The sequence below is a fragment of the Neisseria shayeganii 871 genome (genome assembly GCF_000226875.1).
In the GTDB taxonomy this organism is placed as follows: Bacteria; Pseudomonadota; Gammaproteobacteria; order Burkholderiales; family Neisseriaceae; genus Eikenella; species Eikenella shayeganii.
On the sequence record NZ_JH164926.1, the window covers coordinates 1,542,171 to 1,591,404 of the forward strand.

The following is a 49,234-nucleotide window of genomic DNA, read 5'->3' on the forward strand; positions in this document are numbered from 1 at the left end:
TCGCCCCCGCCGTGCGCGAGCGCAAAGGCGAGTTTGTCGATTTCTTTGCCGACTTGCAGGCGCAAGGCTTTGCCCGCGTGCGCGTGGACGGCGAAGTCTATCAGCTCGACGAAGTGCCCAAGCTCGAAAAAAACATCAAGCACAATATCGACGTAGTCATCGACCGCGTGAAAGTAAAAGCCGACATCAAACAGCGGCTGGCCGAAAGTTTTGAAACCGCCCTGCGCCACGGTGGCGAACGTGCGCTGGCGCTGGAAATGGACAGTGGCGAAGAACATTGGTTTTCCGCCCAATTCGCCTGCCCCGTGTGCTCATACAGCCTGCCCGAGCTGGAACCGCGCCTGTTTTCCTTCAATAATCCGGTGGGCGCCTGCCCCACTTGCGACGGCTTGGGCAGCATGAATTTCTTCGACCCCGAACGCGTGGTCGCCCACCCCGAGCTTTCCCTAGCCGCCGGTGCGATTAAAGGCTGGGACAAACGCAACCAGTTCTATTTCCAAATGATTCAATCGCTGGCACGGCATTATCAATTCGATGTCGATACCCCGTTTGAAGGGCTACCTGAAAACATCCGCAAAATCGTGCTGCACGGCTCCGGCAAAGAAGTGATTGATTTCACCTACCTTTCCGAACGCGGCACCACCTTCAACCGCAGCCACGCCTTTGAAGGCATCATCCCCAACCTCGAACGCCGCTACCGCGAAACCGATTCGCCCACCGTGCGCGAACAGCTTGCCGAATACCAAAGCCATCGTGCCTGCCCGAGCTGCGGCGGCGCACGTTTGCGCAAAGAAGCGCGTTATGTTTATGTGGGCAAACAGCCGCTGCACGAAATCTCCGCATGGCCGCTCACCCAAACGCACCAATTCTTTGAAACCCTCAATTTGGAAGGCAACAAAAAACACATCGCCGAAAAAATCCTCAAAGAAATCACCGAGCGTTTGGGCTTTCTGATAAACGTCGGCCTCGATTATCTGAACCTCAGCCGCAGCGCCGAAACCCTTTCCGGCGGCGAAGCCCAGCGCATCCGCCTCGCCAGCCAAATCGGCAGCGGCCTCACCGGCGTGATGTACGTTTTGGACGAACCCTCCATCGGCCTGCACCAGCGCGACAACGACCGCCTGCTCGCCACCCTCAAACGCCTGCGCGACCTCGGCAACAGCGTGATTGTGGTCGAACACGACGAAGATGCTATCCGTGAGGCCGATTTCGTTATCGACATGGGCCCCGGCGCAGGCGAACACGGCGGCAACGTTATCATTGCCGACACCCCCGACAAAGTCGCCTCTTGCAAAGAATCCGTGACCGGCCAATACCTCAGCGGCAAAAAAGCCATCTCCGTGCCGTCTGAAAGAACGCCCGTCAACCCCGAAAAAATGCTCGTCCTCAAAGGCGCACGCGGCAACAACCTCAAAAACGTGACCCTCGAACTGCCTTTGGGTTTGATTACCTGCATCACCGGCGTATCCGGCAGCGGCAAATCCACCCTGATTAACGACACCCTCGCCAAAATCACCGCCCGCGAGCTCAACCGCGCCCACGAAGAACCCGCGCCCTACGACGACATCACCGGCCTCGAACACCTCGACAAAGTGATCAACGTCGACCAATCCCCCATCGGCCGCACGCCCCGCTCCAACCCCGCCACCTACACCGGCCTCTTCACCCCCATCCGCGAACTCTTCGCCGGCGTACCCCTCGCCCGCGAACGCGGCTACAACGTCGGCCGCTTCTCGTTCAACGTCAAAGGCGGCCGCTGCGAAGCCTGCCAAGGCGACGGCGTAATCAAAGTAGAAATGCACTTCCTGCCCGACGTTTACGTACCCTGCGAAGTATGCCACGGCAAACGCTACAACCGCGAAACCCTCGAAGTACAATACAAAGGCAAAAACATCAGCCAAGTGCTCGACATGACCGTAGAAGAAGCCCGCGAATTCTTCGACGCCGTGCCCACCGTATCCCGCAAACTGCAAACCCTGATGGATGTCGGCCTAGGCTACATCCGCCTCGGCCAATCCGCCACCACCCTCTCCGGCGGCGAAGCCCAACGCGTCAAACTCGCTCTCGAACTCTCCAAACGCGACACCGGCCGCACCCTCTACATCCTAGACGAACCCACCACCGGCCTGCACTTCGCCGACATCGCCCTGCTGCTGGAAGTCATAGGCCGTCTGAAAGGCAAAGGCAACTCGATAGTGATTATTGAGCATAATCTTGACGTGATTAAAACGGCGGATTGGATTGTGGATTTAGGGCCCGAGGGGGGCGATGGGGGAGGGAGGATTATTGCGGAGGGGACGCCGGAGGGGGTTGTGAATGCAGAGGGGAGTTATACAGGCAAGTATCTAAAATTACTAAGTATTTAATAAAAAGAAATATTTAGCAATCAGTTTATAAGAAAATTATTTTTAATTAACTATTAATGAGGCAATGCAAGATGTCAAACAGCCGAGATGATTTTACGCAAGCAACTATTCAAAAGTTAAGCACAAATGTTAACAATATTTGCTCAAACCCAGAATGCAGAATAATAACAAAATCTGCTAAAACAGATGCTTTTGATAAAACCACTATTATTGGTGTTGCTGCACATATTCATGCCGCAGCAAAAGGAGGACCACGTTATAAAGGGGAAATGTCTTCCGAAGAAAGAAAAGCAGAAGGTAATGGTATTTGGTTGTGTCAAAATTGTGCGAGATTAATAGATGTAGAACCAGAAAAATATACTGCTGAATTATTATATGAATGGAAAAAACAGGCTTGTGAATTTGCTAGAAACAGTTTAGGTAAAAAATTACCCAAATTGAGTGATAATTATTCAAATCAAGAGCCATCTATTTCTATTGAGTTAGATTATATAGATTTAACAAATGGGTATGTTGTATATAATAAAATTGACAGAGCGGTAGTTCATTCTTTTTTGCATGAGTATTACGAAACCAAGTCAAATAAAATTAATTGCGTTGTTCCTCTGTTTGAAAAACAACTAAAAGAATTTAAAGAAAATAATAATTTAGATATTATTCAAAGAAATTATGCAATTAATTGGTATGAAGATGCAATCGATAAAACTCAAAATAAAGTTTCATTTATTTTAAATATGATTTTATCAAAAGAATTTATAAATTTTTTTGAAATATTCATAAATAAAATTCCTAGTTTGAAAAATATCATAGATATAACCACGGAGACACTTAATTATAGTCTTATTCCTGAGTACAGAGGTTTTCCAGCTTTAGGAAAGAAATTCGATATATGGAGAACCATTAAACCCAAATTATCTACAGCTATATATCTAGATAAATGCGATATTGAAGTGTTGCTAAAAAATGTAGATTTAAATAACGTAAAAGATTTAGCATTTGGCGCAGGATGGAGAAATTTGGGCGATATAAATGATTACAATATTAAACTTAAAGCATTATCTTCGATTCTTTTTTCAGTTTATTTTGATAGTGTTAATAAAGAGAACTATAAGTCGATCCAATTAATGGATTTATTACCAATTCATGACTGGCATATTGGATTAGGATAAATTCCAAGATTACAAATGTAGCAAGCAATCGTAGCAAGCGTAGGTTGGGTTGCAAACCCAACACATTCTTTACCAACTCTGAAATGTTGGGTCTCCGACCCAACCTACAGAATTCTTGGTCTGAAACTTCTCTTTTAGACGGCTTTGTTTTGATCCGTAGGTCGGATTCTCGAATCCGACTTATCTCCCCCCTGATATATCTCGGCATCACGGCATACCCCTATTTTGTCGGATACAAGTATCCGACCCGCCAAGCATCTGCCCACCACCCCGCAAATCCCCTACAATACCGCCCTTTCCCCTCTTTTCAGGTAGCCTCTGATGACTGCTCCGATGAACTGGGCGCAACTGCTCAGCACCAAACGTTTCAAAGCCCACAACGGCGAATGGGTGGCCACGGTCACTCCGTCGAGCCAGGAAGGCGCGGATGCGCTGCGCACGGATTTCCATATCGATTACGACCGCGTGGTGTTTTCCGGCGCCTTCCGCCGTTTGGGGCGCAAAACGCAGGTGCACCCCTTTGCCGAGCACGACCATACCCACAACCGCCTCACCCACAGCGTGGAGGTGGCCAGCGTGGGGCGCAGCCTGGGCAACCGGGTGGGCGTGATGATGGCGAAAGGCGGTTTTCTGCCGCCGGGCAACACGCCTTCCGACATCGGCGCGGTGGTTCAGGTAGCCTGTTTGGCGCACGATATGGGCAATCCGCCTTTCGGCCACACCGGCGAAGACGCTTTGCGCGAGTGGTTCCGCGATCCCGCCCATGCAGGCTACCTGAAAGGCCTGAGCGAGGCCGAGCGGCGCGATGTGCAAACCTATGAAGGCAACGCGCACAGCCTGCGTCTGCTGGCAAGTTTGGAAATGTACCGCAACCGCGGCGGCATGCGGCTCACCGCCGCTTCCATCGGCGCGCTGATGAAATACCCGTGGACCACCTCCGACCCCAAAGGTTTGAAAAAATTCAATATCTACCAAACCGAGCTGCCCTTTATTGAGCAGGTGGCGCAGGAATTGGGGCTACCTGAAACCGCGCCGCATCATTGGCTGCGCCACCCGCTCTCTTATCTGATGGAGGCCGCCGACGACATCTGCTACGCCCTATTGGATTTAGAAGACGCGGTGGAACTGGAACTGCTGCACGAATTGGAAGTGGAAAACATTCTGCAGGGCATCGCCCATGTGGACACCGTGTGGCAGGAACAATCCCCGCGCCAGCGCTGTGCCATGCTGCGCGGCATCGCCATCGGCCGCGCCATCGACGACATGGCGCAAACCTTTATCATGCACCAGTCTGATCTGCTCAACGGCCAGTTCCGCGGCAAAGACCTGTTGGCGCTCTGCAGCCCCGAGGTGCAGGACACTTTGGAAAAAGCCAAAGAGCTGGCGCGCACCCGCGTGTTCCGCCACCAAAGCAAGCTGATGACCGAAATTGCCGCCTTCCCCTGCATCGGCTCGATTCTCAACCTCTTGGTGCCGGCCACCTTCGCCTACGTCACCGAAAAACGCGTCAGCCCGCGCCAGTCGCTGGCTTTGGAGCTGCTGCGCGACGAGCCGATCAGCGAACACGATTCGCTGTATCTTGCCTATATGAAGATTCTCGATTTTGTCGGCGGCATGACCGACAACGCCGCCGCCCGCCTGGCCCGCGAAGTCTCCGGCATCGGCATGCTGTAAGGCTTACTCCGTAAAACTTCACAAATCTTCCGTTTAATCGGGAAATTTGTGAAGTTTTTTCTTTTTCAAAACATCATCTTCAAAAAACACCGCCAAGCACCTCTTGCCCAAACCCGCAAACCTCACTATTATTCGCGCTTCTTGATTTTCAGCACTCAGAGCAGCGCTGATTCAACACAGCGCACCCGTAGCTCAGTTGGATAGAGTATCTGGCTACGAACCAGAGGGTCGGGCGTTCGAATCGCTCCGGGTGCGCCATCAAGATTACGCGCCTATCGTCTAGCGGTTAGGACATCGCCCTTTCACGGCGGTAACCGGGGTTCGATTCCCCGTAGGCGTGCCAATTCAGAAAATCCCCTGCAAACTTTTGCAGGGGATTTTTGCTGCGTTGTTTTCTACGCATTTCATCACCACAATTAAGCAATAGAAAATTAGGCTGAGACCTTCGCAGAACCCCACAAAGATAGATAGACAAGCGAGCAGGCGCACAACATAGAAATGCGCCGCAGATGGGGGTTTTGCAAAGGTCTCAGCCTGTGCCATTGGCCAAGCAAGATGGCTTTGAACATGGAGAGCAAAGGATAGGCGGGACGGCCGCCGTTGTCGCACCAGTAGCGAGGCGGCGGGCGAGGTATGGTTCGATGGGTGCCCAATCGAGCATATGGTCGGGATTGATGGTTGGGGAAGGGCAAGATGTTTTTCGATGTGCTTGAGGACATCGGTGTGCAAAAGCTGCTTATGAACAAAACTCTCTAAATTACCCGGAGTTGGATGCGAGTGGGAGTTTAGAGAGTTTTTTTGGGGGTTTGGCAAAGGTCTCGGTTTGGCAAAACTCCTAATTTCCTACCCACATAAAGGGCTTCCTTATAGGATTCTCTGTTTCTTATGTTCGCCTTGCCATTTCCTTTTAAACAACCGCAATTTTAACAAAATTGCCAGACCTTCAGCGCTTACCTTACTTCTCCCCCAACTTCTTCAAAACCGCTTTCACCGTCTGAATCCGTGTTTCCACATCTTCCATCACCGCGCTTACGCGCAATTTGTCCGCGCCGGCCATGCGGTAGTTTTTGTTGCTTTGCATCAGTAGGATAATCTGCGCGGGGTCGATGTTGTGGTGTTTGCCGAAGGTGAGGGTAACGGCTTCAGCGGTGGCATCGAGCGCGTCTATGCCCATTTCTTTGGCGATGAGGCGGATGCGGTGGCTTTCAATTAGGGTTTTGACGGGTTGTTCGGGCAGGCCGAAGCGGTCGACGAGTTCTTCGTGCACGCTGTTGATTTGGCCTTCGGTTTCGCAGGTGGCGAGGCGTTTATAGAGCACTAGCCGCTCGTGGATGTCGGGGCAGTAGCTTTCGGGCAAGAGCGCGGGGCTGTGCAGTTTGATTTCGGTGGTTACACCCAGCGGTGCGTCGAGGTCGGGCTGGCGGCCTTTTTTGAGGTCGCGCACGGCTTGTTTGAGCATTTCGGTGTAGAGGGTGAAGCCGACCTGCATCATTTCGCCGCTTTGCCCTTCGCCGAGGATTTCGCCAGCACCGCGGATTTCCAAATCCTGCATGGCCAGCGTGAAGCCTGCGCCGAGTTCGTCGGCGGCGGAAATGGCATCGAGGCGTTTTTCGGCATCTTTGGTGATGTATTCGGGTGTGAGCAGGTAGGCGTAGGCTTGGTGGTGGCTGCGGCCGACGCGCCCGCGCAGTTGGTGCAGTTGGGCAAGGCCGAATTTGTCGGCGCGGTTGATGATGATGGTGTTGGCGTTGGGGATGTCGATGCCGGTTTCGATGATGGTGGAACACAGCAGCAGGTTGAACCGCTGTTGCAGAAAGTCGCGCATCACTTGTTCGAGTTCGCGTTCGCGCAATTGGCCGTGGGCAACGCCGATGCGGGCTTCGGGCAGCAGCTCTTGCAGGCGTTCGCGCATGTTTTCGATGGTTTCGACTTCGTTGTGTAAAAAGAATACTTGTCCGCCGCGTTTGAGTTCGCGTAGCACGGCTTCGCGCACGCTGGCTTCGCTGAAGGGTTTGACGAAGGTTTTAACAGCGAGGCGGCGGCTGGGCGCGGTGGTGATGAGCGAGAAATCGCGCAATCCTTCGAGCGCCATGCTGAGGGTACGCGGAATGGGGGTGGCGGTGAGGGTGAGGATGTCGACGTTGGCGCGCAGGCGTTTGAGCTGCTCTTTTTGGCGCACGCCGAAGCGGTGTTCTTCGTCGATAATCACCAAGCCTAAGTTTTTGAATTGGATATCGTCTTGCACGAGTTTGTGTGTGCCGATCACGATATCGACCGTGCCGTCGGCCATGCCGGCGAGCGTGGCTTTGGTTTCTTTGCTGCTGTTGAAGCGGGAAAGTTGGGCGACTTTAACGGGAAAATCGGCGAAGCGGTCGCTGAAATTTTGTGCGTGTTGTTCCACCAGCAGCGTGGTGGGGGCGAGCACGGCCACTTGTTTGCCGCCCATCACGGCCACGAAGGCGGCGCGCAAGGCGACTTCGGTTTTGCCGAAACCGACATCGCCGCACACGAGCCTGTCCATCGACTTGCCTTGGGTAAGGTCTTTGAGTACGGCGGCGATGGCGGCGGCTTGGTCTTCGGTTTCTTCGTAGCCGAAGCCGTCTGAAAAGGCTTGGTAGTCCAACTCGTTAAACTGGAATTTAAAGCCTTCTTGCGCGGCGCGTTGGGCGTAGAGATTGAGCAGTTCGGCGGCGGTGTCGCGTGCTTTTTCGGCGGCTTTGCGCTTGGCTTTGCTCCATGCGGCGGTGCCCAAGCGGTGCAGTTGCACGTTTTCATAGGCATGGCCGGAGTAGCGGCTGATCAGGTGCAGCTGCGACACGGGCACATAAAGCTGGGCTTCGTTGGCGTATTCGAGCAGCATCATTTCGGTACTGCCTTCGCCCAAATCCATGCTGACCAAACCCATATAGCGGCCGATACCGTGTTCTTCGTGCACAACGGGGTCGCCGATGTTGATTTCGGCCAAATCGCGCAAAAGGCCGTCTGAAACTTGGGCGTGTTTCTTGCGGCGTGCGGTGCGGCTGCGGGCGACGTATTGGTAGAGGTCGGATTCGGTGATGACGGCAAGGCCGGTTGTAGGCCGCGACATTTGCGCCGATTGTATTTTGTCGGATTCGAGAATCCGACCTACTTCGTCCGGTTCGTGCCTCTGACCAACATTTTCAGACAGGCTACCTGAAAGGCCGTATGAAAGATGGGCTTCCGTAGGTCGGATACTTGTATCCGACATTTGTGCCGATTGTGTTTTGTCGGATTCGGTAATCCAACCTACGGGTTCGGCCGATTCGGAAATACCGCCCGCGTTTTCAGACGGCAGCTGAAACCCGTACGCCAACTGCGTGACGGCGATACACAGCGGCGCATCGCTGTTTAAAAACGCCTGCCAGCCGTCCACGCTTTTCGGTTTCAGACCGTGCTGGGCAAAAAAGCCGAGCATGGTTTCGCGGCGGCCTGCGCTTTCGGCGCACAACAGAATCCTGCCCTCAAAGGCCGTCTGAAAACCGTGCAGGGCGGCGAGCGGGGTTTCGGATTGGCGGTTCACGGCCACATCGGGCAACTGGTGTGGCTTGCCGTGAAAGTCGGGCAGAATTTGCGGATAAGGTTTCAGACGGCCTGCAAACTGGTCTTCACTGAGATACAAATGCTGTGGATGCAAAGGCGGGTAAGTTTCGTCGCCCTTAGCCATCGCAAAGCGCGATTTGACATCCGACCAAAAGCGCGAAGCCTCGGCGTGCACGTCGCCGATGCACACCACCAGCGCTTCTTCGCCGATGTAGTCGAACAGCGTGGCCAATTCGTTTTCAAAAAACAGCGGCAGATAATATTCCACGCCCGCGCCGAAATGGCCGTTGCTCACGGCTTTGTAAACGGTGGCGGCGTTGTAGTCGCTTTCGATTTCTTCGCGGAAACGGCTGCGGAAGATTTTTTGCGCGTCGTCGTCGGTCGGGAACTCGTGCGCGGGCAGCAGGCGGATTTCGGAAACGGGCGCGATGGTGCGCTGGGTGTCGGGGTCGAAAGTTTTGATGCTGTCGATTTCATCGCCGAACATATCGAGGCGGTAGGGCAACTCCGCCCCCATCGGAAAAATATCCAAAATACCGCCGCGCACGGCAAATTCGCCGGCGGCAATCACGTTGGAAACATGGCTGTAACCCGCTTCAATCAAGTTTTCACGCAACGCGTCGATATCGAGCGTTTGCCCCGTTTTCAACCAAAACGTGCGCCCGAGCAGAAACGACACCGGTGCGAGCTTCTGCATGGCGGTGGCCACCGGCACCACCAACACGTCGGCCTGCCCGTTTTTCAGCTGCCACAAGGCAGAAAGCCGCTCCGAAACCAAATCCTGATGCGGCGAAAAACGTTCGTAGGGCAGCGTTTCCCAATCGGGCAGAAACACCGCATTATCCTGCGGGCGGAAAAACTGCCACGCGGTTTGCAGCCGCAAAGCCTGCTCCACGTCTTGCGTGAGAATGATTTTTACAGGTTGTTCAGGCAGGCATTCGGTAAGCATCAAAGGCAGGCTGCCGCGCGAAAGGCCGAGCCAGCGGGATTTTTGGGCGGGGGCGGGGATGGGAAACGGGCTCATACTTAATAAATATGGAAAATCAAAATTTTTTGGGGCTGAAGTAGATTAGCCCTAAACCTCACACCAAAGCCGCAGAATTTTTAGCTGCTGCTTTGGCGTTCCAAAATTAAAACGAAATTCACATTCTTTAAATTCGCATTCTTTCAAGAATAGAAGAAAGGACTTTAGGTCAATGCCATTATATTTGCGCAAGACACGCTTGGCCTGATTCCAGAAATTCTCAATGCCGTTGATGTGGTTTTGCCTCTCGGCAAAATGCGTGCTGTGATTGATGCGAAAATGCGCAAACTCGCTCACGTCCAAAACATCATAACTGCGGTAACAATCCGTATAAACAATACTGTCAGGCTCCACTTGTTCTCGGATGATCGGCATTAACGTGGCAGTTTTTGTATTGGGTACGGCAACAGTGTAAACCCTGCCGCTGCGCTTCAAAAGCCCGAATACCGCGATTTTCCCTGCCGCTCCACGTCCGCGCTTGCCTTTTTGACGACTGCCGAAGTAACTTTCGTCGGCTTCTATTTCGCCTTCAAGCATTTCCAGATGGGAGCTGTTTTGATAGATCAATAGACGCAAGCGGTGAAAGTAGTAGGCTGCAGTGTTTTTGTTGACGCCAACCAGTTGTGCTGCCGTACGCGCCGTCACGCCTGCAACGAACAGCTCAATGAGCTTGCTTTGTTTGTAACGACTCAAACGACTTCTTCTCATGGGAACATTCTAAGCCAAGATTGATGTTCCCTAGTTATCTAGGACAGCCCCATAATTTAAGGATATACAGATTTAAAGCCACCACCACCATACACAGCTCGGACTAAAAAGCCAAAAAATCATTCAGTGAAAGAGAATGTTGATTTACAAATCCAATTTACGCTTGACTTAATCAACTCCTGCCCGCGGCCGCCCGGCCCAACTCGGCCAAGGCCGCCAAGCGCAAGGTGTCGCGTCCCCAGCGCGGATGGCGCAGGCCGCGCATCCAGCCGATCGGCCGCAAGCCCTGCGCTATATGCCGCCGCACCTCGTCCGGCATCGCCGCCCAATACTGCCGCCACACCGGCACCGCCTGCGCCAGCAGGCCGTGTTCGTGCAACACCAAGGCGGTGGAATGCAGATAACACAGCCAGTCGCGCGCCTGGCATTGCGCTCTCGGCAACACCGCGGCCGGGTTGTCTTCAAAATCGATAAACGCAATCGAGCCGTCTGCGGCCACCACTATATTGCGGGCAAACGCCTGGCTGAGAAACTGCCCTTTGGCGTGCACCCCGCCAATCGCCGCCAGCCCGCGCTGCCAGCCGGCCAAGCTGCCCGCCTGCGCTTCCTGCTCAATGTGGTGCAGCAAGGTATTGCCGCCGGCATCGCTCATCAGCAAAGCATCTTCCTGCACCGCCAACAGTTTGGGCGCGGCAATGCCCGCCGCCGCCAATTCGCGCAAGCGGGCCGCCTCGGTGGCGATGCCGGCCTTGCCGCCCACATTCGGCACCGGCGTGAGCACGCTCAGGCGCAGCCATTTGGCCGCCGTGCCGAGCAAAGCATAACGCCATGCCGCATTGCGTTTGCCCGCCTTGCGCAGCCACACCCGCCTGCCGTCTGCCAACACATAGCCGGCAATGGTTTGCTCCTGACCGGCGGCCAACTCGGCCAAACGCTTGCTGTCATCCATGATTCGCGGTTTTTCCATTTAAACGGGCGGCATTATATCGCCATCCGGCGCCGGCACGCTCAGGGCGTATTCCATATGGCCGGCGAGACCGTATTGATCGGCCACGACCAAGTTTTCAGATGCCATACCCGCAGCCGCTTTCAGGTAGCCTGCCGCCCGCTGGGAGCCTGTGCCGATTGCGGCTATAATCGGCCGCCTGATTGCCCATTCTTTTGATAAGGAAACGCCCGTGTCTGATGTCTGCCTGTTTACCCTGCCCGACCAAGACGGCCAACTGTTTGCCGCCGCCGACCACCTGCCCTTGGTGCTGTATTTTTATCCGAAAGACAACACCCCCGGCTGCACCACCGAAGCCCAGGAATTCAGCGCCCTGCTGCCCGAATTTCAGGCTTTGGGTTTTCAGGTAGCCGGCATCTCGCGCGACAGCGTGAAAAGCCACCAAAACTTCGTTTGCAAATACGGCCTGCAATTGCCCTTATTGTCGGACGCCGACGAAACCGTGTGCCGCCAGTTCGATGTCATGAAAGAAAAAAATATGTACGGCAAAAAGGTATGGGGCATCGAGCGCAGCACCTTCGTGCTGGGGCAGGACGGCCAAATCCTGCACCAATGGCGCAAAGTGAAAGCCGCCGGCCACGCCCAAGCGGTTTTGGATGCGCTGAAAGGCTGAGATGGAATACTGCTACGCCGCCCCGTTCGGCACCCTGCTGTGCCGCCACGACGGCACACATTTCACCGAAATCGTGTTAAGCACCCAAGCGCAAAACTTCCTGCCGCCGCTGCCCGATAATCTGGCCCGGGATTTCGACCGCTACTTTGCCGGCAGCCTGAAAACCTTCCGCCATCCCGTTTCCCCCAAAGGCACGCCCTTCCAACAGCGCGTGTGGGCGGAAATTGCCGCCATTCCGGCCGGTCAAGTGCGTAGCTACCGCGAAATCGCCCAACGCATCGGCAGCCATCCGCGCCCCGTCGGCAGCGCCTGCGGCAAAAACCCGCTCCCCCTGCTGATTCCCTGCCACCGCGTAGTGGCCGCCGACGGCAGCCTCGGCGGCTTCAGCATGGGAGCCGATCCGGAACAGGGATTAAACATCAAACGCTGGCTGCTGGCCCACGAAGGCGTGAACATCTGATTGCTCAAACCGCCCGTGCAGGCTGAGACCTTTGCAAAACCTCCAGATGTGGATGCAGTTCAAGGCGTAGCAGCACAGCAAGCGAAGACATATCATATAGATAGGCAAGCGAGCGAGCAGCGCACAACGCAGAAATGCGCCACAGATGGGGGTTTTGCAAAGGTCTCAGGCTACCTGAAAAACTTGCCGCGTTCGTTTTGTCGCCAAACAGAGAGCAACCGTATATCGTAAGCGGTTTTAACACACGGCCGCCCGAAGGCGGCTGAAATGAAGTTTCATACCCAGATAAAACGATGGATACACTTCAACGCCCTGCCCTTGGCTTCCACTCATCATCACGTCGGCGAATAACTCACATAACGCCCGACCACAACCTTACTCCCTATTTCCCCTTCCCTACCCAGGAGTCTTTATGACCGCCCGTCTGCCCATTTTGGTTTTATACTACAGCCGCCACGGCGGCACCCTCAAACTCGCCCGCCAAATCGCCCGCGGCATCGACAGCGTTGTAGGCTGCGAGGCCCTGCTGCGCACCGTACCCGCCGTCTCCGCCGACTGCGAAGCCCTCGCCCCCGACATTCCTGACAGCGGCGCCCCCTACGCCACCTTGGAAGAGCTGCAAAACTGCCACGGTCTCGCCTTGGGCAGCCCCACCCGTTTCGGCAATATGGCCGCCCCGATGAAATACTTCCTCGACCAAACCAGCGGCTTGTGGCTTTCAGGTAGCCTGATCGGCAAGCCCGCCACCGTCTTTACCAGCACCGCTTCCCTACACGGCGGCCAGGAAAGCACCCTCCTGAGCATGATGATCCCCTTGCTGCACCACGGTATGTTGATCCAAGGCATCCCCTTCAGCGAGGCAGCCCTCAGCCACACCCAAAGCGGCGGCACCCCCTACGGCGCCAGCCACGCCGCCGGCAGCGAAGGCCAAGCCCAACTGAGCAGCGACGAAGCCAACCTGGCCTTCGCACAAGGCAAACGCCTGGCCGAATTGGTGCTTAAGCTTAAACTAGCTTGAGTGCCGAATCTGTTAACAATCGGTGTTGTCAATAGATTCCTCAACATACCCGATGTGATGCGGCAACACGCTCAATCACTCCTCGATTAGCCATCCTGTGATTCTGTTTTTGTCACGACGCTTTCTGACTGCTCGCTAACTGTACTGCCACTCCTTGAACCATACTCACATCTAAGGGCATTCCAAAAGTTCAATAGCTGGACCTTTGCAAAACCCCTAGATGTGGATGCCGTTCAAGACTTAGCAGCGCAGCCAGCGTTAGCACCAAGAATCCCTGTGGGACAGACATATCACGCGATAGGTAAGCGAGTGAACACTACCCTTGGAACATAAACGCACAACGCAGAAATGCGCCGCAGATGGCGGGTTTGCAAAAGTCTCCAGCTGAAAATATTGTTGTCTGCCTACCGCCGCTTTGCCCGCCCTATCCAACAGCCTTTACGGTATGATGCCGTCTGAACTACCCATTCTGAACACAAGGAGAGACCACCATGGCCACCCAAGACGATTTGAAACGCATTGCCGCCCAGAAAGCCGTCGATTTCGTGCCGGAAAACGAATACATCGGCATCGGTACCGGCAGCACCGTCAATTGCTTCATCGAGGCACTGGCCGCCAGCGGCAAGCGCATCAAAGGCGCGGTATCTACTTCACAAGCCACCAGCGAGCTGCTGGCCAAGTTTGAGATTCCCGAAATCCGCCTCAGCGATGTGCTGGGCCTGCCCGTGTATATCGACGGTGCCGACGAAGTGAACCACACCCTGCAAATGATCAAAGGCGGCGGCGGCGCCCTGTTGGCCGAGAAAATCGTCGCCAGTGCGTCCGAGCGGTTTATCTGCATCGCCGATGAAAGCAAATACGTTTCCCGCCTGGGTAAATTTCCCTTGCCGGTGGAAGTGATTCCCCACGCCCGCTCGCTGGTGTCGCGCCAGCTGCTCAAACTCGGCGGCGAACCGGAGCTGCGCATCGGCTTCACCACCGCCAGCGGCCACGAAATCGTGGATGTGCACGGACTGACCATTAACGAACCGCTCACCCTCGAAGACACCATCAACAAGATCCCCGGCGTGGTGGAAAACGGTCTCTTCGCCCGCCACCCCGCGCATGTTTTGGTGCTGGGCAAAACCGGCGGCGCGGAAGTGATCCAAATCGGCAGTTTATAAAACTGACGCAGCCACTCAGGCTACCTGAAAGCCTTTCAGGTAGCCTGAGACCTTTGCACCATCAGCAGCGTATTTCTGTGTTACGCATTGATGCCCTAGGGATGGTTGACACTTAGCCCATGTAGCGGTTTTTTGAAGAGAAATCTACAGCTGCCAGGCTCACTCGAAGAGGGCGGTTTGACACGCTGCGCCAGTAAAAACAGCCAACGCAGCAAGATTGCACATCTTGCGAGCATTTTTGCCGAAGTAAGCGGAGATTCTTACCCAAGCACCGCCATTAGGCGGATGGTCAACAGATCCTAAAGTTACTGATTAATTGCTTAGCTTTGTATGTGGTCTGTCTGAACCATTGCTGCACCAAGCGGGCATTTTTTCTCATGCCTCCGTCAACCAGTTTTCCATGCTTTCCACCTCTATGCCGCCCCTGCCCCATTCCCGCGCCTTCGGTTTTGCCCTTGCCGTCTTATTCGCTGGCCTGTTCGCATGGTTTTACGGCGCCGCCAACCTGCTCAGCGCCTACACGCCGTGGCAGATCCGCCCCGCGCTGCCGTTTGAAGCCGCCATTCCCCTGCTGCCGGCGTGGTCGGCGGTGTATCTGTCAATGCCGCTGATGCTGCTTTGGGGCGCATGGCGGCTGGAATGGACAACGCAATGGCGGCTGTTTGCCGTATTACTGGCCGAATTGCTTGTCGCCTGCTTGTGTTTCGTACTGCTGCCGGTTGACACCGCCTTTCCGCTAGCCGAAACAACCGGTTTCTGGCAGCCGCTCCACCAATTCGCCACTGCTCTGGCACTCGAGCGTAACCACCTGCCCTCCCTGCACATGGCCTTTGCGCTCACCGCTGCCCTCGCCCTGCAAGCCGCCTTGCCGCCCGCCGGGCGCCTGCTGGTTTGGTGCTGGGCGGCGCTGGTCGGTCTCAGCACCCTGTTTACCCACCAACACCACCTGCTCGATTTGGCTGCCGGCATGGCGCTGGCGCTGGCCGCCTGGCGGATGGTGCCGCCCTATGCCTGCAGACCGCGCTGTTTGCGGCGGGTTCGGCTGGGCTGGCTGTTGTGCGTGAACCAACAGGCGTTTGCCCGCCGCCATTTGCGCTACGGCTGGATCAGCCTGCTGCTGGCCGTGCAGCGCCTGATCCGTCCCCGCCGCGGTCGGCTGCTGATACGCGGTTTTGTGTTTCTACAAGCCGTGGACGATGTGATGGACGGCGACCGCCAAACCAAGGAAGCGCCCGCCGAGCTGGCCGAACGGCTGATCGCTGCATGGCAGAAAGGCCGTTTTGATGAAACAGACGATTGGCAACTATTGGCCGCCGCCTTTTATAACAGTCTGCGCCACACCGCCGCCCCCGATACCGCCCGCCGCGAAGTGGCCGAACTGCTCGGCGTAATGCGTGACGACCGCTTGCGGGCAGAGCAGGCCGCCGTCTGGTCCGCCGCCGCCATCCAAGCCCAACACCGCCGCACCTTCACACTCTCGCTCAACCTGCTGCTGGCCGCGCTGGGCTCGCCCCTGCGTGCGCAAGAAGTTCCCGAGTTGGTTGACGCCCTTGGCTGGTGCTCCACCGTGCGCGATCTGCGCGAAGACCTCGCCGCCGGCATCATCAATCTTCCCGCCGACATCTGGCGGCAACTGCCCGCCAACCCGCGCCAGGACCCTTCCGCGCTGCAACATCCTGCCCTCAGCCAATGGCTGCGGCAGGAACGGCAACACGCCCTGCGCCTGCTCGACCGCCTGGAACAAAGGCAGCCCGAATGGGCACGCGACCCCGCCGGCACCCGCATCGTGCGCCTCTTTGCACGCTCCGTGCGCCGCTTTGCCGGCCGCCGTTTTCACAAACTTTACCCCTGGCTGGCGGCCGAAGCCCGATAAGCCTGCGAATTCATTAGGGCCTATGTCGTCCATATACCAATACCTATCAACACCCCCTGATGTGGATGCAGTTCAAGGCGTAGCAGCGCAGCGAGTGCAGACATATCAGATAGATAGGCAAGTGAGTGAGCAGCGCACAACGCAGAAATGCGTCGCAGACAGGGAGTAAAGCTCTCAGGCTACCTGAAACTGTCGGGCACATCAGACACCCTGCTGCCTCATCGGGCAAAACCCTCTCTCAAACGGGGATTTCTGCTATGCTTGGTTCCGTTTCAGAATCGCTGAAACACGAATTTGATTGAGGTTTCTTTAACATCCGGCAACAAGGAGGCTTATGCACAACGCCCCCGATCTCCATGATTTCAGCCACCCCGTATTGGAACAGATCCGTTTCCGCTCCGGCGGCAGCGACGTATACGGCGGCCATGAAGTGACTCTGTTGAAAGACAGCAGCGAAAACTTTCCTGCCTGGCTCGAAGCAGTGGCATCTGCCCGCGATTATGTACTGATGGAAATGTATATCTTCGCCAACAACGACTTCGGCCGCCAAATGCGCGACCTATTGGTGGAAAAGGCAAAAGCCGGCGTCAAGGTGGTGCTGATCTACGACTGGCTGGGCTCGTTGTGGCCCTCCTTGCGCGGTTTTTTCAAACCCTTGCGCCAAGCCGGCGCCTTGGTGGTGCCTTACAATCCGATGGGCTTTGCCAGCGGCATCGGTTTGTTGTCGCGCAACCACCGCAAGTCGATTGTGGTGGACGGGCACACCGCTTTTGTCAGCGGGCTGTGCGTGTCGTCGGCTTGGGAAGGCAATCCGGCCAAAGGCATTGCTCCGTGGCGGGACGCCGGGGTTTGCCTGAAAGGGCCGGCGGTGGGCGAGGTGCTGCAAGCCGCGGCCGACAGCCTGCAGTCGCAAGGCCGCGAGCTGCCGGCCGGTATTTACACCGCCTGCGGCGAAGCCGGCACGGTGCGCGCCGGCGTGGTCGCCACCACGCCCAGCGACAACAATATGATGCGGCTGGATTTAAACGCCTTGGCTTTGGCCAACCGCAATCTGTGGCTCACCGATGCCTACTTCATGCCCACCCGGCTCTACACCCAGGCGCTGATCAATGCCGCCAATGCCGGCGTGGACGTGCGCTTGCTGGTGCCGCGTACATCGGATATTCCTTGGATCGGCCGCGTTTCCCGCACCCGCTACCGCGTCCTGCTGGAAGCGGGCGTGCGGGTGTTCGAATGGAACGGCCCGATGATTCATGCCAAAAGTGCGATTGCCGACGGCATTTGGGCGCGGATAGGCTCCACCAATCTCAATTTTTCCAGCTGGCACCTCAACCGCGAGCTGGACGTGGTCATCGAAGATGCCGGCGTGGTGCGCCAGTTGGAGCGGCAGTTTTTGGAAGACCTGAATCAAACCACCGAAGTGGTATTAAACGAAGAAGAGCACCAAATCATGCGCCAACGGCGGCGGCAGCATTTTTCGCGCCTGCGCATTTTCAACCGTCAGCAGGCACGCGCGGTTACCCGCCAATTTTTACAGCTGTCCCACGTTTTCGAGGGTAATTTCTACGGCACGCGCACGGTGGACGAAAACGAAGCCAAGGCTTATTTGAGTATGGGCCTGCTGATGCTGGCACTGGTGGCACTGCTGTGGTTTGCCCCCTATCTGCTGGTGGTGCCGGTGATGCTGCTGTTACTGGCCGGCGGCCTCTCCACCACCGTGCACGCCGTGCGCCAGCTGCGCAAATTCGAGCAGCATAAAAAGCGCCGCCAAGCATCGCCGCCACACCATGATTCAGAAAAATAAAACTTTTAAATTCAATATAATAAAATCAAAATTCAGCGAATTTAAATAAATTAAATCGAAAAGATAGTTTCAATAGTTAATTTTTTAGACTATAGTGCGCCCCATACCCGCTGCCGCCCAAACACATCCCTGTTTTCAGGTAGCTTTCTCCCCCGACCCGATAAATAAAGGAAACAACCATGTCCAAATGTCCCGTAACCCATCTGACCATGAACAACGGCGCGCCCGTTGCGGATAACCAAAACAGCATGACCGCCGGCCCGCGCGGCCCGCTGCTGGCGCAAGATTTGTGGCTGAACGAAAAACTGGCGAACTTCGTGCGCGAAGTGATTCCTGAGCGCCGTATGCACGCCAAAGGTTCCGGCGCTTTCGGTACGTTCACCGTCACCAACGACATCACCCAATACACCCGCGCGGCCATCTTCAGCAAAGTCGGCAAAAAAACCGAAATGTTCGCCCGCTTCACTACCGTAGCCGGTGAGCGCGGTGCGGCAGATGCCGAGCGCGACATCCGCGGTTTCGCCCTGAAGTTTTACACCGAAGAAGGCAACTGGGATATGGTGGGTAACAACACGCCGGTATTCTTCCTGCGCGACCCGCGTAAATTCCCCGATTTGAACAAAGCGGTAAAACGCGACCCGCGCACCAATATGCGTTCCGCTACCAACAACTGGGACTTCTGGACGCTGCTGCCCGAAGCCTTCCACCAAGTCACCATCGTGATGAGCGACCGCGGCATTCCCGCTACTTACCGCCATATGCACGGTTACGGTTCGCACACTTACAGCTTCTGGAACGAAGCAGGCGAGCGTTTCTGGGTGAAATTCCACTTCCACACCCAACAAGGCATTAAAAACCTGAGCAACGAAGAAGCCGCCGCCATTATTGCCGATGACCGCGAAAGCCACCAGCGCGACCTGTACGAGTCTATCGAGAAAGGCGATTTCCCGAAATGGACCATGTACGTACAAATCATGCCCGAGGCCGATGCCGAAAAAGTGCCCTACCATCCGTTCGACCTGACCAAAGTATGGCCGAAAAAAGACTATCCGCTGATCGAAGTGGGCGAGTTCGAATTGAACCGCAACCCCGAAAACTTCTTCGCCGATGTCGAACAGTCTGCTTTCGCACCGAGCAACTTGGTTCCCGGTATCGGCGTATCGCCCGACCGCATGCTGCAAGCCCGCCTGTTCAACTATGCCGATGCACAACGCTACCGCTTGGGCGTGAACCACAACCAAATTCCGGTAAACGCACCGCGCTGCCCCGTACACAGCAATGCCCGCGACGGTTACGGTCGCGTTGACGGCAACTACGGCAGCACCCTGCACTACGAGCCGAACAGTTTCGGCCAATGGCAAGAGCAGGCCCAATACGCCGAGCCGCCTTTGAAAATCAACGGTGATGCGGCACATTGGAACTACCGCGAAGACGATGCCGACTACTTCAGCCAACCGCGCGCACTGTTCAATCTGATGAGCGCCGAGCAGAAACAGGTACTGTTTAACAATACCGCAGCCGGCATGGGCGACGCACCGGACTTCATCAAATACCGCCACATCCGCAACTGTAACGCCTGCGACCCGGCTTACGGTGAGGGCGTTGCCAAAGCCTTGGGTCTGACCGTGGCCGATGCCATCGCCGCCCGCGAAAGCGACCCTGCTTTGGGCCAACCCGGCCTGCTGTAATCCGGCTGCCGAACAGCTTTTCCGCAAACCGGTAAAGGTTTGACGGAACCCATCCAAAGGCTACCTGAAAGCATTTCAGGTAGCCTTTTTTGCATAAAAATCATTCGGCCCAATTGTATTGGAAGCTGTTGACAGCGCAACGGAGTGACTGGTGAAGCGGTTTTTTTTCGCGGTAAAAACCGCGTATGCCGGGCGGAAAGGCGCGCGAGCCTGGATACCTGGCAAACATGAACCGCGCAACAGACGCAGCTTGTTAACGGGATAGCGAAGCGGACTTGCAAAGCCAAAATACCGCCGCAATACCAAAGGCCGACAGCCCCGGACCATCCCGCATATTCGATGAACAAACGTGCATATTTGTTTTTAATATTTAATCATTGTAAATTTTTATAATAATTTATATAATAATCGTTCCTATTATTATCGAATATGCACATCATGAAACCTGTTTACTTGTCTCAAGTCATCGCTTTACTGTTCTCAAGCACGGTCGTTTATGCGCAAACCTCCCCTTCCCAAGCCGCAACAGAGTTGGAAACCATCGAAGTGGTGGGAGAAAACGGGCACAAAGCCCCCAACACCACTGTATTGAAAGCGGAAGATCTGCAACGGACGGGCGCACAAAACATCGACGATATGTTTCTCTACGAGCCGGGCGTCGGCGTCCGCTCCAACAACCTTCAAGGCGGGCACGAAAGCATCAATATCCGCGGCATGGAAGGCAACCGCATCCTGATGACCATCGACGGCGTCCCCCTGCCCGATATGCATGCTGACATCGGGCCCACCGCCAACGCCGCCAGCGTGACCCGCGACACCATGGAAACCGACACCCTCCGCCAAATCACCGTTTCCAAAGGCGGCGACGCCGCAGCAGACGGCAGCGGCTCCTTAGGCGGCGCCGTAGCCATGACCACCTACCGGCCCGCCGATTTTGTGCGTGCCGACAAACCTTTCTACTTCGGCCTGAAATACGGCTACCGCAGCAGCTACCGCAGCCACGGCGCCACCGCCACCGCAGCCGGCCAAACCGGCCCGGTTTCCGGTCTGCTGATGCTGACCCGCCGCAATCTTCACGAAGCAAAAAACTATGCCGAAAACGACGGCAACGGTGCCAAACGCACCGTTTCCAACCGGCAAGAAAACCGAAATTACAATGTCTTAGCCAAAGGCGGCATCGGTAATGACACACACAATATCGAAGCGGTATTCGAACAGTTTGCCCGCCAAAGCGACACCAACCGCCAAGAAAAACTCGGCACCGGCCGTTCGCGCAGCGGCAACAGGCTCGACACACCGCTGGCGCTGGCTTACGACGAATACAAGCGCCGCCGTTTCGGCCTCACCTACCGCTATACGCCGGCCGGCAGCTGGCTCGACAGCCTGTCCGCCCATGCTTACCGGCAAACATTCGATGTGGACAACGACAGCCACCAGATAACCCACAGCACGCCGCCTAACGGCGGCCCGACCCGCACCCAGGAAACCCGGGACCACAATACCTTTACCCAACACCTCACTGGCACTGGCGTGGACCTGAGCGCCCACGCCCATACCGGCAGCATCACCCACCGCATCCGCGCCGGCCTGAGTTACCGCCTGAAAGAGCACGACCGCCTACTCAGCAAAACCGTTTCGGATACCCGCACAGGCAACAGCGCCGGCGAACAGCGCTTTTTCCCTTCTTACAAACAGCACGCCCTCAGCCTCTACGGCGAAGACCGCCTGGTGTTTAACAACGGCGCCGAACTGACGTTCAGCCTGCGCCACGAACGGGAAAAAACCCGCTTCGACATCGACGAGGCCTTCCGCCAAACCAGCAACAATATTCCGCTTGCCGACAGCGTCAGCCACCATGCTTGGCTGCCCGGCGTGCGCTTCAGCATGCCCTTTAGCAAAACTCTCACCGGCTTTGCTGCCTACTCCCGCGGCTACCGTTCGCCGCCGGTGGATTTGATGGCGTCCGGCTACGACAGCTTCCGCGGCTATCGCGTCGTGCCCAACCTCGACCTCAAACCCGAAACCTCGCACAACTTCGAAACCGGCCTTCGCTACCGTAGCCCAACCCTCCGCTTGGACGCCACCGCTTTCTACAACCGCTACAAAGACTTTATTGCCACCGCTGAAAAAGCCTCCCCGGCCCCCGGCTATGTTTCCGAGTTTTATTTCAGCAACCTAGACCGGGCCAAAACTTACGGCCTCGAACTCTCCGGCGGCTGGCACATCACGCCTGCTTGGCGCCTGAACGGCAGCGTGGCTTGGATGCGCGGCAAAAACGAAAGCCTCAACCAGCCGCTCTCCACCGCCTACCCCTTGAACGGCGTGCTGGGGCTGGACTATGAACGCGAACAGTGGGGCGTCGGCACCCGTCTGCGCTGGGCGGCAGCCCGCCACCGCGTCAAAGCCGGCGACTTCCGCGCACCGGGCTACGGCGTGTGGGACCTCACCGCACATTACCGTCCTTGGAAAAATCTGGAACTCCATGCCGGCATCTACAACATCGGCGACAAACGCTATTGGCACTTCGCCGATGTCGGCGGCGTGAAAGCCGATGCCGCGGTTGACCGCTATACCCAACCCGGCCGCAACTTCTCATTGGGCTTACATCTGCAATTCTAAAACCGCTTTTCAGGTAGCCTGCGCGGCCACAGGCTAAGACCTTTGCAAAACCCTCAGATGTGGATGCAGTTCAAGGCGTAGCAGCGCAGCGAGCGTGAACATCAGGAATCACTGTGGGACAGACATATCATCTACAAGGCTAAGCGAGCGAGCAGTACCCATAGGGCATAAACGCACAACGCAGAAATGCGCCGCAGATGGGGGTTTTGCAAAGGTCTCAGGCTACCTGAACACATATCCGTCAAAAACAGATACCGCTATGCATACCATCAGAATCTTACTCACCGCCCTACTCTGCTGGGTTTCGGCAGCCGCCGCCGCGCAGAGCGGCAGCTTCCAAACCTTCCGCTTTACCGCCCAAGACGGCCAAGAGCGGCCTTACATTGTCTATACCCCGCCCCACGTCGAGGCCGGCGAACCACGCCCCCTACTGGTGCACCTGCACGGCGCCATCGCTTCCCCGCAAATACGCAGCGACCCGCTGGCCAGCGTTCAACGCTCCAGCTTCCTCAAACTGGCCGATGCCGGCCGCTACTATGTGCTGTTTCCGTTCGGCCAAAAAGACGCCGGCTGGTTCGACCCCGTCGGCGTGAACATGGTGCTGGGCGAAGTGGACGCCGTACTGCGCGATTTCCCCGCCGCCGACCCCGACCGGGTCTTTCTCAGCGGCTTTTCCGACGGCGGCTCCGGCACCCTGTATCTGGCTGCCACCCATCCCGACCGCTTCGCCGGCTTCATCGCCATGAACGGCTCGCTGCCGGTGGCCGCCCATCTGGGCAGCACGCCCGTGTACCCGCAAAACTTCAACCGCAAGCCGCTCTACATCATCAATACCCGCAGCGATATGCTGTATCCGGCCGATATGATGCAGCCGGTGGCCGAAGAGTTGCGCCGCCACCATCTGGATCTCATTTTCAGCACGCCTGAAGGCGGTCACGATATGCGCTATTTGCCGCAAGAGATTCCCGCCCTGACCGCCTTCATCAACCGCCACCGCCGTCAAACCCCCACCCAACTGATATGGGAAAGCAGCGGCGAAGCGGCGCAAGGCAGCGAATGGCTGCACATCGAACGCCTCAAGCCCCAAGCCGAACCGCAGCTTTGGCACCGTCCCTACCGGCTGACCCTATTCAACAACAAAGCCTCCTTCGGCATGGCCTTCGACCCTGCCTACCGCAACGGGCTGAAAGTGGCCGGCTTTGGCAAAGAAAACAGCACCGCGCAAAACATCGGCGTCCGCATCGGCGACATCGTGCTCAAAATGGGCGAAACCACCATGAACCACCCCTACGCCCCCTATCTTTATTTGGCAGACAAACGGGCCGGCGACCCGGTGGACATCACCGTGTTGCGCGACGGCCGCGAAACCGTTTTGCGCGGCCGCTTCAACGAAGGCTACCACTATCAGGTATTCGAGAAGCAGCCGGTGTCGGGTAAAATCCGCGCCCGCATCGACCGCGGCCGCCTGCTGGTGGACACCTCCCGCGTCGCCGCTTTCCGCATCGACTTTTCCCGTTTGCCGCAACCGGTGCACAGCATCGTCATCAACGGCAAAACACACCCTGCGGCTTCCCTCAGCGGCAGCCAATTGTTTGAAACCGAATAACCCGGCCTGCCCACAGGCTACCTGAAAGGACATCCATGAAAAAAATCCTCCTGCCCGCCCTCTTGGCCGCACTGCTGCCTCTGGCACAGGCGCAAACGCCCGCCCAAGCGCGCATCGTTACCCTCAGCCCGGACGTGACCGATGTGGTGGTGGCGCTGGGCGCCACCCATCAAATCGTCGGCCGCGACCAAACCGCCACCAATCCGGCCGTCAAAAACGTGCCCAATATCGGCATCCACCGCCAGCTCACCGTCGAGCCGATTGCGGCCGTCCGCCCCACCTTGGCCATCGGCTCCTGGATGGCGCAGCCGGCCGGCATTTACAGCCACCTCAACCGCGTCGGCATCAAAGCCGTCAATGTGGCGCCGGATGACAGCATCAACGCTTATCCGGCCAGCATCCGCCAAATCGGCCAACTGATCGGCAAAACCCGCGAAGCCAACACGCTGGCTGCACGCTGGCAAAGCGGCGTCAGCCAGCTACCTGCCACCGGCAAGCGCTACCTGATGAGCTATGACGGCCGCTTGGTGGCCGGCCGCAACACCGCCGCCGACGAACTCATCCGCCGCGCCGGCGGCATCAATGCCGCCGCCAATATCGACGGCATCAAACCCCTCAACCGCGAAGCCTGGATCGCCGCCAAACCCGACGTCATCATCATTGCCGAACACAACAGCCACCTGATCGGCGGCGTCGGCCAGTTTGCCGCCCGCCCCGAAGTGGCCGGCAGCCCCGCTGCGCAAACGCGCAACATCCATCTGTGGCCGGCCAACGACTTCTTCCGCTACGGTTTGGATACGCCCCAAGTCTTGCGCCGACTGCACAATCTCGGCCGCGCCCGCCGCTGAGCCGCCTGAGGCCGCCCTCCCCGCCAAGCACCCGCCGCCAACGCGGCCGGCTTGGCGGGCCTGTTTTCCCGCTCTTCAACCCATTGACCCATGAAAACACCGCTTATTTTCGCCGCCTGCCTCGGCCTGACGGCCGCGCTGGTCTGGTTTGCCACCGGCATCGGTTTCGGCACCTGGGCGGCACCGCACACCTTGGAACAGATGATTCTCGATATCCGCCTGCCCCGTGTCGGCACCGCCCTTTTGGTCGGCGGCGCGCTGGCGGCCGCCGGCGCCGGTTTACAGGCCCTGTTTGAAAACCCGCTGGCCGACCCGAGCCTGATCGGCACTTCGGGCGGCGCGGCGCTGGGCGTGATCAGCGTATTGGCTTTCGGCTGGGGCGGCATCGGCGTGCCGCTGGCCGCCTTTGCCGGCGCATTGGCGGTCTGCCTACTGATCCTCGCCACCCACCGCCTGTTCGGCGGCGGCACCTTTGGTCTCTTGATTATGGGTTTGATCGTCAGCGCCTTTTGTGGCGCCGCCGTCAGCCTGATTCTGTTTTTATCCGACGATTTGGTCCTGCGCAGCGCCACCGTGTGGCTGGCCGGCAGCCTGGCCGAAGCCGGCTTCACCTCCCCCTATTACGCCCTGGCCGCCATGCTGGCGGGGCTGGCTTTGCTGTGGCTGGCCGGCCGACGCTTGGACGGTTTGATGTTGGGCGAAGAAACCGCCGTCAGCATGGGCATTGCGGTGGGCGCTTTGCGCGTACAAACCGTACTGGCGGCCGCCCTGCTCACCGCCGCCGCCGTTTCCCTGTCCGGCATCATCGGTTTTCTGGGCATGATGGTGCCCAATATTCTGGCTGCTGCGGTAGGCGGCTCCCGGCGCAAGCTGGTGCTGCTCTCCGCCTGGCTGGGCGGCGTGTTTCTGCTCACCGTCGACAGCGCAGCCCGTTGGCTGACCTACCCCGTGGATTTGCCGGTCGGCATTGTGATTTCCCTGCTGGGCGGGCCGTTTTTCCTGTGGCTGTTTTTGCAGTCGCTGCACCGCAGAAAGGGTTGATATGCACACGCCGCTGTTTCGTCTTCCTCCGCTTACCGTGGCCCCGCAAGGCCGCATCATTCTGCAAACCGATGCCGACACCGACATCCCCCAAGGCTGCCACACCGCCGTCATCGGCCCCAACGGCGCCGGCAAATCCACCTTGCTCAAAGCCCTGCTCGGCCGTTTTGGGTGCCCGCTCTCGCTGCTCGGCCGCGATGCCGCGCCGCAAATCAAGGCCGGCCAAGTGGCTTGGGTGGCGCAAAACGGACGCTACAACCTGCCGATGACCGTACGCGAATACGCCGCACTCGGCCGGCGCAGCGGCGGCCTGTTTCAAGCCGATGCGCCCGATCACGGACTGCTCGACAGCCTGCTTGGCCAATTCGACCTCAGCCACTTGGCCGGCAAACGCATCGAGACCCTGTCCGGCGGCGAACAACAGCGGGCCAACATCGTACGCGCACTGATGCAGCAGGCCGCCGCCATTTTGCTGGACGAACCCTGCAACCACCTCGACATCCGCCACCAACACCAGCTGATGCACTATCTGCACACCCGGCGCGACACATTCAGCGCAGTGATGGTGCTGCACGACCTCAACCTCGCCGCCGCCTACGCCGACCACATCATCCTGATGAATCAGGGACGCATCGTGGCGCAGGGCAGCGTGGACGAAGTGATGCAGGCAGAGCGCCTCAGCGATATCTACCAATGGCCGATCAGCCGCCGGCAAAACGAAGAGGGCGTCTTCTTCACCATGCGGCCGGTTATCTGACTGAGCACCGGGCGCAAAACTGTGCGGGCTACCTGAAAACCTTTTCAGGTAGCCCGCATCTTAATGTCTGCCCAACAAGCGGCAGCCTGAGACCTTTGCAAAACCCTCATCTGCGGCGCATTTCTGCGTTGTGCGTTTATGCCCTATGGGTACTGCCCGCTCGCTTGCCTATCTATGTGATATGTCTTTCCCATGGGAATTCCTGCGTTCACGCTCGCTGCGCTGCTACGCCTTGAACTACATCCACATCTGAGGGTTTTGCAAAGGTCTCAGCCTCTGTTTTCATCCAGCCGTTCAAATCCCCAACCAAGGCACAATCCAAGGCGCGAGAAAAGACGTGAGCACGCCGTTGAAAATCAAACCCAGCGTGGCATAAGCGGCAAACTTTCCGCCCACCTCCAGGCTGGCCGCAATGCCCATGGCGTGCGACGCAGTGCCTTGCGCCAGGGCGTGCGAAATACGGTTGCGGATGCCGCTGCGGCGCAGCAGCCAAAACCCCGCCATCTGCCCGGTCAGCCCGGCCAAAATCACGCCGGAAGCACTGATCGAAGGAATGCCGCCCAGCACTTGGGTAATGTCCAGCGCAATCGGCAGCGTCACCGACTTGGCCGCCAAAGCCATGCTCACCTCGCGGCTGGCGCCCAACCAATGAGCGAAACACACGCCCGACACAATGCCCACCACGCTGCCCACCAGCTGCGAGACCACAATCGGCAGCCACTGTTTGCGGATTTTCGGCCACTGCTGATACAGCGGCACCGCCAAGCACACCACCGCCGGCTGCAGCCAAAACGCGGCATATTGGCCGGCCTGCCAAAACGCCTCGTAGCTGGTTTCGGTCAGCTTCAGGTAGCCGATCATCAGCAGGGTGCCGATGAGCACCGGGTTGGCCAAAGGGTTGCCGGTGCGGCGGCGGATGGTCATGCACAGCCAATAAATGCTGACCAGCATCAGCAACAGCCAGGCCGGATTGGCCGCCATCTCCTTCATCGCCTTTTCCTCATCAGCTCATGGGTTTTCGCGCTCGCCAGCAACACCAAAATGCTGCTGGCAATCGTGGCCAGCGTGATCGACCAAAAATCGCGCGCAATCAGATCCAAATGATCCATCAGCGCCACACAGGGCGGAATCAGCAACAGCATCAGGTTCTGCATCAGAAAGTCGGTAATCTGCTTGAACCACTCAGCCTTTACCCAACCGAGCTGCAACAACACAAACAATAACAACAGGCCGGGAATGCTGGCCGGCAGTTTCAAGCCCGTCAGGCGCACCAGCAATTCGCCGGCGGCCAAACAGGCAAAAATAATGGCAAAGGCGCGGATCATGGGTTTTCCTATGGTGGTGAACGTCCGATATGCCCAGCGGCACAAAGGGCGGCATTGTACTCCGAGGCCCGGCCGAACGACAGCTGGGCGGACGGAAAACGCCGTCAGGCTACCTGAAAACTGTTCAGGTAGCCTGAGGGCAGGCATCAAACGGTTTAATCACCCAAATCAATAACCCAAACGCTGGCAAATGGTGGACACCAGCCCGGCTTGGTTGAGGGTGTAGAAATGCAGACCCGGCGCGCCTTGCTCAAGCAGGTGTTCGCACATTTCGGTTACCACGTCCAAGCCCAAAGCCTTGATGGAAGCGGTGTCGTCGGCATACGACTGTAATTTCAGGCGCAGCCAGCGCGGGATTTCCGCGCCGCAGGTATCGGAGAAGCGCGCCAGCTTGGAAAAACTGGCAATCGGCATGATGCCCGGCACAATCGGAATCTCCACTCCGCGGCCGCGCACGTCATCGACAAAACGGAAATAGGCATCGGGGTTGAAGAAATACTGGGTAATCGCCGAGTCGGCGCCGGCCTTCACCTTGCGCACGAAATGGTTGATGTCGTCTTCCGCGCTGCGCGCCTGCGGGTGGAACTCGGGATAAGCCGCCACTTCGATGTGGAACCAGTCGCCGAAATCGCGGCGGATCAGCTCCACCAATTCATTGGCATAACGCAAACCGGAGCTGCCGGCGCCCATGCCGGAAGGAATGTCGCCGCGCAAGGCCACGATGTGGCGGATGCCCATATTTTTATAGGTATGGAGGATATCCGACAACTCGGCTTCGTTCATGCCCACACAGGGCAGGTGCGGCGCCGCCGCCGTGCCTTCGGCCATGATGTCGTTCACCGCCTGCAAGGTGCCGTCGCGGGTGGAGCCGCCCGCACCGGAGGTGCAGGAAAAAAACGCCGGCCGGTATTGGCGCAGCTGCTTGCGGGTAATCTTCTGTTTCTCGCGCCCCTCGGGGGTGCGGGTGGGGAAAAACTCAAAACTCAGTGTATTTTTTTTCATCATCTAAATTCCGTGCCAAGGGCGGAACAGTAACGGTTTCATGGCGTTTCCGCAATCGCTGCGCCCTGAAAAATCTGCGCCAACCCATGAATGGAATTCATAAAACCAATATACCATTCCGCCGCATGCCGCGCCGCCCACCAGGCTTTCAGGTAGCCTGAGACCTTTGCAAAACCCTCAGATGTGGATGCAGTTCAAGGCGTAGCAGCGCAGCGAGCGAAGACATATCACATAGATAGGCAAGCGAGCGAGCAGCGCACAACGCAGAAATGCGCCGCAGATGAGGGTTTTGCAAAGGTCTCAGCCTATCCACACAGGCTGCCGACTCAGCGTATAATGCGCCCCTTCCACACAGCGGATTTTGCAGGCGGTATTGGCTGCGGCGGCAGTACCGCCTGCAAAATCCGATTTTCAGGAATAGCTGTCATGCAAATTGCCAATCAAATCCGGCCGGCCGACGCAAGCGCGCGGCCGCCCGAAACCATACTCGTCAACATCACGCCGCAAGAAACGCGCGTCGCCCTGTTGGAAGAAAACACCGTCTGCGAGCTGCACATCGACCGCAACAGCGGCCACGGCTTGGTGGGCAATATTTATTTGGGCGTGGTGCGCCGCGTACTGCCCGGCATGCAAAGCGCCTTCATCGACATCGGCCTCGAACGCGCCGCCTTTTTGCACATTGTCGATTTATTGGAACAGCGGCAGAAACCCGAAGAAACCCAGCGCATCGAACACATGCTGTTTGAAGGGCAAACCCTCTTGGTGCAGGTCATCAAAGACCCGATCAACAGCAAAGGCGCCCGCCTCTCCACCCAAATCTCGCTGGCCGGCCGTTTTCTGGTGTATCTGCCGCAAGACGACCACATCGGGGTTTCCCAACGCATCGAAGACGAAAACGAACGCAACGAATTGCGCAACCGCCTGCAAAACCTGCTGCCGGAAGAAGGCAGACGCGGCTACATCATCCGCACCAGCGCGGAAAACGCCAGCGACGAAGAGTTGCAGGCCGACATCGATTATTTGGGCAAACTGTGGCAAAACATCCAGCACCAAGCCAAAACCAGCCCGCCCGAAACCATGCTTTACCGCGACCTGCCGCTGAGCCTGCGCGTGCTGCGCGATATGTTTCATGCCGGCACCGAAAAAATTCTGATCGACTCGGCCGAAAACCACGCCCAAATGCTGGGCTTCGCCCGTCAATATGTGCAGGGCGCCGCCGACATCATCGAGCATTACCACGGCGACAAGCCGCTGTTTGAGCTGTACGCGGTCGAGCAGGAAATCAATTTGGCGCTGCAACCGCGCGTCAACCTCAATTTCGGCGGCTACCTGATCATCGAATCCACCGAAGCGATGACCACCATCGATGTCAACACCGGCGGTTTCGTCGGCTCGCGCAATTTCGACGAAACCATTTTCAAAACCAATTTGGAAGCCTGCCACGCCATCGCCCGCGAATTGCGTTTGCGCAATTTGGGCGGCATCATCATCATCGATTTCATCGATATGGCCGGCGAAGAACACCGCCAGGCGGTACTGGCCGAACTGGCCAAAGCGCTCAGTTTCGACCGCACCCGCGTTACCCTCAACGGCTTCACCAGCCTCGGTTTGGTGGAGCTCACCCGCAAACGCGCGCGCGAAAACCTCAACCACATCCTGTGCGAACCGTGCCCCGCCTGCAAAGGGCGCGGCCGCATGAAAACCGCGCAAACCGTGTGCTACGAAATCCAGCGCGAAGTGGTGCGCGAAGCCCGCCGTTTCGACGCGCGCGAATTCCGCATCCTCGCCGCTCCGCCGGTCATCGACCTTTTTCTCGACGAAGAATCGCAATCCTTGGCCATGCTGATCGACTTCATCGGCAAGCCGGTTTCCCTGGCAGTGGAAAACAGCTATACGCAGGAACAATTCGATATCGTCTTGTTGTAAAAAGACACCCCGTCCGTTCGCCTGCCGTATTTTCCCGCTGCCGCGTTTGGGCAAGCCGCCTGAGCAGGACTATAATTTCCTGGCCAACCGGCGGTTTTGACCAACAATAGGGAGAACGGCATGAAAAGGATTTGCTTGATGTGTCTGATGGCGGGCAGCATGGCTTACGCCCAAGCGGAAGAGGTATGCAAAGTCACCGATCCCACCGGCACCCCGCTCAACGTACGCGCCGCCCCCAACGGCATGGTACAGGGCAAGCTGCGCAATTTTACCCGCGTCACCATTGTCGATGACGACAGCGACGACAAGGGCAACGAATGGGCTTATGTGCGCTGGCAAGGCCAGCCTTTGCGCCGCGACCGCCGCGTCAGCCCGAACAAAGGCCACGAAGGCTGGGTGTTCCGCGAATTCATCAGCTGCTACGAGCGCTGATCCGCCCGCCGAAACACCGCAGGCTACCTGAAACCGCTGCTGCTTGGTTTCAGGTAGCCTGCACATTTTCCCCTTACCCCGCCAAGCCGCTCCCCACTTTTCCTCAAGGCTACCTGAAAGCATGACCCTACCCGATTACGAAAGCAGCCGCACCCTGTGGCAAACCATACTCGCCGAAACCCACGAAGCCGCCGCCGGCGAGCCGATGCTGGCCAGCTTCCTGCACCAAACCGTGCTGCGTCACAGCAGTCTCGACCGCGTGCTGGCCTTCCATCTGTCCAGCAAACTCGCCAGCCCGGTGATGGACAGCCGCGCCCTGTATGAAATCTTCTTCCAGGCGCTCAGCAGCGACACCCGCATTTCCAAAGCCATGCAGGCCGACATCATCGCCCACTACCAGCGCGACCCCGCCTGCGACGCCTACTACCAGCCACTGCTCTACTACAAAGGCTTCCACGCCGTGCAGGCCCACCGCATCAACCATTGGCTGTGGCAGCACGGCCGCAAAACCCTGGCCTACTTCCTGCAAAACCGTGCCTCCGAAGTGTTCGGTGCCGATATCCATCCCGCCGCCCGCTTCGGCTACGGCATCATGGTCGATCACGGCACCGGCCTGGTGGTGGGCGAAACCGCCGTCTTGGGCAACGATATTTCCATTCTGCACGGCGTTACCTTGGGCGGCTCGGGCAAAGAAAGCGGCGACCGCCACCCGAAAATCGGCGACGGCGTGATGATTGGCGCCAACGCCTCGATTTTGGGCAATATCCGCGTACACGAATGCGCCAAAATCGGCGCCGGCAGCGTGGTGGTGGAAGACGTACCCGCCCACACCACCGTAGTCGGCGTGCCCGCCCGCGCCGTCGGCCAATCCTCCGCCCGCCCGTCCGACGACATGGACCAAAGCCTGCAGGCTTGAATGTTGCCCGCAAAGAGGCCAAGCAGAACACGCTGTTTCGGGCGCCGTCATGAGCGGTTTGCAATAATCAGGCTGAGACCTTTGCAAAACCTCCAGATGTGGATGCAGTTCAAGGCGTAGCAGCGCAGCGAGCGCAGACATATCATCTAGATAGGCAAGTGAGCGAGCAGCACACAACGCAGAAATGCGCCGCAGATGGGGGTTTTGCAAAGGTCTCAGGCTACCTGAAAGCCAATCAAAGCAAAGCGATGCTTTCAGGTAGCCACTCTGTCGGCTGTATTGAATCTTTAAGGAGCATCCGATGAAACCTCCCTCTCTGGCCCTGTTCTGCCTGTGCGCCTGTTTCCTCAGCGCCTGCAACCCACCCGCCCAAGCACCGGCGGAGACATCTGCCGCCGCCACGCCCGCTTCCGAACCGGCAACCGCAGCACCTGCCCCCATCGATCCGATGCCGGCCGACCTGTTCCAACAATTTGCCTGGCGCACGCGCCAAGTGCAAAACGCGCTGCAACACGCCACACCCGAACAGGCCACCGCCCTCTACCGCCAGCATCAACAAGACATCCGCTCCCTGCTGCAAACCCTAAACCAGCAGGAAGAAGCTTTCCTCGCGCACGACTACCACAACATGATGGAATACGACGCCGAAAGCGACAGCCATCGGCCCAACGCCGAACTGCGGGAAAAACAGCGCCGGCTGGCCGCTTTGGGCCTGCAATACGAACATGTCGGCGAAGGCATCATCCTGATTTCGGTGCTGCCCGACTACTACCTCAAACTGTTCGGCCGCCACCTCCCCGCCGACGAACACGATTTCCTCTACTTACAAACCAAACATGAGCGGTCGGCCGCCGAAGATGCCGGCTTAACCCTCAGTTGGGACCAATTGGGCAAGCGTTTGCACGAATGGGAAAACTGGCTGCAACAGCATCCCGACAGCCCGCGGCAAGCGCAAGCGAACTGCCAGTACCGCCGCCATCAAATGCTGTATCTGGAGGGCATCGACAACACCCCCGCCACCGATCATCAAGGGCGGCTCTTGCCGGAAGTGAAGCGGTCTTGGCAAGCATTTGCACAAACCCATCCCAACAGCGACACCACCCACCTGATTGAATCGCTACTGTCCGAACCGCGCCTCACACCGGCCGTTCTGCAAAAAAACCTGACCGATCTTCATCAGGCTTTGGATGCCTGCGCCGAGCAGGAAGAATAAAACACGCCAACATGAAGGCTACCTGAAAAAGGAGGCTGAACCGGTTCAGCCCCCTTTTTTGTATGCAGTGCTTGCTCAGCGTCGTCTTTTGCGGTCTTTTTCCGCCAGTGCCGCCGAAATCTGCTCGCGCTCGATATGCTCCTGCGCCGCCTGCAAGGTATCGGCCACGAAATCGATATGCCGCCTGGCCACGGCAGCGGCGGCATCCGGCTCGCCGCTGGCGATGGCATGAAAAATGGCACGATGCTGGCCGTGCAGGTCTTCTTTGGCCGAAGTGTAGCTGAACATATTGGCCAGATTGCTTTGCGTATGCCGGTGAATCATCAGCAACAAGCTGGCGGCCAAGTGGGAAAACAAAGTGTTGTGGGCGGCATCGGCAATCGCCTGATGGAAAGCCACATCCGCTTCGGCCTGGCGCACCAAATCCTGCCGCTCATACGCGGCCTCCAACTCCAGCAGCCAATACTGCAGCCGCGCCAAATCGGTTTCGGTACGGCGTTCTGCCGCCAACGCCGCCAAAGTGCCTTCGATATGGCGGCGGAAGTCCAACACGTCCTGGCGCAGATAATCGTGCCTTTGGATCAGGCTCTGCCAAGAGCTGAGAAAATCGGTATGCAAATCCTCGCTCACATAATGCCCGCCGCCCGGTTTGCTGAACGTCAGCCCGCGCGTGGCCAAGGTTCTCAAAGCATCACGCACCGGCGGACGGGACACACCGAACTCTTCCGCCAACAACCGCTCGGCGGGCAGCCGCGAGCCCACCGGATAAATGCCCGACAAAATGCGCTCTTCCAAAGCCGAACTGATTTGCTCGGACAGCTTTTGCGCCTTCACAATAGTATTTTGACTCATCTATACAGCCGTTCCTGCCGCCCTGCCGCGCCCAATTGCGTTTTCAAGGCGTTATTTTCATTCGGTATTCGAAAAAAACGTTTTCATGATATTGTTTTGCGTGCATTTTCCGGAAAGAAAATTTACGCGGGAAACATTGACCAAAATGTAATTTTTTCTTAAAGTATGGTCAAGACCGATAAATTGGTATTACCAATTTACCAGTCAGCATACCAAGAAATACCGGCCTGTGCCAAATCCGGTTTTTTGTTTTCAACCCTTCTCTACATTTGGAGCAATTATGGGCATCCTGCATACACTTTATGCGATTGCGCCTATTTTCACCGTCTTCCTGTTGTTGGTGGTGATGCGGCGTTCCGCTACCCTGTCCATGGCCGCCGCCTACGGCGTGACCGCTCTGCTGGCTTTATTGGTTTGGGGCGCACCCGGCAATAAAGTGGCAGCGGCCACCGCCAACGGCGTGATTGTCGCCCTGACCCTGCTGTTTATCGTATTCGGCGCCATCCTGCTGTTGAATACCTTACGCGAAAGCGGTGCTTTGAAATCCATCCGCCAAGGCTTTATGGACATCTCTCCGGACCGCCGCATCCAAGTCATCATCGTGGCTTGGCTGTTCGGTTCGCTGATTGAAGGCTCCTCCGGCTTCGGCACCCCGTCTGCCGTGGGCGCGCCTCTGCTGCTGGCCTTGGGCTTCCCGGCCATGGCTGCCGTGATGTCGGTGTTGGTGATCCAATCCACCCCGGTTTCCTTCGGTGCGGTCGGCACCCCGATTCTGCTGGGGGTGAAAACCGGTATCTCTACTGACGGTGTGGCCGAGCAGATTGCCCCCATCAGCCCGGAGCAATATCTGCTCGACATCACCTCCAACGTCGGCCTGCTGCACGCCAGCGTAGGCATCCTGATTCCTCTGCTGCTGTGCTGCCTGCTCACCCGCTATTTCGGTGAAAAACGCTCCTTCCGCGAAGGTTTCGGCGCTTGGAAATTTGCCATTTTTGCCGGCTTGGCCTTTACCGTGCCCTACTATTTGGTGGCCCGCTTCCTCGGCCCGGAATTTCCCTCTATGATCGGCGGTTTCCTCGGTCTGCTGATTGTGGTGCCCGCAGCCAAAAAAGGCTTTCTGCAGCCCAAAGAGGTGTTCGACTTCCCCGAGCGCAGCAAATGGGAAAGCACTTGGATCGGTTCTTTGACCGAAGACGACCAACAGGACAACAAACCCACGTTCTCCGTGTTCCGCGCTTTCTCGCCCTATCTAATCGTGATCGCCCTCCTGATCCTCACCCGTACCGTGAAGCCGCTGAAAGCCTTCCTGACCGGCGAATACACCACCATCACGCTGAGCGAACTGTTCGGCAGCAGCATTACGAGCAAAATCCAGCTCGCCTACTCGCCCGGCGCCATCCTGATTGTGGTTTCCCTGCTGTGCATCCTGATTTTCGGCATGAACGCCCAATCCTTTCTACGCGGCTGGCGCAACTCCGGCAAAACCATGATTGCCGCCGCCCCCGCCCTGCTGCTGTCCGTGCCCATGGTACAGGTGTTCATCCACTCCGGTTCCGGCGTCGAAGGCGCTCTTCCCGCCATGCCCATGGTATTGGCACAAAGTGCCGCCGCTGCGTTCAGCAACATCTGGCCGAACGTTTCGCCCTGGATCGGCGCCTTGGGGGCGTTTATCGCCGGCTCGAACACCGTATCCAATATGATGTTCTCCTACTTCCAATTCTCCACCGCCATGCAAATCGGCCTGTCGCCTGATCTGACCGGTTATGTGGTGGCCCTGCAGGCCATCGGCGGCGCCGCCGGCAATATGATTGCCGTGCACAACGTAGTGGCGGCTGCGGCCGTGGTGGGCATGATCAGCCGCGAAGGCGAAGTGATCCGCAAAACCCTGATCCCGATGGTGTACTATGTGGTGCAGGCCGGCTTTATCGGCCAGGCCCTGATCACCGGCGGCGGCGTGGTTTGGATTGCCCTGGCCCTGATTTGGCCGCTGGTTTACTTCGGCCTCCTCGCCCGCAAATAAACCATCCGTGTAGAACACAGCCCCCGATGCTTCGGGGGCTGTGTTCATTGGCACGCCACAAACTCGCTTGGACTCCAAGTTTCAGGCTACCTGAAACCGATTTTCCTCCCCGCCGCTTTATCGCCTGACAATCCAGACTTTTTGAAACCTGCCACACCGCCCGCAGCCATGCTATGCTGCGGATACTTTTTCAAACCGCTGCTCAGGAGCCTGCCATGAAATTCCCACCCAAGAAAACCGCCCTGCTCGCCCTCCTGGCGCTCGTGCCGTGGACGGCACGCTCGGAAACGCTGGCTTCCGTGCTGCCGGATCATCTCCCCAGCTTGGAAATTTATGCGGCAGCCGATTTCTTTCATACTCCTTTTCCCTATTATCTGGAAGACCGCAATGGCTTTCCCGGCCTAAAATCAAGGGCGGGCCGCGTGCTGGTGCGGCACATCCGCGTGGAAGATGCCGCCTTACGCGATGCAACGCTGGCACGCCTGCGTGCCGTACCCATACAGCCCTTGGGTAGGCAAAGCCCAAACCTGCCGTGCACCGAGCGCAGCAACCCCTTCGGCGCCTGGATGTTGGGTAATAAAGCCATGCTGGTGCTGTGGCAGCCGGTGGATGCCCTGAAATTGGGCGGCAACAGCCAAGCCTGCCTGCAAGTAGGCGACAAAGCGCATTGGTTCCAAGCCTCGGACACCGAAATATGGCAAACCTTGCAACCGCTGTGGGAAAAATAATGCGCCGGAGCCGCCCGCGCCTGAACGGATAGACAAACGAGAAGGATGAAAAGATGTTGACACAATCCGGAAAAATCAAAATTTTGAGTGCCGCCGCCATCATTTTCCCCGCCTTATTGACGGGTTGTACCCGGCTGTATGCCCACCAATCCGCAACATCCGGCCACGCGCCTATTGCAGATGCACACGTAGTGGAAGTATGCGCCCTGCATGCGGGCAACATCGTGTTTCAGGCGGAAGACAAAACCCGTCCACTCTGCCGTCTACCCAACGGCCAAGCGGTGGACGCGCTGGAGTTGGAGCGCACGGTGGCCAAGATAATGATTGAAGGCGACACGCAAAGAGTACCCCTCAAACCGCAGTAAGCATGCGAACCCCACACACCCTACCGCTGCCGATACCGACGGCAAAGTGAAGCCAGCCGGAGCCTGTTGACAAGGCAACACAAAACCGCCGGCCTGCCTGTCGGGCAAGACCGGCGGTTTGATTCAGCGCCGGCAAACGGTGCCGTATCGGCACATTCGGCACATCAGGAAGCAAACGTATCGCAACGCTCCGGATCGCCGGTATGCAGGCCGCGGCGGAACCATTCCAAACGCTGGGCCGAAGTGCCGTGGGTAAAGCTGTCCGGCACGGCGTAACCCTGGCTGCGTTTTTGCAAACGGTCGTCGCCCACCGCCTCGGCCGCATTGAAGGCTTCTTCCAAATCGCCGGCCTCAAACAGGTTTCTTGCCTGCGCCCGGTTGGCCCACACGCCGGCCAGGCAGTCGGCCTGCAGCTCCAAACGCACCGACAGCTGGTTGGCCTGCGCCTTGCCCACACGCTGCTGGGCGCGGTGTACCTGCTCCAAGGTGCCACTCAAATGCTGCACATGATGGCCGACCTCGTGGGCGATCACATAAGCGAAAGCCGCATCGCCGTCAGCCCCCAGCTTGTGCCGCATATCATCGTAAAACGACAAATCCAGATACACTTTCTGGTCCGCCGGACAGTAAAACGGCCCCATCGCCGATTGCCCCGTACCGCAGGCCGTGGGCGTGCTGCCGCGGTACAACACCATTTTCGGCGCCACATAGCGCTGGCCGCGGCTTTGGAAATAGCTGCCCCAGGCATCCTCGGTGGTGGCCAGAATCTGGCTGGCAAACTGTGCCAGCTGCTCTTCTTGCGCACTGCTCTGCACGGCCTGTTGTTGGGTGGGCGGATTCAGCGCCCCGCCGCCGCCCACCAGGCCGATCAAATCGTAACCGTAATAGGCGCCGATCAGCACCACAATCAGGCCGATGATGCCCATCTTGCCGCCACCGCCGCCTCCCGGGCCGCGCCCGCGCCGGTCTTCGACATTGCTGCTGGCGCGTTGGTTTCCCATTCTCATGGCTGTGTTTTCCTATTTCCTATCTTGTCTTGAATATTGTGTGTCGGTTTCAGGCTACCTGAAACCCCGAGAATCAAATGGCTGCCGTGGGCAAACCGCCATCCATATTTTTACCAATCGCTGCGTTTGATTTTGTCGAGCTGGCGGCGGTCGCGTTTGGTCGGGCGGCCGTCGGGATACGCCGCGCTGATGCGGCTGGCCTGATCCAGCGCTTTTTGTGCTTCGCGCTTGGCGATGGTGGCGCTGTCTTCCGCATACAGCGCCCGCGCTTCGGACGCCGGGCGGCGTTGATGGTTGAGCGCCAGCACCTTGATTTTGTAGGGCAGAGAATTGAGCGTGAGGTCGATTTCGTCGCCCGCCACAATGATTTTGCTGTTTTTCACTTTGCTGCCGTTTACCTGCACACGGCCCAACTCGATGTGCCGCTGGGCCAAGGCGCGGGTTTTGAAAAAACGCGCCGCCCACAGCCATTTGTCCAAGCGCATGCTGGTTTGTGATTCCGGTTTCATGCTTCGTTCATCCGCAGGATAAATGCCGCATTGTACCTGTATTCCCTGCTATGCGGGCACAGGCCAAGCGCCTGCTGCCGGAAAATATCAGGCTACCTGAAAGCCGTTTTCCGCTTTCAGGTAGCCTGCGGCCGAAAGCCCGAATTAACGGGCAATGTCGCCGCGCATCACCACGCGGGCGTGCCAAGTGCCCACTTGGCACATATATTGGCCGCCCGACATGGGCTGGCGGTCGAAATAGCTGTGGAAATTGCTTACCCGGCTGCCGCCGCGGGAACGTGCGGTTTCCTGGAATTTACGCACTGCGTTGATGAAGGCGCGCTCGCAGGCGGCTTCGTCGGAACGGTTGGACGCATTGGCCGACTGACGGGTGGTGAGGCCGGCGGCAATCACGCGGCCGCTGCGGCCGAAATGCACCGACACATCGGGATGAATCAGGCGGCGGGCTTCTTCGGTGGCCATCAGGCGGCGGCCGTCACAACGCAACAGCACGTTGCGGCCGCGGCCGGCGGTATCGCCGCGCACTTCGCGGCAAACGCCGTGGTGGTCGTTGCGCTCGCTGCGGCGGTTGTCGCGCTGTTCCACATCGCGCACGGTGCGGGTTTCGGTGATGCCGCGCGAAGTGGAGGTTGTGGTGGTGCCGCGGTTGTTGCTGCACGCGCTCACGGCCAATACGGCCAACACGGCAGCGCCCAAGGGAAGCAGTTTAGACGGGGTCATGACGTTTCCTTTTCCTTTGTTTCTCAACGGTAGGGCCGCCGATTATACGGCAAATTTTTGTTTCATCCAGTAAAAACCGCCCCAAAAAACCCGCCTGCCGCCGCTTGTTTCAGCCCTGCCGCCGCGCCGCCATCCGCTGTCCGATACGCACCAGTTCGGCCGGCGGAATCTGCGCCTCGCCTTGCGCAAACAGCTGTTCTTCCACCGGCATATGACGGGCATAGGCATCGGTAAAGCGCCGAATCAAATCAGCATCCGCCTCGGTATCGGCCGACAAGGCGGCCAAGTGGCGGTCTAAAGCGGCCCAAGAGCGGTGCAGCTCGCCGTGTTCGGCCTCCAGCGCGTTCACCGCAACGGCGGCTTCGGGCGCATAGCGCAGCAGCAACGGAAAAAAATCTTCTTCTTCGTCTTGATGATGCAGAGGGGCAGCGGTGTTGAAATAATGGCGGATCTGCCGCACGGCCTGCGCCGCTGCCGGGGTATAGCCGTGTGCTTTCAGGTAGCCAGGCAGCCGGTTCAGCTGATCGCAGAAACGCCGTACCTTGTCATGGCAGGCACGCAGCATGGCGGTGGGTTCGTCGAAGGTGGTGGCGTGGATGCGGAATAAATCGTCCATGGCGGTTTTGCCGGCGGCGGCACTTTCAGGCGGCGGCCGTATCGGCTAAGATGCGGCCTCTGTTGAACAGGAGAAAACGAATGAGCGATATTGTGAATCAGGTGCGCGCCACGGCACAAGCTGCCCGAAAGGCTTATCTGGTGCTTGCCGGCGCGGAAACCGCGGCCAAAAACGCCGCCCTGCTGCGCCTGGCCGAACTGCTGGCCGAACACCGCGCCGACATCATGCGGGCCAATGCGGAAGACGTGGCCGCCGCCCGCGAAGCCGAACTTTCCGCCGCTCTGCTCGACCGACTGGCCCTGAGCGAAGCAGCCATGGACGCCATGATCAGCGGCCTGCACCAAGTGGCCGCCCTGCCCGACCCCGTCGGCCAGATGGACGGCTTCACCACCCGCCCCAGCGGCATCCAAGTGGGCAAGATGCGGGTGCCGCTGGGCGTGATCGGCATGATTTACGAAGCCCGCCCCAACGTCACCGTAGAAGCCGCCTCGCTGTGCCTGAAATCCGGCAACGCCTGCATTCTGCGCGGCGGCAGCGAAGCCATCTGCTGCAACCGCGCCATCGCCCAACTCATCACCCGCGCCCTGCGCGAAAGCGGGCTACCTGAAAGCGCGGTTCAGCTCATCGACACCACCGACCGCGCCGCCGTGGGCGAAATGCTGAAGCTGAACGAATTCATCGACGTCATCATCCCGCGCGGCGGCAAAGGCTTGGTGGCGCGGGTAAGCGAAGAAGCCCGTATGCCGGTGATCAAGCATTTGGACGGCGTGTGCCATGTGTACATCGACCTCGATGCCGATGCCGACAAAGCCTGCCAAATCGCCCTCAACGCCAAAACTTCGCGCTACGGCACCTGCAACACCATGGAAACCCTGCTCGTGCACCGCAACCGCGCCGCCGAACTGCTGCCGCGCCTGGCCGAGGCCTATCGGGAAAAAGGCGTGGAATTGCGCGGCTGCGGCGACACCCGCGCCCTCCTCGGCAGCGCCGACGTTCTGCCCGCCAGCGAAGACGACTGGTACGCCGAATACCTGGCCCCCGTACTGGCGGTGAAAGTGGTGGACGACATGGAAGCCGCCATTGCCCACATCAACCATTACGGCAGCCACCACACCGACAGCATCGTCACCGAATCCTACACCCGTGCCCGCCAATTCCTGCGCCTGGTGGACAGCGCCAGCGTGATGGTGAACGCCAGCACCCGCTTTGCCGACGGCTTCGAATACGGCCTCGGCGCCGAAATCGGCATCTCCACCGACAAAATTCACGCCCGCGGCCCGGTGGGGCTGGAAGGGCTGACCGGACAAAAATGGGTGGTGCTGGGCAACGGCGAAATCCGCGTTTAAGAACCTACTTTTCACACTAAGGCGTGTCCCTAAGCACACACAAACAGGCTACCTGAAAGGATTTTCCGCCATGCATTTCGACACCGAAGTCATCCACAGCAGCTACCACCCCGAAGAACACAACCGCGCCATCATGCCGCCGGTGTACCAAAACAGCATGTTCGCCCTCAAACACATCGGCGAAGACGTGCCCTACCGCTATTCCCGCATGAGCAATCCCACCCGCAAAGTGCTGGAAGACACCGTGGCCGAGCTGGAGCAGGGCTGCGCCGGCTTTGCCTACAGCAGCGGCATGGCCGGCATCGACGCCGTCTTCCGCACCGTGCTGCGCCCCGGCGACACCGTGGTGGCCGTGGCCGACATTTACGGCGGCGCCTACGACCTGCTGACCGAAGTGTATGCCGCCTGGGGCGTGAACGTGATTTTTGCCGACCTCACCCAAGCGGACAATCTGGACGCCCTGCTGGCCGAACACCGCGTGAAACTGGTGTGGCTGGAAAGCCCCAGCAATCCGCTGTTGCGCCTGGTGGACATCGCCCTGTTGGCACAAAAAGCCAAGGCCGCCGGCGCACTGGTGGGCATGGACAACACCTTCGCCACCCCCTATCTGCAAAACCCGCTGGCATTGGGCTGCGACTTCGTGTTCCACTCCGCCACCAAATACCTGTGCGGGCACTCCGACGTGCTGATGGGCATCGTGGTGGCCAAAGACCCCGACTGGGCCAAACGCCTGAAAACCCTCACCGCCCACACCGGCGCCGTGGCCGGGCCGATGGACTGCTCCTTGGTGTTGCGCGGCATCAAAACCCTGTCCGTGCGCATGAAGCAACACTTGGCCAACGCCGCCGAAATCGCCCGCCGTCTCAGCAGTCACCCGGCGGTGGAAACCGTGTTCTATCCCGGCCTGCCGCAACACGAGCACCACGAGCTGGCTAAACGGCAGATGCGCGGTTTCGGCGGCGTGGTGTCGGTTTATCTGCGCCAAAACAGCCGCCAAGCCGCCGACACCGTGATCCGCCGCCTGCAACTGCTGCAGATGGCCGCCAGCCTCGGCGGCGTGGAAAGCCTGGTCAACCACTCGCCCAGCCAGTCGCACAGCGGCATGAGCGCCGAATTGAAACAACAGCTCGGCATCCGCGAAGGCATGTTGCGCTTCTCTATCGGCATCGAAGACGTGGAAGACATTTGGGCCGACCTCGACCAAGCCCTCAATGCCTTGCTGTAAGCCACTTATAATGTGTCGAAAAAGACTTTCAGGTAGCCCGATTGAGGCTACCTGAAAACTGTTTTCTCCATCGCCCAAACGTCTGTTCCGCCTGTTTCAGCCAAGCCCTCCCGCATGAACCTCACGCCCCGCTATCCGAAACTGCTGTACGCCTTCAGCCAACTGCCGCTGCCGGTGGCCGTTGTCGATTTAGAGTCCACCGGCGGCCATTTCTACGAAGACCGCGTGACCGAAGTGGCCGTGCTGCACTTTTACCGCGGCGAAATCCGCACCTTCAACACCCTGATCCATCCGCAGCAAACCATCTCCCCGTTTATCGAACGGCTCACCGGCATCCGCAACGACATGGTGGCCGCCGCCCCGCGCTTTGCCGACATTGCCGCCGAACTGCTGCCCCTGCTGCGCGGCAGCCTGCTGGTGGCGCACAACAGCCGCTTCGACTACACCTTTCTGCGCCACGAATTCGCCCGCGCCGGCCACCCCTTCGCCGCCCCCACCCTGTGCACGGTTCAGCTTTCCCGCCAGCTGTATCCGCGACACCACAAACACAACCTGGAAACCATCATCGAGCGGCACGGCATCCGCGCTCCGCAGCGGCACCGCGCCTTGGCCGACGTGTTGGCGCTGTGCGACTTCCTCGAACTGAGCCTGCAGGAAACCGATGCCGCCCACTGGCAGCAAACCGTCCACAAACTGCTGCGCCCCGGCCTGCTGCCGGATTGGCTGCCCGCCCACCTGAGCCAACAAATCCACGCCCTGCCCGACAGCCACGGCATCAGCATCTGGCACCATCCCGGACATCAACAACCACAGCTGTTGGTGCACGAACAGGCCTTTCAGGAAATCCACGCCCTGCTCCGCCAAGCCGGCGCCGCCGACCGCTGGCAGGCAACCCGCCACATCGAGTTTTTACCCAGCCTCGGCCCGCTGCACAATATGGCGCAAATGGCCGCCTATCTGCACCGCCACGGCCTCAAACCCGCGAATCACCACTCCGTCGCCCCTTACCGCAGCATAAACTGGCAGCTGCACCAAGGCTACCTGAAAGCCAAAATCAGCCCCTTAGCAGACGGTTTTTACCCACAAGCACCTACCGGCCTGTTTCTGCATCCCAAAGGCGCCAAGCGCGCCCTGAACGATTGGGCGCAGCAAAACGGGCTGTGTCCGGCCCTGCTCGGCATCCTGCCCGACGGCCACGCCGATGCCTGTCCGCGCCAAACCCTGAAACAATGTGGCGGCGACTGCGGCCAACGGCATCAAGAAACCGCCGTCCGCCGTTTGGCCGCCGATCTGCCCGTCTGCGATTGGGGCCCGACGCGCAGCGTGCTGCTCACCGAGCGCCATCCGTTTTCCAGCCAACAACACACTTTCCGCTGCCGCGGCGGCGCGATTGAATGGGCAGACGGCGCATGGTTTTTCGACAGCCGCATTCCCAAATGGGTGAAAGAACGCCTGAAAAAACGCGACGGTGTGGTGATTGAGCATTGAAAGCAAGCATCCCTGCTGCTCTTTTCATCTCCGCCTGCCCGATTGGATTCGGCAGCCAGACTGCCGACACAGTAATCAAAACGGCAACAACAAAAAAGGACTCCGTTTTAACGAAGTCCTTTTGAATCCATTGAGCAGCTTACAGCCGATTACTCATCCGCGCCGGTGTAAGGGCGTACGCTCACGGTTTTGCGGTTTAGGCGGCCTTTTACGGCGAATTCCACATAACCGTCCACTTTGGCAAACAGGGTGTGGTCTTTGCCCATGCCCACGTTTTCGCCGGCATGGAATTTGGTGCCGCGCTGACGCACGATAATGGAACCCGCAGGAATCAACTCGCTGCCGAAGGCTTTCACGCCCAGTCGTTTGGCTTCTGAATCGCGGCCGTTTTTAGAGCTACCGCCGGCTTTTTTGGTTGCCATGTTTAATACTCCTAAACTTGTTTACTGAATGGGATCAGGCGATGGCCACAATTTCGATTTGGGTGAAATTCTGACGGTGGCCTTGACGCTTTTGGTAGTGTTTGCGGCGGCGCATTTTGAAAATGCGGATTTTCTCGCCGCGGCCGTGGGCCACTACTTTGGCGGTAACTTTGGCACCTTCGATAAAGGGCGCACCTACTTTTACAGAATCGCCGTCAGCAATCATCAAAACTTCAGTCAGTTCGATTTGGCTGTCGAGTTCGGCAGGTATCTGTTCTACTTTCAATTTTTCGCCAACGGCAACTTTGTATTGTTTGCCGCCGGTTTTTACGACCGCGTACATACTCAACTCCATGAGAATTAGGGTTTACTTCTTCGCACCCCATGTGCGAAACCGCGCATTATAGGCAAAAACCTTTTTTCTGTCAAAACATTTCCCCCGCTGTCTCTGCTACAATACCGCTTATTTTGCCTAAGCCGCCAAGGCTACCTGAAACCGCCATGTCCACTCCCCTGCCTCAAGAAATCCGCCTGCAACAACAGGGCATCCTGGTCATTCTCCACTATGCCGACGGCGAATACCGCCTGCCGGCAGAGTATCTGCGGGTCTATTCCCCGAGCGCAGAGGTGCGCGGGCACGGCAGCGGACAGGAAAAACTGCAAACCGGCAAAGCCGGCGTACGCATCATTGCCTTGCAGGCCGCCGGCAACTACGCTTTGAAAATCACCTTTTCCGACGGCCACGACAGCGGCCTCTACGACTGGGATTATCTGTATAAATTGGCGCACGAATACGATACAATGTGGGCCGATTATCTTGACCGTTTGCGGCTGGCAGGCGCCTCGCGGCAAGCCGACCCGGCCTCAACGAAACCGCAATCGCTCCAGTGATGAACCAACGTATCCGCCCCGTTTATGCCGCCCTGCTGCTGATGCTCGCCGCTTGCGAACAGGCAGCGCATCATACGGCGGCCCCCGACGCCGCCACACCCGGCGCCGATGCGCCCGGCTTGGTTCAGGCGCGCCAGCAATTTGTTGCCAGCTGCACCGAAGCCGCCGCCGGCGAAGACAGCGGCACGCCGCCGGAAACCTTTGCCGCAGTCTGCGGCTGTACCTTTGACGAAACCGCCGCCCAATACCGCAGCCAAGCCGCTTGGCTTCAAGCTTTGGCCGACTATGACAGCGGCAAAAACGGGGACGAATTGGAAGCCAATATGCGCGCCGCCGGCAACCGCTGCGCCGAACGCCTGCTGCCATAATCCAGCCGTTTTCAGGTAGCCCGAATCAGCCATTGCGCCATGCCTGGCACCCGATATTCCCACACTTTCCATCAGGAGATTTCCATGCACTTCAAAACTTTCGCTTCCGCCCTCGCCGTTTCTGCCGCCGTTTTGCTGGCCGGCTGTGATGCCGCCGTCGAAAAAGTGGCCGAAAACACCGATGACGGCAAAATGCGCGCCGAATTCGTCACCAGCTGCACCGACTCCGCCGTTTCCGCCGCCGGTTCGAATGCCGCCTTCAGCAAAGAGCAGTTCAGCCAACTGTGCGGCTGCTCATTCGATGAAGCCGCCAAACTGTACCCGGATGCCACCGCCTGGAAAAAGGCCGTCATCAACTACGGCCTTTCCCAAAACGACCCCGAGCTGGAAAGCAAGCTGACCCAAGCAATGGGTACTTGTGTGCAAAACATGCTGCAAAACTAAACCAGCCCTGCAAAGAAAGTCCCTCTTATGAGCCAAGACAAGCAAACCCACTTCGGCTACCAAACCGTTCAGGAAAGCGAAAAAGCCGGCAAAGTGGCCGAAGTTTTCCACTCCGTGGCCAAAAACTACGACATCATGAACGACGTGATGTCCGGCGGCCTGCACCGGGTGTGGAAACAGTTCACCATCCACACCGCCCGCCTGCCCAAAGGCGGCAAAGTGTTGGACATCGCCGGCGGCACCGGCGATTTGTCGCGCGGTTGGGCCAAACGGGTGGGCAAAAGCGGCGAGGTATGGCTGACCGACATCAACTCCTCCATGCTCGGTGTGGGTCGCGACCGCTTGCTCAACGAAGGTTTGGTCTTGCCCGTGGCTGTGTGCGATGCGGAAAAACTGCCCTTCCCCGACCACTATTTCGACTTGGTTTCCGTGTCTTTCGGCCTGCGCAACATGACGCACAAAGACATCGCCCTGCACGAAATGTACCGCGTGCTCAAGCCGGGCGGCACCCTGCTGGTATTGGAGTTTTCCAAAGTGGCCAAGCCGCTGGCGCCCGCTTACGACCTCTACTCCTTCAAGCTGCTGCCGCTGATGGGCAAGCTGATTGCCAAAGACGCCGACAGCTATCAGTATCTGGCCGAAAGCATCCGCATGCACCCCGACCAAGAAACCCTGAAGCAGATGATGCTGGACGCCGGCTTCGACAGCGTGGACTACCACAATATGACCGCCGGCGTAGTGGCCTTGCACAAAGGCGTAAAATACTGACACGCCGATGTGCGGCCACCGTTTTCAGGTAGCCCGAACGCTTGCTGAAAACAAACCGAAACCGCCGGCAATGCTGTTTGCCCGCGGTTTCTTTTTCAAGCCACCGCACCGTATTGCGCTGCGCTCAGGCTACCTGAACACACCGCACGCCATCTTGCCGCAATTGCATCGCCTGCCGCCCGTTTGCCCCATCTTGCCACCCCGGAGCCTTCCATGCCGCCCCTGAAAAACGACACCTTTTTGCGCGCCCTCTTAAAAGAACCGGTCGAATACACCCCCATCTGGATGATGCGCCAAGCCGGCCGTTACCTGCCCGAATACAAAGCCACCCGCGCCCGCGCCGGCAGCTTCTTGGATTTGTGCAAAAACACCGAGCTGGCCACCGAAGTCACCATCCAACCCTTGGAGCGCTTCGACTTGGATGCCGCCATCCTGTTTTCCGACATCCTCACCGTGCCCGACGCCATGGGCTTGGGCCTGTATTTTGCCGAAGGCGAAGGCCCCAAATTCGAGCGCGCCCTGCAAAACGAAACCGCCATCCGCGAGCTGGCCGTACCGGATATGGGCCGGCTGCAATATGTGTTCGACGCCGTTACCGCCATCCGCCGCGCCCTAAACGGCCGCGTACCGCTCATCGGCTTTTCAGGTAGCCCCTTCACTCTGGCCTGCTACATGATTGAAGGCGGCGGCAGCAAAGAATTCCGCCACGTCAAAAGCATGATGTATGCCCGCCCCGACCTGCTGCACCGCATTCTCGACATCAACGCCCAAGCGGTTACCGGCTACCTGAACGCCCAAATCGAAGCCGGCGCCCAAGCGGTCCAGATTTTCGACACCTGGGGCGGCGTATTAAGCGATGCAGCCTTCCAAACCTTCAGCCTGCGCTATATGCAGCAAATCATCGGCGGTTTGAAACGCGAACACGAAGGCCGCAGAGTGCCCGTGATCGTGTTCACCAAAGGCGGCGGGCAATGGCTGGAAGCCATGGCTACCTGCGGCGCCGACGCCCTGGGCTTGGACTGGACCTGTAACATCGGCCAAGCCCGCGCCCGCGTAGGCAAACACGTGGCCCTGCAAGGTAATTTCGACCCCTTCGCCCTCTTCGGCACGCCCGAAGCCATCCGCCAAGAAGCCGCCCGCATCCTGGCCGACTACGGCAACGGCAGCGGCCACGTCTTCAATCTGGGCCACGGCATCAACCAACATACCGATCCGGAACACGCCAAAATCTTGGTGGATGCCGTCCACGAGCTGTCCCGCCCTTATCACTCGACTTGAGAAACAGCTGAAGATTTTCTTTATATGCTTGATGGCGGCGTACTCAGTCAAAACTCCCTGCCTGCGGCGCCGCCCCAAATGCCCATTATTCCCCGTTTTCGGTATGCTAAAACGCAGCAACCGGTGCAACCGGTTGATAGCGAAATCTTTCCCGATACTTCTTAACGCCAAAGCAACACTACAATACATATCCGAGCCCGAAAGCACCGTTGATGCCAGCGCATAGGTCTTGCCCTCGGGTTAGCCAACATGGCTGTTCGATTAATTTCTAGTTAATAGAAACGCCGCTCGATCAATTGCCAACCGATCAGCTCGCCAAGCTTTAGCAGTGGCAAGCGGTGTATGTGCTTGCTCAGCATCATTTGTATTGTTTCA

45 protein-coding genes, 2 tRNA genes and 4 pseudogenes (1 of these 51 running past the window's edge) are annotated in these 49,234 nt (G+C 58.1%); 32 read left to right on the forward strand and 19 right to left on the reverse strand.

From position 1 onward, the window contains the following. From uvrA to HMPREF9371_RS07080, 5 genes are all read left to right on the forward strand, one after another. Positions 1 to 2,366, forward strand: partial view of an excinuclease ABC subunit UvrA gene (gene uvrA / locus HMPREF9371_RS07065; RefSeq protein ID WP_040660941.1) — the 3' portion only. 466 nt of this gene lie to the left of the window's left edge; 2,366 of the gene's 2,832 nt are visible here — the last part of the coding sequence; its start codon lies off the left edge, out of view; it ends in the stop codon at positions 2,364 to 2,366. 71 nt (positions 2,367 to 2,437) lie between these two features. Next, positions 2,438 to 3,535 (forward strand): hypothetical protein, encoded by a 1,098-nt coding sequence (locus tag HMPREF9371_RS12550; protein WP_009119337.1) that lies wholly within the window; start codon positions 2,438 to 2,440, stop codon positions 3,533 to 3,535. Between the two features lie 321 nt (positions 3,536 to 3,856). After that, positions 3,857 to 5,209 carry a deoxyguanosinetriphosphate triphosphohydrolase gene (locus tag HMPREF9371_RS07070; RefSeq protein WP_009119338.1) on the forward strand — a complete coding sequence of 451 codons (1,353 nt, stop codon included), beginning with the start codon at positions 3,857 to 3,859 and terminating at the stop codon, positions 5,207 to 5,209. A 181-nt stretch (positions 5,210 to 5,390) separates the two neighbouring features. Next, positions 5,391 to 5,467 (forward strand) — tRNA-Arg (locus HMPREF9371_RS07075). 10 nt (positions 5,468 to 5,477) lie between these two features. Continuing rightward, a tRNA-Glu gene (locus tag HMPREF9371_RS07080) sits at positions 5,478 to 5,552 on the forward strand. Between the two features lie 186 nt (positions 5,553 to 5,738). Here the strand turns inward: HMPREF9371_RS07080 and HMPREF9371_RS13505 are convergent. The 4 genes and pseudogenes from HMPREF9371_RS13505 to HMPREF9371_RS07095 all read right to left on the reverse strand — a co-directional run. Next, a pseudogene (locus HMPREF9371_RS13505) lies at positions 5,739 to 5,870 on the reverse strand (IS5/IS1182 family transposase); the annotation flags it as partial. A gap of 294 nt (positions 5,871 to 6,164) precedes the next feature. Then, positions 6,165 to 9,794: a transcription-repair coupling factor gene (gene mfd, locus HMPREF9371_RS07085; RefSeq protein ID WP_009119339.1), complete on the reverse strand. Its 3,630-nt coding sequence runs from the start codon at positions 9,792 to 9,794 to the stop codon at positions 6,165 to 6,167. Positions 9,795 to 9,845: 51 nt separating this feature from the next. Continuing rightward, positions 9,846 to 10,502 (reverse strand): IS1595 family transposase, encoded by a 657-nt coding sequence (locus HMPREF9371_RS07090; RefSeq protein WP_009119340.1) that lies wholly within the window; start codon positions 10,500 to 10,502, stop codon positions 9,846 to 9,848. A 172-nt stretch (positions 10,503 to 10,674) separates the two neighbouring features. Next, positions 10,675 to 11,451 (reverse strand): BUD32 family EKC/KEOPS complex subunit, encoded by a 777-nt coding sequence (locus tag HMPREF9371_RS07095; RefSeq protein ID WP_415752580.1) that lies wholly within the window; start codon positions 11,449 to 11,451, stop codon positions 10,675 to 10,677. 229 nt (positions 11,452 to 11,680) lie between these two features. Here HMPREF9371_RS07095 and HMPREF9371_RS07100 point away from each other — a divergent pair, with 229 nt between their 5' ends. The 3 genes from HMPREF9371_RS07100 (at position 11,681) to wrbA (ending at position 13,599) form a co-directional block, all read left to right on the forward strand. Then, positions 11,681 to 12,121 (forward strand): peroxiredoxin, encoded by a 441-nt coding sequence (locus HMPREF9371_RS07100; protein ID WP_040660943.1) that lies wholly within the window; start codon positions 11,681 to 11,683, stop codon positions 12,119 to 12,121. A 1-nt stretch (position 12,122) separates the two neighbouring features. Next, positions 12,123 to 12,581, forward strand: a complete 459-nt coding sequence (locus HMPREF9371_RS07105) for a methylated-DNA--[protein]-cysteine S-methyltransferase (protein WP_009119343.1) — start codon at positions 12,123 to 12,125, stop codon at positions 12,579 to 12,581. Between the two features lie 412 nt (positions 12,582 to 12,993). Then, positions 12,994 to 13,599, forward strand: coding sequence for an NAD(P)H:quinone oxidoreductase (gene wrbA, locus HMPREF9371_RS07110; protein ID WP_009119345.1), 606 nt, complete (start codon positions 12,994 to 12,996; stop codon positions 13,597 to 13,599). Positions 13,600 to 13,789: 190 nt separating this feature from the next. Here the strand turns inward: wrbA and HMPREF9371_RS14030 are convergent. After that, positions 13,790 to 13,973: pseudogene (locus HMPREF9371_RS14030) on the reverse strand (ATP-dependent exonuclease). 117 nt (positions 13,974 to 14,090) lie between these two features. On the opposite strand from HMPREF9371_RS14030, the gene rpiA reads away from it, so the two are divergent. Both rpiA and HMPREF9371_RS07120 read left to right on the forward strand, forming a co-directional pair. Then, entirely contained in the window at positions 14,091 to 14,762 is a 672-nt protein-coding gene (rpiA, locus tag HMPREF9371_RS07115; protein WP_009119346.1) for a ribose-5-phosphate isomerase RpiA, read from the forward strand. 400 nt (positions 14,763 to 15,162) lie between these two features. Further along, on the forward strand, positions 15,163 to 16,635 hold the full coding sequence (locus HMPREF9371_RS07120) for a phosphatase PAP2 family protein (RefSeq protein ID WP_232203085.1): 1,473 nt from the start codon (positions 15,163 to 15,165) through the stop codon (positions 16,633 to 16,635). Between the two features lie 20 nt (positions 16,636 to 16,655). On the opposite strand, the gene HMPREF9371_RS13520 is transcribed toward HMPREF9371_RS07120, so the two are convergent. Then, a complete protein-coding gene (locus HMPREF9371_RS13520) occupies positions 16,656 to 16,793 on the reverse strand; it encodes a lipoprotein signal peptidase (RefSeq protein ID WP_083813995.1) in 138 nt (45 codons plus the stop codon). A gap of 176 nt (positions 16,794 to 16,969) precedes the next feature. Here HMPREF9371_RS13520 and HMPREF9371_RS07125 point away from each other — a divergent pair, with 176 nt between their 5' ends. From HMPREF9371_RS07125 to HMPREF9371_RS07135, 3 genes are all read left to right on the forward strand, one after another. Then, positions 16,970 to 18,439, forward strand: a complete 1,470-nt coding sequence (locus tag HMPREF9371_RS07125; protein WP_009119348.1) for a phospholipase D-like domain-containing protein — start codon at positions 16,970 to 16,972, stop codon at positions 18,437 to 18,439. A gap of 179 nt (positions 18,440 to 18,618) precedes the next feature. Next, on the forward strand, positions 18,619 to 20,127 hold the full coding sequence (locus HMPREF9371_RS07130) for a catalase (protein WP_009119349.1): 1,509 nt from the start codon (positions 18,619 to 18,621) through the stop codon (positions 20,125 to 20,127). Between the two features lie 438 nt (positions 20,128 to 20,565). Further along, positions 20,566 to 22,746, forward strand: a complete 2,181-nt coding sequence (locus tag HMPREF9371_RS07135; RefSeq protein WP_040660945.1) for a TonB-dependent hemoglobin/transferrin/lactoferrin family receptor — start codon at positions 20,566 to 20,568, stop codon at positions 22,744 to 22,746. Positions 22,747 to 22,779: 33 nt separating this feature from the next. On the opposite strand, the pseudogene HMPREF9371_RS13525 reads toward HMPREF9371_RS07135, so the two are convergent. Then, a pseudogene (locus HMPREF9371_RS13525) lies at positions 22,780 to 22,982 on the reverse strand (ATP-dependent exonuclease). Between the two features lie 23 nt (positions 22,983 to 23,005). On the opposite strand from HMPREF9371_RS13525, the gene HMPREF9371_RS07140 reads away from it, so the two are divergent. From HMPREF9371_RS07140 to HMPREF9371_RS07155, 4 genes are all read left to right on the forward strand, one after another. Then, a complete protein-coding gene (locus HMPREF9371_RS07140) occupies positions 23,006 to 24,352 on the forward strand; it encodes a carboxylesterase family protein (RefSeq protein WP_009119351.1) in 1,347 nt (448 codons plus the stop codon). Between the two features lie 35 nt (positions 24,353 to 24,387). Next, positions 24,388 to 25,200 (forward strand): heme/hemin ABC transporter substrate-binding protein, encoded by an 813-nt coding sequence (locus HMPREF9371_RS07145; protein ID WP_009119352.1) that lies wholly within the window; start codon positions 24,388 to 24,390, stop codon positions 25,198 to 25,200. 90 nt (positions 25,201 to 25,290) lie between these two features. Further along, on the forward strand, positions 25,291 to 26,241 hold the full coding sequence (locus HMPREF9371_RS07150) for a FecCD family ABC transporter permease (protein WP_009119353.1): 951 nt from the start codon (positions 25,291 to 25,293) through the stop codon (positions 26,239 to 26,241). A gap of 1 nt (position 26,242) precedes the next feature. Further along, the gene (locus HMPREF9371_RS07155) at positions 26,243 to 26,998 is read left to right on the forward strand and encodes an ABC transporter ATP-binding protein (RefSeq protein ID WP_009119354.1); all 756 of its coding nucleotides are present in this window, start codon (positions 26,243 to 26,245) and stop codon (positions 26,996 to 26,998) included. Between the two features lie 294 nt (positions 26,999 to 27,292). On the opposite strand, the gene HMPREF9371_RS07160 is transcribed toward HMPREF9371_RS07155, so the two are convergent. The 4 genes from HMPREF9371_RS07160 to HMPREF9371_RS13535 all read right to left on the reverse strand — a co-directional run bounded on the left by HMPREF9371_RS07160 (position 27,293) and on the right by HMPREF9371_RS13535 (position 29,638). Beyond that, a complete protein-coding gene (locus tag HMPREF9371_RS07160; RefSeq protein WP_009119355.1) occupies positions 27,293 to 27,988 on the reverse strand; it encodes an LrgB family protein in 696 nt (231 codons plus the stop codon). Further along, positions 27,985 to 28,323 (reverse strand): CidA/LrgA family protein, encoded by a 339-nt coding sequence (locus tag HMPREF9371_RS07165; protein ID WP_009119356.1) that lies wholly within the window; start codon positions 28,321 to 28,323, stop codon positions 27,985 to 27,987. The genes HMPREF9371_RS07160 and HMPREF9371_RS07165 overlap by 4 nt, the downstream gene beginning before the upstream one ends. A 168-nt stretch (positions 28,324 to 28,491) precedes the next feature. Then, positions 28,492 to 29,325 carry a methylenetetrahydrofolate reductase [NAD(P)H] gene (gene metF / locus HMPREF9371_RS07170; protein ID WP_156787049.1) on the reverse strand — a complete coding sequence of 278 codons (834 nt, stop codon included), beginning with the start codon at positions 29,323 to 29,325 and terminating at the stop codon, positions 28,492 to 28,494. A 148-nt stretch (positions 29,326 to 29,473) separates the two neighbouring features. Continuing rightward, positions 29,474 to 29,638 carry a lipoprotein signal peptidase gene (locus HMPREF9371_RS13535; protein ID WP_232203086.1) on the reverse strand — a complete coding sequence of 55 codons (165 nt, stop codon included), beginning with the start codon at positions 29,636 to 29,638 and terminating at the stop codon, positions 29,474 to 29,476. 113 nt (positions 29,639 to 29,751) lie between these two features. Between HMPREF9371_RS13535 and rng the strand changes: the two genes are divergently transcribed. From rng to cysE, 3 genes are all read left to right on the forward strand, one after another. Continuing rightward, a complete protein-coding gene (gene rng, locus HMPREF9371_RS07175; protein ID WP_050797911.1) occupies positions 29,752 to 31,251 on the forward strand; it encodes a ribonuclease G in 1,500 nt (499 codons plus the stop codon). A gap of 120 nt (positions 31,252 to 31,371) precedes the next feature. Next, complete coding sequence (locus HMPREF9371_RS07180; protein ID WP_040660333.1) at positions 31,372 to 31,683, forward strand: SH3 domain-containing protein; 312 nt, start codon at positions 31,372 to 31,374, stop codon at positions 31,681 to 31,683. A 121-nt stretch (positions 31,684 to 31,804) separates the two neighbouring features. Next, entirely contained in the window at positions 31,805 to 32,599 is a 795-nt protein-coding gene (gene cysE / locus HMPREF9371_RS07185; RefSeq protein WP_040660335.1) for a serine O-acetyltransferase, read from the forward strand. A 69-nt stretch (positions 32,600 to 32,668) separates the two neighbouring features. Here cysE and HMPREF9371_RS13905 read toward each other — a convergent pair. Then, a pseudogene (locus HMPREF9371_RS13905) lies at positions 32,669 to 32,857 on the reverse strand (hypothetical protein); the annotation flags it as partial. Positions 32,858 to 32,900: 43 nt separating this feature from the next. Here HMPREF9371_RS13905 and HMPREF9371_RS07190 point away from each other — a divergent pair. Then, positions 32,901 to 33,812 (forward strand): hypothetical protein, encoded by a 912-nt coding sequence (locus HMPREF9371_RS07190; RefSeq protein ID WP_040660337.1) that lies wholly within the window; start codon positions 32,901 to 32,903, stop codon positions 33,810 to 33,812. A gap of 75 nt (positions 33,813 to 33,887) precedes the next feature. Here HMPREF9371_RS07190 and HMPREF9371_RS07195 read toward each other — a convergent pair whose 3' ends face one another. Next, positions 33,888 to 34,664: a FadR/GntR family transcriptional regulator gene (locus tag HMPREF9371_RS07195; protein ID WP_009119364.1), complete on the reverse strand. Its 777-nt coding sequence runs from the start codon at positions 34,662 to 34,664 to the stop codon at positions 33,888 to 33,890. 280 nt (positions 34,665 to 34,944) lie between these two features. On the opposite strand from HMPREF9371_RS07195, the gene HMPREF9371_RS07200 reads away from it, so the two are divergent. The 3 genes from HMPREF9371_RS07200 (at position 34,945) to HMPREF9371_RS07210 (ending at position 37,777) form a co-directional block, all read left to right on the forward strand. Beyond that, entirely contained in the window at positions 34,945 to 36,684 is a 1,740-nt protein-coding gene (locus HMPREF9371_RS07200) for an L-lactate permease (protein WP_009119366.1), read from the forward strand. 215 nt (positions 36,685 to 36,899) lie between these two features. After that, positions 36,900 to 37,412 (forward strand): hypothetical protein, encoded by a 513-nt coding sequence (locus HMPREF9371_RS07205; protein WP_040660339.1) that lies wholly within the window; start codon positions 36,900 to 36,902, stop codon positions 37,410 to 37,412. A 53-nt stretch (positions 37,413 to 37,465) separates the two neighbouring features. Beyond that, entirely contained in the window at positions 37,466 to 37,777 is a 312-nt protein-coding gene (locus tag HMPREF9371_RS07210) for a hypothetical protein (protein WP_009119368.1), read from the forward strand. 164 nt (positions 37,778 to 37,941) lie between these two features. Here the strand turns inward: HMPREF9371_RS07210 and ypfJ are convergent, their stop codons facing one another. The 4 genes from ypfJ to HMPREF9371_RS07235 all read right to left on the reverse strand — a co-directional run bounded on the left by ypfJ (position 37,942) and on the right by HMPREF9371_RS07235 (position 40,629). Then, positions 37,942 to 38,784 carry a KPN_02809 family neutral zinc metallopeptidase gene (gene ypfJ / locus HMPREF9371_RS07215; RefSeq protein WP_009119369.1) on the reverse strand — a complete coding sequence of 281 codons (843 nt, stop codon included), beginning with the start codon at positions 38,782 to 38,784 and terminating at the stop codon, positions 37,942 to 37,944. A gap of 110 nt (positions 38,785 to 38,894) precedes the next feature. After that, on the reverse strand, positions 38,895 to 39,293 hold the full coding sequence (locus tag HMPREF9371_RS07220; RefSeq protein ID WP_009119371.1) for an RNA-binding S4 domain-containing protein: 399 nt from the start codon (positions 39,291 to 39,293) through the stop codon (positions 38,895 to 38,897). Positions 39,294 to 39,437: 144 nt separating this feature from the next. Next, positions 39,438 to 40,013: a hypothetical protein gene (locus HMPREF9371_RS07225; RefSeq protein ID WP_009119372.1), complete on the reverse strand. Its 576-nt coding sequence runs from the start codon at positions 40,011 to 40,013 to the stop codon at positions 39,438 to 39,440. A gap of 109 nt (positions 40,014 to 40,122) precedes the next feature. Beyond that, complete coding sequence (locus HMPREF9371_RS07235; protein ID WP_009119373.1) at positions 40,123 to 40,629, reverse strand: hemerythrin domain-containing protein; 507 nt, start codon at positions 40,627 to 40,629, stop codon at positions 40,123 to 40,125. Between the two features lie 80 nt (positions 40,630 to 40,709). Between HMPREF9371_RS07235 and HMPREF9371_RS07240 the strand changes: the two genes are divergently transcribed. The 3 genes from HMPREF9371_RS07240 (at position 40,710) to HMPREF9371_RS07250 (ending at position 44,688) form a co-directional block, all read left to right on the forward strand. Further along, positions 40,710 to 41,975, forward strand: coding sequence for a glutamate-5-semialdehyde dehydrogenase (locus HMPREF9371_RS07240; RefSeq protein WP_009119374.1), 1,266 nt, complete (start codon positions 40,710 to 40,712; stop codon positions 41,973 to 41,975). 70 nt (positions 41,976 to 42,045) lie between these two features. Beyond that, on the forward strand, positions 42,046 to 43,200 hold the full coding sequence (locus HMPREF9371_RS07245) for a trans-sulfuration enzyme family protein (protein ID WP_009119375.1): 1,155 nt from the start codon (positions 42,046 to 42,048) through the stop codon (positions 43,198 to 43,200). 114 nt (positions 43,201 to 43,314) lie between these two features. Continuing rightward, positions 43,315 to 44,688 carry a 3'-5' exonuclease family protein gene (locus tag HMPREF9371_RS07250; protein ID WP_009119376.1) on the forward strand — a complete coding sequence of 458 codons (1,374 nt, stop codon included), beginning with the start codon at positions 43,315 to 43,317 and terminating at the stop codon, positions 44,686 to 44,688. Positions 44,689 to 44,837: 149 nt separating this feature from the next. On the opposite strand, the gene rpmA is transcribed toward HMPREF9371_RS07250, so the two are convergent. Both rpmA and rplU read right to left on the reverse strand, forming a co-directional pair. Beyond that, positions 44,838 to 45,110 carry a 50S ribosomal protein L27 gene (rpmA, locus tag HMPREF9371_RS07255; RefSeq protein WP_009119377.1) on the reverse strand — a complete coding sequence of 91 codons (273 nt, stop codon included), beginning with the start codon at positions 45,108 to 45,110 and terminating at the stop codon, positions 44,838 to 44,840. 34 nt (positions 45,111 to 45,144) lie between these two features. Then, the gene (gene rplU / locus HMPREF9371_RS07260) at positions 45,145 to 45,453 is read right to left on the reverse strand and encodes a 50S ribosomal protein L21 (RefSeq protein ID WP_156787006.1); all 309 of its coding nucleotides are present in this window, start codon (positions 45,451 to 45,453) and stop codon (positions 45,145 to 45,147) included. A 158-nt stretch (positions 45,454 to 45,611) separates the two neighbouring features. Here rplU and HMPREF9371_RS07265 point away from each other — a divergent pair, with 158 nt between their 5' ends. From HMPREF9371_RS07265 to hemE, 5 genes are all read left to right on the forward strand, one after another. Next, complete coding sequence (locus HMPREF9371_RS07265) at positions 45,612 to 46,001, forward strand: gamma-butyrobetaine hydroxylase family protein (RefSeq protein WP_040660343.1); 390 nt, start codon at positions 45,612 to 45,614, stop codon at positions 45,999 to 46,001. After that, the gene (locus HMPREF9371_RS11045; RefSeq protein WP_009119380.1) at positions 46,001 to 46,369 is read left to right on the forward strand and encodes a hypothetical protein; all 369 of its coding nucleotides are present in this window, start codon (positions 46,001 to 46,003) and stop codon (positions 46,367 to 46,369) included. Before HMPREF9371_RS07265 ends, HMPREF9371_RS11045 begins: the two co-directional genes overlap by 1 nt. 84 nt (positions 46,370 to 46,453) lie before the next feature. Then, positions 46,454 to 46,813: a hypothetical protein gene (locus HMPREF9371_RS07275; RefSeq protein ID WP_040660347.1), complete on the forward strand. Its 360-nt coding sequence runs from the start codon at positions 46,454 to 46,456 to the stop codon at positions 46,811 to 46,813. 27 nt (positions 46,814 to 46,840) lie between these two features. Continuing rightward, positions 46,841 to 47,581 carry a bifunctional demethylmenaquinone methyltransferase/2-methoxy-6-polyprenyl-1,4-benzoquinol methylase UbiE gene (ubiE, locus tag HMPREF9371_RS07280; protein ID WP_009119382.1) on the forward strand — a complete coding sequence of 247 codons (741 nt, stop codon included), beginning with the start codon at positions 46,841 to 46,843 and terminating at the stop codon, positions 47,579 to 47,581. A 213-nt stretch (positions 47,582 to 47,794) separates the two neighbouring features. Continuing rightward, positions 47,795 to 48,859, forward strand: coding sequence for a uroporphyrinogen decarboxylase (hemE, locus tag HMPREF9371_RS07285; protein ID WP_009119384.1), 1,065 nt, complete (start codon positions 47,795 to 47,797; stop codon positions 48,857 to 48,859). Positions 48,860 to 49,234 lie beyond the last annotated feature (375 nt).

Bases quoted from the DNA above. Each gene is read 5' to 3' on its own strand.
- HMPREF9371_RS12550 (WP_009119337.1), top strand. From the start codon at position 2,438: ATGTCAAACAGCCGAGATGATTTTACGCAAGCAACTATTCAAAAGTTA.
- HMPREF9371_RS07070 (WP_009119338.1), top strand. From the start codon at position 3,857: ATGACTGCTCCGATGAACTGGGCGCAACTGCTCAGCACCAAACGTTTC.
- mfd (WP_009119339.1), bottom strand. From the start codon at position 9,794: ATGAGCCCGTTTCCCATCCCCGCCCCCGCCCAAAAATCCCGCTGGCTC.
- HMPREF9371_RS07090 (WP_009119340.1), bottom strand. From the start codon at position 10,502: ATGAGAAGAAGTCGTTTGAGTCGTTACAAACAAAGCAAGCTCATTGAG.
- HMPREF9371_RS07095 (WP_415752580.1), bottom strand. From the start codon at position 11,451: ATGGATGACAGCAAGCGTTTGGCCGAGTTGGCCGCCGGTCAGGAGCAA.
- HMPREF9371_RS07105 (WP_009119343.1), top strand. From the start codon at position 12,123: ATGGAATACTGCTACGCCGCCCCGTTCGGCACCCTGCTGTGCCGCCAC.
- wrbA (WP_009119345.1), top strand. From the start codon at position 12,994: ATGACCGCCCGTCTGCCCATTTTGGTTTTATACTACAGCCGCCACGGC.
- rpiA (WP_009119346.1), top strand. From the start codon at position 14,091: ATGGCCACCCAAGACGATTTGAAACGCATTGCCGCCCAGAAAGCCGTC.
- HMPREF9371_RS07120 (WP_232203085.1), top strand. From the start codon at position 15,163: ATGCTTTCCACCTCTATGCCGCCCCTGCCCCATTCCCGCGCCTTCGGT.
- HMPREF9371_RS07125 (WP_009119348.1), top strand. From the start codon at position 16,970: ATGCACAACGCCCCCGATCTCCATGATTTCAGCCACCCCGTATTGGAA.
- HMPREF9371_RS07130 (WP_009119349.1), top strand. From the start codon at position 18,619: ATGTCCAAATGTCCCGTAACCCATCTGACCATGAACAACGGCGCGCCC.
- HMPREF9371_RS07135 (WP_040660945.1), top strand. From the start codon at position 20,566: ATGAAACCTGTTTACTTGTCTCAAGTCATCGCTTTACTGTTCTCAAGC.
- HMPREF9371_RS07140 (WP_009119351.1), top strand. From the start codon at position 23,006: ATGCATACCATCAGAATCTTACTCACCGCCCTACTCTGCTGGGTTTCG.
- HMPREF9371_RS07145 (WP_009119352.1), top strand. From the start codon at position 24,388: ATGAAAAAAATCCTCCTGCCCGCCCTCTTGGCCGCACTGCTGCCTCTG.
- HMPREF9371_RS07150 (WP_009119353.1), top strand. From the start codon at position 25,291: ATGAAAACACCGCTTATTTTCGCCGCCTGCCTCGGCCTGACGGCCGCG.
- HMPREF9371_RS07155 (WP_009119354.1), top strand. From the start codon at position 26,243: ATGCACACGCCGCTGTTTCGTCTTCCTCCGCTTACCGTGGCCCCGCAA.
- HMPREF9371_RS07160 (WP_009119355.1), bottom strand. From the start codon at position 27,988: ATGAAGGAGATGGCGGCCAATCCGGCCTGGCTGTTGCTGATGCTGGTC.
- HMPREF9371_RS07165 (WP_009119356.1), bottom strand. From the start codon at position 28,323: ATGATCCGCGCCTTTGCCATTATTTTTGCCTGTTTGGCCGCCGGCGAA.
- metF (WP_156787049.1), bottom strand. From the start codon at position 29,325: ATGAAAAAAAATACACTGAGTTTTGAGTTTTTCCCCACCCGCACCCCC.
- rng (WP_050797911.1), top strand. From the start codon at position 29,752: ATGCAAATTGCCAATCAAATCCGGCCGGCCGACGCAAGCGCGCGGCCG.
- HMPREF9371_RS07180 (WP_040660333.1), top strand. From the start codon at position 31,372: ATGAAAAGGATTTGCTTGATGTGTCTGATGGCGGGCAGCATGGCTTAC.
- cysE (WP_040660335.1), top strand. From the start codon at position 31,805: ATGACCCTACCCGATTACGAAAGCAGCCGCACCCTGTGGCAAACCATA.
- HMPREF9371_RS07190 (WP_040660337.1), top strand. From the start codon at position 32,901: ATGAAACCTCCCTCTCTGGCCCTGTTCTGCCTGTGCGCCTGTTTCCTC.
- HMPREF9371_RS07195 (WP_009119364.1), bottom strand. From the start codon at position 34,664: ATGAGTCAAAATACTATTGTGAAGGCGCAAAAGCTGTCCGAGCAAATC.
- HMPREF9371_RS07200 (WP_009119366.1), top strand. From the start codon at position 34,945: ATGGGCATCCTGCATACACTTTATGCGATTGCGCCTATTTTCACCGTC.
- HMPREF9371_RS07205 (WP_040660339.1), top strand. From the start codon at position 36,900: ATGAAATTCCCACCCAAGAAAACCGCCCTGCTCGCCCTCCTGGCGCTC.
- HMPREF9371_RS07210 (WP_009119368.1), top strand. From the start codon at position 37,466: ATGTTGACACAATCCGGAAAAATCAAAATTTTGAGTGCCGCCGCCATC.
- ypfJ (WP_009119369.1), bottom strand. From the start codon at position 38,784: ATGAGAATGGGAAACCAACGCGCCAGCAGCAATGTCGAAGACCGGCGC.
- HMPREF9371_RS07220 (WP_009119371.1), bottom strand. From the start codon at position 39,293: ATGAAACCGGAATCACAAACCAGCATGCGCTTGGACAAATGGCTGTGG.
- HMPREF9371_RS07225 (WP_009119372.1), bottom strand. From the start codon at position 40,013: ATGACCCCGTCTAAACTGCTTCCCTTGGGCGCTGCCGTGTTGGCCGTA.
- HMPREF9371_RS07235 (WP_009119373.1), bottom strand. From the start codon at position 40,629: ATGGACGATTTATTCCGCATCCACGCCACCACCTTCGACGAACCCACC.
- HMPREF9371_RS07240 (WP_009119374.1), top strand. From the start codon at position 40,710: ATGAGCGATATTGTGAATCAGGTGCGCGCCACGGCACAAGCTGCCCGA.
- HMPREF9371_RS07245 (WP_009119375.1), top strand. From the start codon at position 42,046: ATGCATTTCGACACCGAAGTCATCCACAGCAGCTACCACCCCGAAGAA.
- HMPREF9371_RS07250 (WP_009119376.1), top strand. From the start codon at position 43,315: ATGAACCTCACGCCCCGCTATCCGAAACTGCTGTACGCCTTCAGCCAA.
- rpmA (WP_009119377.1), bottom strand. From the start codon at position 45,110: ATGGCAACCAAAAAAGCCGGCGGTAGCTCTAAAAACGGCCGCGATTCA.
- rplU (WP_156787006.1), bottom strand. From the start codon at position 45,453: ATGTACGCGGTCGTAAAAACCGGCGGCAAACAATACAAAGTTGCCGTT.
- HMPREF9371_RS07265 (WP_040660343.1), top strand. From the start codon at position 45,612: ATGTCCACTCCCCTGCCTCAAGAAATCCGCCTGCAACAACAGGGCATC.
- HMPREF9371_RS11045 (WP_009119380.1), top strand. From the start codon at position 46,001: ATGAACCAACGTATCCGCCCCGTTTATGCCGCCCTGCTGCTGATGCTC.
- HMPREF9371_RS07275 (WP_040660347.1), top strand. From the start codon at position 46,454: ATGCACTTCAAAACTTTCGCTTCCGCCCTCGCCGTTTCTGCCGCCGTT.
- ubiE (WP_009119382.1), top strand. From the start codon at position 46,841: ATGAGCCAAGACAAGCAAACCCACTTCGGCTACCAAACCGTTCAGGAA.
- hemE (WP_009119384.1), top strand. From the start codon at position 47,795: ATGCCGCCCCTGAAAAACGACACCTTTTTGCGCGCCCTCTTAAAAGAA.